The 56,082-nt window shown below is 60.4% G+C and carries 54 protein-coding genes and 1 tRNA gene (2 of these 55 running past the window's edge); 38 read left to right on the forward strand and 17 right to left on the reverse strand.

Going from position 1 to position 56,082, the window contains the following annotated elements:
• The 6 genes from ACIQV9_RS05460 to ACIQV9_RS05485 all read left to right on the forward strand — a co-directional run.
• A protein-coding gene (locus ACIQV9_RS05460) for an MBL fold metallo-hydrolase (RefSeq protein ID WP_008153089.1) crosses the window boundary here: on the forward strand, positions 1 to 181 show its 3' portion. Its footprint begins 578 nt before the window's first position; the window shows 181 of its 759 coding nt (coding positions 579-759); its start codon lies off the left edge, out of view; its stop codon occupies positions 179 to 181.
• 28 nt (positions 182 to 209) lie between these two features.
• Complete coding sequence (gene purC / locus ACIQV9_RS05465) at positions 210 to 923, forward strand: phosphoribosylaminoimidazolesuccinocarboxamide synthase (RefSeq protein ID WP_403098991.1); 714 nt, start codon at positions 210 to 212, stop codon at positions 921 to 923.
• An 83-nt stretch (positions 924 to 1,006) separates the two neighbouring features.
• Positions 1,007 to 1,096: transfer RNA gene (locus tag ACIQV9_RS05470), tRNA-Ser, on the forward strand.
• A gap of 175 nt (positions 1,097 to 1,271) precedes the next feature.
• On the forward strand, positions 1,272 to 1,595 hold the full coding sequence (locus tag ACIQV9_RS05475) for a hypothetical protein (RefSeq protein ID WP_403098994.1): 324 nt from the start codon (positions 1,272 to 1,274) through the stop codon (positions 1,593 to 1,595).
• Positions 1,596 to 1,843: 248 nt separating this feature from the next.
• The gene (locus tag ACIQV9_RS05480) at positions 1,844 to 2,209 is read left to right on the forward strand and encodes a hypothetical protein (RefSeq protein WP_403098997.1); all 366 of its coding nucleotides are present in this window, start codon (positions 1,844 to 1,846) and stop codon (positions 2,207 to 2,209) included.
• Positions 2,202 to 2,513, forward strand: coding sequence for a hypothetical protein (locus ACIQV9_RS05485; RefSeq protein ID WP_403099000.1), 312 nt, complete (start codon positions 2,202 to 2,204; stop codon positions 2,511 to 2,513). Before ACIQV9_RS05480 ends, ACIQV9_RS05485 begins: the two co-directional genes overlap by 8 nt.
• A gap of 90 nt (positions 2,514 to 2,603) precedes the next feature.
• Here the strand turns inward: ACIQV9_RS05485 and ACIQV9_RS05490 are convergent, their stop codons facing one another.
• Both ACIQV9_RS05490 and ACIQV9_RS05495 read right to left on the reverse strand, forming a co-directional pair.
• Positions 2,604 to 3,203 (reverse strand): cupin domain-containing protein, encoded by a 600-nt coding sequence (locus tag ACIQV9_RS05490; protein ID WP_403099570.1) that lies wholly within the window; start codon positions 3,201 to 3,203, stop codon positions 2,604 to 2,606.
• 67 nt (positions 3,204 to 3,270) lie between these two features.
• The gene (locus ACIQV9_RS05495; protein ID WP_403099003.1) at positions 3,271 to 5,232 is read right to left on the reverse strand and encodes an FAD-dependent oxidoreductase; all 1,962 of its coding nucleotides are present in this window, start codon (positions 5,230 to 5,232) and stop codon (positions 3,271 to 3,273) included.
• Positions 5,233 to 5,448: 216 nt separating this feature from the next.
• Between ACIQV9_RS05495 and ACIQV9_RS05500 the strand changes: the two genes are divergently transcribed.
• From ACIQV9_RS05500 to ACIQV9_RS05565, 14 genes are all read left to right on the forward strand, one after another.
• Positions 5,449 to 6,498, forward strand: coding sequence for an ABC transporter substrate-binding protein (locus tag ACIQV9_RS05500; protein ID WP_403099007.1), 1,050 nt, complete (start codon positions 5,449 to 5,451; stop codon positions 6,496 to 6,498).
• Between the two features lie 76 nt (positions 6,499 to 6,574).
• Positions 6,575 to 7,354: a class II aldolase/adducin family protein gene (locus tag ACIQV9_RS05505; protein ID WP_403099011.1), complete on the forward strand. Its 780-nt coding sequence runs from the start codon at positions 6,575 to 6,577 to the stop codon at positions 7,352 to 7,354.
• Between the two features lie 320 nt (positions 7,355 to 7,674).
• Positions 7,675 to 8,322 (forward strand): TetR family transcriptional regulator C-terminal domain-containing protein, encoded by a 648-nt coding sequence (locus ACIQV9_RS05510; RefSeq protein ID WP_403099014.1) that lies wholly within the window; start codon positions 7,675 to 7,677, stop codon positions 8,320 to 8,322.
• A 92-nt stretch (positions 8,323 to 8,414) separates the two neighbouring features.
• A complete protein-coding gene (locus ACIQV9_RS05515) occupies positions 8,415 to 9,131 on the forward strand; it encodes a response regulator (RefSeq protein ID WP_403099017.1) in 717 nt (238 codons plus the stop codon).
• A gap of 5 nt (positions 9,132 to 9,136) precedes the next feature.
• A complete protein-coding gene (locus ACIQV9_RS05520) occupies positions 9,137 to 9,910 on the forward strand; it encodes a substrate-binding periplasmic protein (RefSeq protein WP_403099019.1) in 774 nt (257 codons plus the stop codon).
• Positions 9,907 to 12,171, forward strand: a complete 2,265-nt coding sequence (locus ACIQV9_RS05525) for an ATP-binding protein (RefSeq protein WP_403099022.1) — start codon at positions 9,907 to 9,909, stop codon at positions 12,169 to 12,171. Before ACIQV9_RS05520 ends, ACIQV9_RS05525 begins: the two co-directional genes overlap by 4 nt.
• Before the next feature lie 186 nt (positions 12,172 to 12,357).
• Positions 12,358 to 13,770: an amino acid permease gene (locus tag ACIQV9_RS05530; protein WP_403099024.1), complete on the forward strand. Its 1,413-nt coding sequence runs from the start codon at positions 12,358 to 12,360 to the stop codon at positions 13,768 to 13,770.
• A 361-nt stretch (positions 13,771 to 14,131) separates the two neighbouring features.
• Positions 14,132 to 14,923 (forward strand): enoyl-CoA hydratase/isomerase family protein, encoded by a 792-nt coding sequence (locus tag ACIQV9_RS05535; RefSeq protein ID WP_403099027.1) that lies wholly within the window; start codon positions 14,132 to 14,134, stop codon positions 14,921 to 14,923.
• 53 nt (positions 14,924 to 14,976) lie between these two features.
• Complete coding sequence (locus ACIQV9_RS05540; RefSeq protein ID WP_403099029.1) at positions 14,977 to 16,137, forward strand: acyl-CoA dehydrogenase family protein; 1,161 nt, start codon at positions 14,977 to 14,979, stop codon at positions 16,135 to 16,137.
• 18 nt (positions 16,138 to 16,155) lie between these two features.
• Positions 16,156 to 18,255 (forward strand): acetate--CoA ligase family protein, encoded by a 2,100-nt coding sequence (locus tag ACIQV9_RS05545; protein WP_403099031.1) that lies wholly within the window; start codon positions 16,156 to 16,158, stop codon positions 18,253 to 18,255.
• 10 nt (positions 18,256 to 18,265) lie between these two features.
• A complete protein-coding gene (locus ACIQV9_RS05550) occupies positions 18,266 to 19,873 on the forward strand; it encodes a 5-guanidino-2-oxopentanoate decarboxylase (protein WP_403099034.1) in 1,608 nt (535 codons plus the stop codon).
• Between the two features lie 39 nt (positions 19,874 to 19,912).
• On the forward strand, positions 19,913 to 21,103 hold the full coding sequence (locus tag ACIQV9_RS05555) for a pyridoxal phosphate-dependent aminotransferase (protein ID WP_403099036.1): 1,191 nt from the start codon (positions 19,913 to 19,915) through the stop codon (positions 21,101 to 21,103).
• Complete coding sequence (locus ACIQV9_RS05560; RefSeq protein ID WP_403099038.1) at positions 21,096 to 22,511, forward strand: aldehyde dehydrogenase family protein; 1,416 nt, start codon at positions 21,096 to 21,098, stop codon at positions 22,509 to 22,511. Before ACIQV9_RS05555 ends, ACIQV9_RS05560 begins: the two co-directional genes overlap by 8 nt.
• 73 nt (positions 22,512 to 22,584) lie before the next feature.
• Positions 22,585 to 23,289 (forward strand): NAD(P)H-dependent oxidoreductase, encoded by a 705-nt coding sequence (locus tag ACIQV9_RS05565; protein ID WP_403099040.1) that lies wholly within the window; start codon positions 22,585 to 22,587, stop codon positions 23,287 to 23,289.
• Positions 23,290 to 23,504: 215 nt separating this feature from the next.
• Here ACIQV9_RS05565 and ACIQV9_RS05570 read toward each other — a convergent pair whose 3' ends face one another.
• Positions 23,505 to 23,696 carry a DUF1508 domain-containing protein gene (locus ACIQV9_RS05570; RefSeq protein ID WP_010462174.1) on the reverse strand — a complete coding sequence of 64 codons (192 nt, stop codon included), beginning with the start codon at positions 23,694 to 23,696 and terminating at the stop codon, positions 23,505 to 23,507.
• A 278-nt stretch (positions 23,697 to 23,974) separates the two neighbouring features.
• Between ACIQV9_RS05570 and ACIQV9_RS05575 the strand changes: the two genes are divergently transcribed.
• The 5 genes from ACIQV9_RS05575 (at position 23,975) to ACIQV9_RS05595 (ending at position 29,144) form a co-directional block, all read left to right on the forward strand.
• Positions 23,975 to 24,943: a glycosyltransferase family 2 protein gene (locus tag ACIQV9_RS05575; protein ID WP_403099043.1), complete on the forward strand. Its 969-nt coding sequence runs from the start codon at positions 23,975 to 23,977 to the stop codon at positions 24,941 to 24,943.
• Positions 24,944 to 24,946: 3 nt separating this feature from the next.
• A complete protein-coding gene (locus tag ACIQV9_RS05580) occupies positions 24,947 to 25,657 on the forward strand; it encodes a class I SAM-dependent methyltransferase (RefSeq protein WP_403099045.1) in 711 nt (236 codons plus the stop codon).
• Positions 25,654 to 26,040, forward strand: a complete 387-nt coding sequence (locus tag ACIQV9_RS05585; RefSeq protein ID WP_403099047.1) for a GtrA family protein — start codon at positions 25,654 to 25,656, stop codon at positions 26,038 to 26,040. The genes ACIQV9_RS05580 and ACIQV9_RS05585 overlap by 4 nt, the downstream gene beginning before the upstream one ends.
• Positions 26,037 to 28,151, forward strand: a complete 2,115-nt coding sequence (locus ACIQV9_RS05590) for a DUF6311 domain-containing protein (RefSeq protein WP_403099049.1) — start codon at positions 26,037 to 26,039, stop codon at positions 28,149 to 28,151. The genes ACIQV9_RS05585 and ACIQV9_RS05590 overlap by 4 nt, the downstream gene beginning before the upstream one ends.
• 72 nt (positions 28,152 to 28,223) lie before the next feature.
• On the forward strand, positions 28,224 to 29,144 hold the full coding sequence (locus tag ACIQV9_RS05595) for a LysR substrate-binding domain-containing protein (RefSeq protein ID WP_403099051.1): 921 nt from the start codon (positions 28,224 to 28,226) through the stop codon (positions 29,142 to 29,144).
• A gap of 24 nt (positions 29,145 to 29,168) precedes the next feature.
• Here the strand turns inward: ACIQV9_RS05595 and ACIQV9_RS05600 are convergent, their stop codons facing one another.
• Positions 29,169 to 29,897 carry a hypothetical protein gene (locus ACIQV9_RS05600; protein WP_403099053.1) on the reverse strand — a complete coding sequence of 243 codons (729 nt, stop codon included), beginning with the start codon at positions 29,895 to 29,897 and terminating at the stop codon, positions 29,169 to 29,171.
• A gap of 219 nt (positions 29,898 to 30,116) precedes the next feature.
• Here ACIQV9_RS05600 and ACIQV9_RS05605 point away from each other — a divergent pair, with 219 nt between their 5' ends.
• Entirely contained in the window at positions 30,117 to 30,482 is a 366-nt protein-coding gene (locus ACIQV9_RS05605; protein ID WP_403099055.1) for a 5-carboxymethyl-2-hydroxymuconate Delta-isomerase, read from the forward strand.
• 3 nt (positions 30,483 to 30,485) lie between these two features.
• On the opposite strand, the gene ACIQV9_RS05610 is transcribed toward ACIQV9_RS05605, so the two are convergent.
• Positions 30,486 to 31,421, reverse strand: a complete 936-nt coding sequence (locus tag ACIQV9_RS05610) for a LysR substrate-binding domain-containing protein (RefSeq protein WP_403099057.1) — start codon at positions 31,419 to 31,421, stop codon at positions 30,486 to 30,488.
• 205 nt (positions 31,422 to 31,626) lie between these two features.
• A complete protein-coding gene (locus tag ACIQV9_RS05615; RefSeq protein ID WP_403099059.1) occupies positions 31,627 to 32,820 on the reverse strand; it encodes a cyanate transporter in 1,194 nt (397 codons plus the stop codon).
• Between the two features lie 612 nt (positions 32,821 to 33,432).
• On the opposite strand from ACIQV9_RS05615, the gene ACIQV9_RS05620 reads away from it, so the two are divergent.
• The 6 genes from ACIQV9_RS05620 (at position 33,433) to ACIQV9_RS05645 (ending at position 39,980) form a co-directional block, all read left to right on the forward strand.
• Entirely contained in the window at positions 33,433 to 34,815 is a 1,383-nt protein-coding gene (locus ACIQV9_RS05620; RefSeq protein ID WP_403099062.1) for a glutamine synthetase family protein, read from the forward strand.
• A gap of 179 nt (positions 34,816 to 34,994) precedes the next feature.
• The gene (locus ACIQV9_RS05625) at positions 34,995 to 36,644 is read left to right on the forward strand and encodes a phosphoethanolamine transferase (protein WP_403099064.1); all 1,650 of its coding nucleotides are present in this window, start codon (positions 34,995 to 34,997) and stop codon (positions 36,642 to 36,644) included.
• Between the two features lie 73 nt (positions 36,645 to 36,717).
• Positions 36,718 to 37,380, forward strand: coding sequence for a class I SAM-dependent methyltransferase (locus ACIQV9_RS05630; protein ID WP_403099066.1), 663 nt, complete (start codon positions 36,718 to 36,720; stop codon positions 37,378 to 37,380).
• Positions 37,381 to 37,503: 123 nt separating this feature from the next.
• Positions 37,504 to 38,637, forward strand: a complete 1,134-nt coding sequence (rnd, locus tag ACIQV9_RS05635) for a ribonuclease D (protein WP_403099068.1) — start codon at positions 37,504 to 37,506, stop codon at positions 38,635 to 38,637.
• The gene (locus tag ACIQV9_RS05640; protein ID WP_007898694.1) at positions 38,634 to 38,927 is read left to right on the forward strand and encodes a YcgL domain-containing protein; all 294 of its coding nucleotides are present in this window, start codon (positions 38,634 to 38,636) and stop codon (positions 38,925 to 38,927) included. The genes rnd and ACIQV9_RS05640 overlap by 4 nt, the downstream gene beginning before the upstream one ends.
• Positions 38,928 to 39,047: 120 nt before the next feature.
• Positions 39,048 to 39,980: a D-2-hydroxyacid dehydrogenase gene (locus ACIQV9_RS05645; protein WP_403099070.1), complete on the forward strand. Its 933-nt coding sequence runs from the start codon at positions 39,048 to 39,050 to the stop codon at positions 39,978 to 39,980.
• Positions 39,981 to 40,115: 135 nt separating this feature from the next.
• On the opposite strand, the gene ACIQV9_RS05650 is transcribed toward ACIQV9_RS05645, so the two are convergent.
• The gene (locus tag ACIQV9_RS05650) at positions 40,116 to 40,709 is read right to left on the reverse strand and encodes a nitroreductase family protein (protein ID WP_403099072.1); all 594 of its coding nucleotides are present in this window, start codon (positions 40,707 to 40,709) and stop codon (positions 40,116 to 40,118) included.
• Positions 40,710 to 40,987: 278 nt separating this feature from the next.
• Here ACIQV9_RS05650 and ACIQV9_RS05655 point away from each other — a divergent pair, with 278 nt between their 5' ends.
• The gene (locus ACIQV9_RS05655) at positions 40,988 to 41,437 is read left to right on the forward strand and encodes a YcgN family cysteine cluster protein (protein WP_403099074.1); all 450 of its coding nucleotides are present in this window, start codon (positions 40,988 to 40,990) and stop codon (positions 41,435 to 41,437) included.
• Positions 41,438 to 41,473: 36 nt separating this feature from the next.
• Entirely contained in the window at positions 41,474 to 42,703 is a 1,230-nt protein-coding gene (locus ACIQV9_RS05660; protein WP_403099076.1) for a hypothetical protein, read from the forward strand.
• A gap of 127 nt (positions 42,704 to 42,830) precedes the next feature.
• Here ACIQV9_RS05660 and ACIQV9_RS05665 read toward each other — a convergent pair whose 3' ends face one another.
• The 4 genes from ACIQV9_RS05665 to ACIQV9_RS05680 form a co-directional block, all read right to left on the reverse strand.
• Positions 42,831 to 43,208, reverse strand: a complete 378-nt coding sequence (locus ACIQV9_RS05665; protein WP_403099078.1) for a DUF2892 domain-containing protein — start codon at positions 43,206 to 43,208, stop codon at positions 42,831 to 42,833.
• A gap of 92 nt (positions 43,209 to 43,300) precedes the next feature.
• The gene (locus tag ACIQV9_RS05670) at positions 43,301 to 43,771 is read right to left on the reverse strand and encodes an RNA methyltransferase (RefSeq protein ID WP_008153126.1); all 471 of its coding nucleotides are present in this window, start codon (positions 43,769 to 43,771) and stop codon (positions 43,301 to 43,303) included.
• Positions 43,772 to 43,977: 206 nt separating this feature from the next.
• Complete coding sequence (locus tag ACIQV9_RS05675) at positions 43,978 to 44,349, reverse strand: YajD family HNH nuclease (RefSeq protein ID WP_150815460.1); 372 nt, start codon at positions 44,347 to 44,349, stop codon at positions 43,978 to 43,980.
• A 48-nt stretch (positions 44,350 to 44,397) separates the two neighbouring features.
• A complete protein-coding gene (locus ACIQV9_RS05680) occupies positions 44,398 to 45,084 on the reverse strand; it encodes a spermidine synthase (protein ID WP_403099081.1) in 687 nt (228 codons plus the stop codon).
• 80 nt (positions 45,085 to 45,164) lie between these two features.
• Here ACIQV9_RS05680 and ACIQV9_RS05685 point away from each other — a divergent pair, with 80 nt between their 5' ends.
• Positions 45,165 to 45,455, forward strand: coding sequence for a hypothetical protein (locus ACIQV9_RS05685; protein WP_403099084.1), 291 nt, complete (start codon positions 45,165 to 45,167; stop codon positions 45,453 to 45,455).
• Here ACIQV9_RS05685 and ACIQV9_RS05690 read toward each other — a convergent pair.
• Together ACIQV9_RS05690 and ACIQV9_RS05695 are read right to left on the reverse strand one after the other, a co-directional pair.
• Positions 45,452 to 45,925 (reverse strand): cyclic nucleotide-binding domain-containing protein, encoded by a 474-nt coding sequence (locus ACIQV9_RS05690; protein ID WP_403099087.1) that lies wholly within the window; start codon positions 45,923 to 45,925, stop codon positions 45,452 to 45,454. The genes ACIQV9_RS05685 and ACIQV9_RS05690 overlap by 4 nt on opposite strands.
• Positions 45,926 to 46,127: 202 nt before the next feature.
• The gene (locus tag ACIQV9_RS05695; protein ID WP_403099089.1) at positions 46,128 to 48,182 is read right to left on the reverse strand and encodes a S9 family peptidase; all 2,055 of its coding nucleotides are present in this window, start codon (positions 48,180 to 48,182) and stop codon (positions 46,128 to 46,130) included.
• Positions 48,183 to 48,485: 303 nt separating this feature from the next.
• On the opposite strand from ACIQV9_RS05695, the gene ACIQV9_RS05700 reads away from it, so the two are divergent.
• Genes ACIQV9_RS05700 through ACIQV9_RS05710 form a run of 3 tightly spaced genes read left to right on the forward strand, consistent with a single transcriptional unit; the run spans position 48,486 to position 50,341 of the window.
• A complete protein-coding gene (locus ACIQV9_RS05700) occupies positions 48,486 to 48,983 on the forward strand; it encodes an MFS transporter (RefSeq protein ID WP_403099091.1) in 498 nt (165 codons plus the stop codon).
• A 26-nt stretch (positions 48,984 to 49,009) separates the two neighbouring features.
• Complete coding sequence (locus tag ACIQV9_RS05705; RefSeq protein ID WP_083374803.1) at positions 49,010 to 49,786, forward strand: class II glutamine amidotransferase; 777 nt, start codon at positions 49,010 to 49,012, stop codon at positions 49,784 to 49,786.
• 12 nt (positions 49,787 to 49,798) lie between these two features.
• Entirely contained in the window at positions 49,799 to 50,341 is a 543-nt protein-coding gene (locus tag ACIQV9_RS05710; RefSeq protein ID WP_403099093.1) for a DUF2937 family protein, read from the forward strand.
• Positions 50,342 to 50,420: 79 nt separating this feature from the next.
• Here the strand turns inward: ACIQV9_RS05710 and ACIQV9_RS05715 are convergent, their stop codons facing one another.
• The 4 genes from ACIQV9_RS05715 to ACIQV9_RS05730 all read right to left on the reverse strand — a co-directional run.
• On the reverse strand, positions 50,421 to 52,532 hold the full coding sequence (locus ACIQV9_RS05715) for a TonB-dependent receptor (protein ID WP_403099096.1): 2,112 nt from the start codon (positions 52,530 to 52,532) through the stop codon (positions 50,421 to 50,423).
• Positions 52,533 to 52,546: 14 nt separating this feature from the next.
• Positions 52,547 to 53,758, reverse strand: coding sequence for an MFS transporter (locus ACIQV9_RS05720; RefSeq protein ID WP_403099098.1), 1,212 nt, complete (start codon positions 53,756 to 53,758; stop codon positions 52,547 to 52,549).
• Positions 53,748 to 55,670, reverse strand: a complete 1,923-nt coding sequence (locus tag ACIQV9_RS05725; protein WP_403099101.1) for an IucA/IucC family protein — start codon at positions 55,668 to 55,670, stop codon at positions 53,748 to 53,750. The genes ACIQV9_RS05720 and ACIQV9_RS05725 overlap by 11 nt, the downstream gene beginning before the upstream one ends.
• 112 nt (positions 55,671 to 55,782) lie before the next feature.
• Positions 55,783 to 56,082 carry the 3' end of a LysR family transcriptional regulator gene (locus tag ACIQV9_RS05730; RefSeq protein WP_403099104.1) on the reverse strand. The gene runs 630 nt beyond the window's last position, so 300 of the gene's 930 nt are visible here — the last part of the coding sequence; its start codon lies beyond the right edge, outside the window — the gene reads right to left on this strand; the stop codon is at positions 55,783 to 55,785.

Here is a 56,082-nt window from a genome sequence, read left to right on the forward strand (position 1 = left end):
ATTCCTGGTGTCTGAGTTGGGCTGGCAAGGCCTGCAACACCTGGTCCTGGCCCATCTGAGCAGCAAGAACAACCTGCCGCAGCTGGCCCGGCAATGTTTTGTCGACACCCTCGGGTGCGACCCGGACTGGCTGCAACTGGCCGATCAAGATTCAGGGCTCGACTGGCGACACATCGCCTAGCCCACCTACTTAGCAAGCGGAGCCCATCATGGAAAAACTTGAAGAACTCTACCGCGGCAAAGCCAAATCGGTTTTCAAGACCGACGACGCTGACCGCTTGATCCTGCTGTTTCGCAACGACACCTCGGCGTTCGACGGCAAGCGCATCGAGCAGCTCGACCGCAAAGGCATGGTGAACAACAAGTTCAACGCCTTCATCATGCAGAAACTCGAAGCCGCCGGCGTGCCGACCCAGTTCGACAAACTGCTGGGCGACAACGAATGCCTGGTGAAGAAGCTCGACATGATCCCGGTCGAGTGCGTCGTGCGTAACTACGCCGCCGGCAGCCTGGTCAAGCGCCTGGGCGTCGAAGAAGGCATGAAGCTCAACCCTTACACCTTCGAACTGTTCCTGAAGGACGACGCCAAGGGCGACCCGTTCATCAACGAATCCCACGTTGTGGCCTTCGGTTGGGGCACCGCCGAGCAACTGGTTCGCATGAAAGAACTGTCGCTCAAGGTCAACGAAGTCCTGAGCAAACTGTTCGACGATGCCGGCCTGCTGCTGGTCGACTTCAAACTGGAATTCGGCGTGTTCTCCGACGGCTCCATCGTCCTGGGCGACGAATTCAGTCCAGACGGCTGCCGCCTGTGGGACAAGGCCACCGGCAAGAAAATGGACAAAGACCGCTTCCGTCAGGGCCTCGGTGACGTCATCGAAGCCTACGAGGAAGTCGCCAATCGTCTGGGCGTACCGCTTTAACCGACGCAAGCATCTGATAGCACGGAAAAATTTCGCTTAGGGGGTTCGCTTCCGGCGAAAGTGTTGTTATGATGCGCGCCGTTGGAGAGATGCCAGAGTGGCCGAATGGGACGGATTCGAAATCCGTTGTACCTTCACCGGTACCTAGGGTTCGAATCCCTATCTCTCCGCCATTACATAGAAAAAGCCCCGTAGCTGAAAAGTTACGGGGCTTTTTCGTTTCTGGCGTTTTGGTTTTTGTCTCGGCCAGCGATCAGAGCCACGCCGATTGATCTGGAATACAAGGCGCATCCCGCTCATTAGCTATCATGCAATAAAGAGCTAAATCACCGGATCGCGGGGAAGAGCATGAACAGATGGCGGCGGCTTTGGTTGATTATCAAGCTGATAGCAGCTGTTGCGGCCTGCGTGGCCGTCGCTGTTCAGGCTTTTCTCTACATGCTGGAAAGCTCCGACGCCGTGCAAATTCACCCGTTGAGCATTTTGGTTGTCGGGCTGATTTTTGGCTTTATTACTTTTGGACTTCTCTCATTGATTGAAAGGGGTGTGTTGCGACTGGTGGCTCCGATCATTTCCAGGCCTCAGGCTGGATCTGAAAGCGATGCCGGGGCAACGCCGGAGCGGCCACTGACCTTTCCAACTGAAGACCCCACTCATCTAAGAAACCTGTGACCCTGACGCTGGCCAGCTTTGAATAAGAAGCGCCTGGACAGATCCCACAGCCATAATTCCAGGCTGACACAAACAAGAGAATCGTCCTACTTCGCACGCGGATACGTCCGAGATTGATCGAAGGTATATTCGTTTTTCAGCGAAGGCATCCGTAATGACTTCGCGGTCGAGCAGGTGGCTGGACGTTACGCACCATCTTCTGGTTGATCGGTTAATCGATGATTTATTCCCTCAAGGAGGAGGTAGCGATGTACAGCAGCAGTGAAGAAGGTTTTCAGAGTGATGATCAGACCGGGGTGTCACGAAGCAAGCCAATGTCCAGGGATCTTCATCTGGATACGGGGCGGTTGGCCGACATTTTCAAAGCGCGAATAAAGAATACCGAGTGCCCGTTCTGTGAGCATGATGAGTGGGAGTTGCCACTCCAGGCCGGGGCGACGGGCGTAGGGTTGCCTTGGTCATGTGGCAAAGAGTATTTACGCTCCGGCACGCCAGCGGTGATGCTGAACTGCACGTACTGCGGATTTATTCGCCTGCATTCGCTGAGTGTGTTGGCAGATATCGTCGTCGAAGACACAAGCAACGCCGGTGCGCTGGAGGTCTGCGATGAGTGAGCCTTTTGTGCTGGTAAACCTTGATGAGCATTACCCCGACCGCTTCCCGAGCAACAAAAGGAGTGGCGGGGAAGATAATGGACGAAGACCACCAGGTCCTCCAGGAGAAAACCCATTGGAACCGCGTGTATCCAAACTTGAAACGCACATCGAATACGTCCGGCGTGACCTCGGTGACCTTCGCACAGATTTTCGTGATCAGCGGAATGAAGCTCGAACGGATTTTCGTTTACTGTTCGGCGCTTTGATTACTGCCGCGCTGGGTTTGGCGGCAGTCATGGGAAAAGGGTTCGGGTGGTTGTAAACGAACGAACAAAAAACCGGCCAGACGCCGGTTTTTTTGTGCAGTGGTCGAGCTACCTGAATCTATCAAGCACCGAGACGGGCCGAATCTTCAAAACGAAGGCGGCGTAATTACCCAGATCACCACCGCATCCACCTCCCCAGGGTTCCCATACCGATGCGGCTCCTGGCTCGAAAAGCTGAAACTATCCCCCTCACTCAGCTGGAAATGCCGCTCCCCCACCCACAGCTCAAAACTACCGGACAGCAAATACCCGGCCTCTTCGCCTTCATGGCTATAACTCTGCTGACTGTAGGTCCCGGGCGGAAACCGTGAATGCAGCATCTCCAACTGCCGATTCGGCTGCGGCGTCAGCAGCTGATCCACAATCCCATCCTCATAATGCACGCTCATCCGAGTGTTCTTGCGCACCACAACGCCGTTATCTTCAGGCGCGGTATTGCCCTCGCTGGCAAAGAACCACTGAATGGTCACCCCCAAACTGCGGGCGATATTGAACAACGCAGGAATGGACGGATAAGCCAGATTCCGTTCCAGCTGGCTGATATACCCCGCCGTCAGCTCGCTCATCTGCGCCAGTTCTGCCAGGGTCATGCCCCGACGTTTACGCAACCCACGAATCCGTGTGCCGAGAAAATGCGGTTCTGCCGTGGCGCTGTCCTGTGTGGGCGCGCTGCTGGCAGGCGGCATCTTGCTGCTGTTGCTCATGGCATGCTCCAAACCGGGGTGAGTAAAAGCCCCGGAGTATAAAACAGCCTCAAAGCGCCCAGGCGACTTTCAAACCTTCGTAAATGGCTTCTTCGGCGGTACGCGGGGCGAGGCAATCGCCGATGCGACGAAATTCCACCAGGTCTTGCAGGTCGGCGCCGAGGGTATCGACGGGTTGATGGCCCTGGCAGAGCACCAGAGTGTCGATGTTTTCGAAGAGCATCGGTTCGCCGCTGGCGGTGTGTTGCAGGTAAACGGTGTTGTCGTCGCAGCCGTACAGGCGGGCGTAGGGGGTAATCGGGATGCCGAGTTTGTGCAGTTCGCCGGCCAGTTGATCGCGCACATACAGCGGCAGGTTTTCCCCGCAATGGGTGCCGTTGACGGCGAGTTGCACCTGGTGCCCGGCGCGTACCAGGCGTTCGGCGATGCCGGGGCCGATCCAGTCGGCGCGCCAGTCGAGGACCACCACGGAGCGACCGATTTTCACCTCCTCGCGCAGCACTTGCCAGGCGTCTACGACCTGCAATTCACCGCCGCGCTCGAACGCTGGCCAATACGGTTCGGCGCCGGTGGCGATGATGACCATGTCCGGACGTTCGCGTTCGACCAACTCCCGGTCGACACGGGTGTTGCGCACGACGCGCACGCCGGCCAGTTCCATTTCGCGTTGCAGGTTGGTGCTGGCGCCACCGAATTCCGCGCGTCGAGGCAGCAGTTGTGCCAGCAAGACCTGGCCGCCGAGTTGCGAGCTGGCTTCGTAGAGGGTCACGTCATGTCCGCGCTGGGCGGCGACGGCAGCGGCTTTCATCCCGGCCGGTCCGCCGCCAGCGATCATGATGCGTTTGCGTTGCGCCGCCGATTGCCGCTGGCCGAAGATCAACTCACGCCCGGTTTCCGGGTGCTGGATGCAGGAAATTGGCAGGCCTTTGTGGAAGTGGCCGATGCAGGCCTGGTTGCAGGCGATGCAGGCGCGCACGTCTTCGACGTGGCCGGTGTCGGTTTTGTTGGGCATTTGCGGGTCGCAGATCAGGGCGCGGGTCATGCCGCAGACATCGGCCTGGCCGCGGGCCAGAATCAGCTCGGCTTCTTGCGGCTGGTTGATGCGCCCGGTGACGAACAGTGGAATCGACAGCCCGGCCTTAAAGGTTCCGGCTTCCTTGGCCAGATAAGCGGCTTCGATCGCCATCGGCGGCACGATATGCACCGCACCACCCAACGACGCCGAGGTGCCGGCGACGATGTGCACGTAATCCAGAAGCGGTTGCAGGGATTGCACGGCGGCCAGGGATTCGTCCTCGGTCAGCCCTTCGGGATCGCGTTCATCGGCGGAAATGCGCAGGCCGATGATGAAGTGTTCATCAGTGTTGGCGCGCACCGCAGCGATCACTTCACGCAGGAAACGCAGGCGCTGTTCCAGCTCGCCGTTGTAGCCATCGGTGCGACGGTTGACCCGCGGATTGATGAATTGCGCCGGCAGGTAACCATGACTGGCGACCACTTCCACGCCGTCGATTCCGGCCTGACACAGGCGTCGGGCCGCGGCACCGTAACCGGCGACGATCTCGTCGATCATCGCTTGATCCAGCGCACGCGGCATCACCCGGAAACGCTCGTTGGGCACCGCCGACGGCGAGTAGGCGACGGCCAGCAAGCCATCGCTGGACTCCATGATTTCCCGACCCGGATGGAAAATCTGCGACAGCACCACGGTGCCGTGAGCATGGCAACGCTCAGCGATCGTTCGATAGCCCTCGATACAAGCGTCGTCGGTGGCCATCAGCACATGCGAGGTGTATCGAGCGCTGTCATGCACACCGGCCACTTGCAGCACGATCAGCCCGACACCGCCTTCGGCCCGTGCGGTGTGATAGGCGATCAGTTGCTCGTTGACCAGGTTGTCGGTGGGCATCGAGGTGTCGTGACCGCTGGACATGATGCGGTTTTTCAGGCGTTTGCCACGCAGTTGCAACGGTTCGAACAGGTGCGCAAAAGCAGGGGACGAGGTCGGCATGGGACGGGTACTCCAGGCAGGCTGAAGCCGAAAGGCCGGGTTTTCGGCGTTGTTATTATTTGTCTATAGAAATTTACCTTTAGTAAAAAATCAACTTGTTTTTTTACTATGGCTCGCAGTAGATTCATTTTGCGCCCGGACCTGGGCCGAACCTCACAACAATAAAAAAGGGTCACGTGGGCGTTATTCGCGTGGCACCTGCAAGAGGAACCACTGATGAAATCGAATACGCTCAAGCACGGTTTTTATCCCTTGTTGCTGTCCCTGGCCATGGGCCTTGGCAGCGCTCAGGCAGCACCGGACATGGTGGTGGTGGGTTACGGCGGCGCCGGCCAGAAAGCCCAGGATGTGGCGTTTTTCCAGCCGTTCAGCGTCGTGGATAAGAGCAAGCTGATCCAGAGTGAATACAACGGTGAGATGGCCCGGATCAAAGTGATGGTCGACACCGGCAACGCCGATTGGGACGTGGTGCAGATTGAAGGCCCGGACCTGATGCGCGGTTGTGATGAAGGCATGTATGAAAAACTCGATTGGAAAACCCTGGGTCGCGTCGAGCAATTGATTCCCGATGCGGCACAGCCGTGCGGTTCGGCAGCGCTGGTGTGGAGCGTGGCGATTGCCTACGACACGCAGAAGCTGGCGCAGGCTCCGACCTCATGGGCCGACTTCTGGGATGTGCAGAAAATCCCCGGCAAACGCGGGCTGCGCAAACGCGCGGTGTACAACCTGGAGTTCGCCTTGCTGGCCGACGGGGTGAAGGTCGAGGACGTTTATTCAGTGTTGAACACGCCAAAGGGTGTCGACCGCGCCTTCGCCAAACTTACCGAACTCAAACCTTACATCCAGTGGTGGGAGGCCGGCGCGCAACCGGCGCAATGGCTGACGGCCGGGGATGTAGTGATGACCTCGACGTATAGCGGGCGTGTGGCTGCCGCTGCACAAAACGGCAGTCATCTCGGGCTGGTCTGGACGGGCAGTCTGTATGGCATGGATTACTGGGCGATCATCAAGGGCTCGAAACATGTCGATCAGGCCAAGCGTTTTATCGCGTTCGCCAATCAGCCTGACGCCCAGGTCAAGTATGTCGAGCAAATCCCTTATGGGCCGACCAACACTGAAGCAGCGGCCAGACTGGATGGCAAACTCGCGCAATGGGTGCCCACCGCGCCGCAGAACCTGAAGGGCGCGCTGTCGATGGACGTGGCGTTCTGGGTCGATCACGGCGAAGAACTCGAAGAGCGTTTTAATGCCTGGGCCAGCAAGTAGTCCGTAATCGGCTGGACGTTTCACCGCGTCCGGCCTTACTGTTTTGCGCAGTCGATCAGCCTGGAGAATCACAACAATGAACGAGATCGCCAACCACCTGCGCAGCGCGACGGAACAGCGTCTGCGCGAAGAGCTGGCCGCCTGTTACCGATTGATCGCGCACTTTCGCATGACCGATCTGATTTTTACCCACATCTCGGTGCGCCTGCCGGGGCCTGAACATCACTTCCTGATCAATCCGTACGGGCTGATGTTCGATGAAATCACTGCGTCCAATCTGGTGAAAATCGGCCTCGATGGCCGGGCTGTGGAGCCGTCGCCGTACCCGGTGAATCCAGCGGGGTTTGTGATCCACAGCGCCATCCACGGTGCACGTGAAGATGCGCAATGCGTGCTGCACACCCACACCCGATCCGGTTGCGCGGTCGCGGCGTTGAAATGCGGGTTGTTGCCGGTGAATCAGATTTCCATGGAGTTCTATGGTCGGGTTGCCTATCACGACTATGAGGGCGTGGCGTTGGACATGAGCGAGCAGCAGCGTCTGGTGCAGGACCTTGGCGACAAGCCGGTGTTGATGTTGCGTAACCACGGTTTGTTGACCGTTGGCGAAACCGTGAGCCAGGCCTTCTTGCGCATGTATTACCTGGAAAAAGCCTGCGAAATCCAGCTCGCCGCGCAGGCTGCGGGTGAACTGGTTTTGCCGCCGAGCGAAGTGTGCGAACACACCGAGCGTCAGTTCAACGATCCTGGCCGTCCGCTGGACGAAGGCGAGTTGAGCGACCCGGATGCCATGCAGTTGGCCTGGTCGGCGTTGTTACGACTGCTTGAGCGGGTGGCGCCGGGTTATCGGGACTGACCTGGGTTTTGAATGGATGGGCTGACGCCATCGCGATCAGGCTCACTCCCACAGGGTTATGTGTTGGGCACGAATAGCCGGGTGCAACTCAGATTAATTGTGGGAGTGAGCCTGCTCGCGATGGCGGACTGTCAGATGACATCAATGTTGGATGTGATGACCCCATCGCGGGCAAGCCACGCTCCCACAGGTTTTGTGTCGGTGAGTGGAAGCGTGGCATGCAACTGACTGGAGACTTGCCACGCTCTTGCTGTACAGTCGTTCAGCTCGCGGAGTGTCCTGCCGCGCCCTAAACGATTGATCCACGGAGAGTGTCGCCCATGAGTCAGGAAGCCCGTTTTTCCCGCATGGAGCCGGAGTTGCGCAAGGCCAACCTGATCGAAGCCACGCTGGTCTGCCTCAAGCGCCACGGCTTCCAAGGCGCGTCGATCCGCAAGATTTCCGCCGAGGCCGGTGTCTCGGTCGGTCTGATCAGCCATCACTATTCCGGCAAGGATGAACTGGTCGCCGAGGCCTACCTGGCAGTGACCGGACGGGTCATGGGGTTGCTGCGCGCCGCCATGGAACAGGCGGCGCCCAATGCTCGCGAGCGTCTGTCAGCGTTCTTCCGCGGCTCGTTTTCCGCTGAATTGCTGGACCCGCAACTGCTCGATGCCTGGCTGGCGTTCTGGGGCGCGGTCAAGACTGCGGAGGCGATCAACCTCGCGCACGAACAATCCTATGGCGAGTATCGCGGCATTTTGCGCAAGGTGCTGACCGAACTGGCGCATGAGGAGGGCTGGGAAAACTTCGACGCCGATCTGGCGGCTATCAGCCTCAGTGCTCTACTCGACGGTTTGTGGCTGGAATCGGGCCTCAACCCCGGCACCTTCACCCCGGAGCAAGGCATCCAGATTTGCGAAGCTTGGGTCGATGGATTGCAGGCCGGTGGTCGCCAACGGTTTTGCGTCCAGACGACGGGCTGTTGATCGGTCGTTCAGCTGTCGATACTCTCTGGCGCCAAGGCAACAAAACACTCTAATAAGAAACACGCCTTCGGGCATACGCGGGACACCTAGCGATGACTCCTCGGGTACTGATCGTCGATGACGATCCGCTGATTCGCGAACTGCTGCACGCCTACCTGTCCCAGGAAGGTTATGAAGTGCATTGCGCGGCCACGGCGGAGCTGGCCGAAACCTTTCTGGCGAGCCAGACGGTTGATCTGGTGATGCTCGATATCCGCCTGCCGGGCAAGGACGGCCTGACCCTGACGCGGGAGCTGCGGGTCCGTTCGGAAGTCGGGATCATTCTGATCACCGGGCGCAACGATGAGATCGACCGCATCGTTGGCCTCGAATGCGGCGCCGATGACTACGTAATCAAACCGCTCAACCCACGCGAGCTGGTATCCCGGGCGAAAAACCTGATACGCCGGGTCCGTCACGCGCAGGTGCCCCAGTCGGTGGCGGCCATCGCAAAACCGGTCAAGCAATTCGCCGACTGGGCGCTGGACACCGATCGCCGGCGGCTGATCGACCCCACCGGCAGCGAAACCCTGCTGACCCACGGCGAATACCAGTTGCTCAGCGTGTTCCTGCGCAACAGCGGCCACACCTTGAGCCGCGATCAGCTGATGGACCAGATCCGCAACCGCGAGTGGGTGCCCAATGATCGCTCCATTGACGTGCTGGTCGGACGCTTGCGGCGCAAGTTGCACGACGACCCGGCCGAGCCGCAACTGATCATCACCATCCACGGCGCCGGTTACCTGTTCACCGCCAGCGTGGCGGCCTGAGCTTTATGTGGCGGGTGTTTGCGCTGCTGTTGGCGCTGGTCGCCAACAGCGCGATGGCGGCGGACAAGATTCGCTATTGCGACTATCCGGTGTACCCGCCGATCTCCTGGAGCGACGGCAAACAGGTGCGCGGCCTGGCTCCGAGCGTGGTGAACAACCTCTTCGAAAAACTCGGCTACGAAGTGGAAATCGTCGTGCTCGGCAACTGGAAACGCTGCCTGCTCGACGCCGCCGAAGGCCGGGTCGATGTGGTGTTGGCCTACAACACCGCGCAACGCGAGCAGAGCATGATTTTTTCCACGGTGCCGGTGCTGCGTGAAGAGGTCGCGTTGTTCATCAATCGCCAGCGTCTGGTGAAATTCGAGCGTCTGGAGGACCTGGCCCATTACCGTGGCGGACTGTTGTTTGGTGAAAGTTATGGCGTGGAATTCGACCGCCTGGTCGCACAACACCAGAACATCGAGTGGGTCTCTGACAGCCGCCAGAACTTCGGCAAACTGATCCGCGGGCGCATCGACTTCATCACCTCGGAGCGACGCACCGGAGAGCTGTACGTCGAAAATCTGCCGGGGGCGCAAGACATCGTCGCCTTGCCCACGTCCTTGAGCGTCGACTACCTGCGGATTGCAGTGTCACGCCGTTCCCCGCTGGCCAGCCGCATGCCGGACATCGATGCGCAACTCAAGCGCATGGTCGATGCAGGGGAGGTCGACCGTTTGCTCAACGAAAGCGAAGTCACCTACCGCGACATGATCAACCTGCCGGCGAATTCGAAATGATCCGCGCTCGGCCCGGTGGACTGTTGCGGCGTCTGCTGCTGTTCATTCTGTTGTTCAGCCTGTGCTTCACCGTGCTGGCGAGCACCGTGCAGTTGTACTTCGAATACCGCCGCGAAATGCGTGACATCGACTCACGTATGGAACTGATTCGCGCTGGGTATCTGGCCAGTCTGGAGCGCAGTCTCTGGGACTTGAACCAGGAACAATTGAATGTGCAGTTGCGTGGCCTGGTGGATTTCTCCGATGTGGCGCGGGTGCATCTGACCAGCCCTGATTTCGATCTGCTGCATGGCAGCGCGGACCCGGTCGGGCCGCTGCGCATCGAGCGTTTTCAACTGGACTATCAGCCGCCGTCCGGGCCGTTGCGGCATCTGGGGCAGTTGGAAGTCAGCACCGATCTGGGCGCTGTGCATCAGCGTTTGTATGCCACCGGTTTGACCAGTTTGCTGTGGATGAGCGTGTTTCTGTGCGGGCTGGCGGTCGCGCTATCGTGGTTGTTTTACCGCTTGGTGACCCGGCACCTGCAAGTCATGGCCGAGTTTGCGCGGCGCATCGCCGCCGGTGACTGGTACGAGCCGATGCATCTGGACAAGCGACGCAGCGTCCACCCGGATGAGATCGACACCGTAGCCTATGCGCTGGACGACATGCGCCGGGCGATTCTCAGTGACATTGACCGCCGGGAAACCGATCGGCTGGCGCTGCAAGACAATCGCGATGAACTGTTCCGAATGGTCAAGCGCCGCACCGCCAGCCTGATGCGGGCCAAGGACGAAGCCGAGGCTGCCAACCTCGCCAAGTCTCGCTTTCTGGCGACCATGAGCCACGAACTGCGCACCCCACTCAACGGCATCCTCGGCATGGCGGAACTGCTGCGCGGCGCGCGTCTGGATGAGCGCGATGGCAAGCGTCTGGATGCGTTGTACAAGGCGGGCGAAGGGTTGTTGTCGATTCTCAATGAAGTGCTGTATTTCGCTCGGCTGGAGGAAGGTGTCAGCCACCCGGAAGCGGTGGATTTTTCGCTCCGACAGTTGTTGGATGAGGTGCTGACGCTACTGGAACCGCGGGCGTTGAGCAACGACACGACGCTGCACTGCCGGATGGATTCGCAAGTCGCTGATCGGCACCACGGCGCCGAACAATTCTTGCGTCAGGTATTGAGCAACTTGTTGGCCAACGCGATCAAGTTCACCGAAGGCGGTCAGGTCAAAGTGGACGTTGCGCTACTGGCTCAAGTCCCCGAACAGACCGGGCAACGGCTGCGCGTGAGTGTGACGGACAACGGCATCGGCATTGCTCCAGCGATGCAGGAGAAGATTTTCGAGCGCTTCACCCAGGCCAGTGAAGAGGTCTCGCAACGCTTCGGCGGCACCGGGCTCGGATTAGCCATTTGCAAACACCTGGTGCAGCAGTTGGGTGGGCGGATCGGCGTTGAAAGTGAAGTGGGGCGGGGCAGTTGTTTCTGGTTTGAACTGACGTTGCAGCCGGCGTCTACCGGGATTACCGAACTGCCAACGCGCCACGAGCCCGGCCAGTCGCTGAAGATTCTGGTGGTCGAGGACGTGGCGCTGAACCGTGACGTGGTCAGCGGCTTGCTGCAACGTGACGGGCATCAGGTCTGGCTAGCCGAAGACGGTGAACAGGCCTTGCTGCAATGCGCTGCGCAGACATTCGATTTGATCCTGCTCGATGTGCACCTGCCGGGCATCAGCGGTGTCGAGTTGTGCACGCAGATCCGCTGCACCGAAGGCCCGAACCGCCATTGCCGAATCTTCGCCCTGACCGCCAGCGTGCAGCCGGCGCTGGTGCGCGGTTATCTGGATGCCGGGATGGACGGCATTCTCGCCAAACCGCTGAAGCTCAAGAGCCTGCGTCAGGCGCTGGCCGGGTATTCACCCGCCCCCGCGCCGCAGCCTGATGACGAGGCGATGGATTGGCCGCTGCTGGACACTCATCGCACCTTGCTCGGTGAACAGAAACTGCAGGGATTGCTGGCGGTGTTGCGCGATTCGATCAGCCAGCATCGCGAGGCGCTCACGGAAGCGATCGAGGCCGACGATTGCACCGAAGTCGCTCATCTGGCGCATCGCCTGGCCGGCAGCAGCGACTCATTGGGCTTTCGGGCATTGGCCACTGTGCTGCGTGCACTGGAAGAGGCCGCCCTGGTCAACGACGAATCAAGGTTGCGGGCATTGGCGCCGCAGGTTCATGCGCACTTGCAGCGTTCGCAACAGACGCTGGCCGAGCTGCTGCACAGCTGACGTACAAGTTCGTTACGACTTTTTACAACTTCGATCTTTACGGTCAACGGGAGCTTACATGGCCTTCCAATAATCGAGGCAACCGCCACAGCGCGGTCTTCGAAGCTTATTGGAGATAATAATAATGAACGGCCGTAAAGCTGATCCCTCCTCGCGCCACGCGCACCTCGCTGATGGGGTGCGGACATGAGCGAATCTACCGAACGTAAAGGCATCCATCTGACCCGCGCTTTAAAGAGCCGGCACATTTTCATGTTGTCCCTGGGCGGCGTGATCGGCACCGGGCTGTTCATGGGTTCCGGGGTGACGATCAACCAGGGCGGGCCGGTGGGGGCGATTCTGGCTTATCTGGTTGCTGGTTTCCTGATGTACCTGGTGATGGTGTGCCTGGGCGAACTGTCCGTGCACATGCCGGTTTCCGGCTCTTTTCAAACCCATGCAACTAAATACATCGGGCCGGCCACCGGGTTCATGATCGGCTGGGTGTACTGGATGAGTTGGGCGACGACTGTGGGCCTGGAGTTCACGGCGGCAGGCATGCTGATGGAGCGCTGGTTTCCAACCATTCCGATCTGGTATTGGTCGGCGCTGTTCGTGGTGGTGCTGTTCGGCCTGAATGCGTTGGCTACACGCGCTTTTGGTGAAGCGGAATACTGGTTCTCCGGAATCAAGGTCGCGGCGATTCTCGGTTTTATCGTGGTCGGCGTGCTGGTGATTTTCGGCGCCATCCCGCTGTCCAGCGGCGCACCGGCACCGATGATGACCAACCTGATCGGCGACTCGCTGTTCCCCAACGGCTTGTCGGCGGTGTTCGCGGTGATGATGACTGTGGTCTACGCCTTCCAGGGCTGCGAGATCATGGGCGTGGCCGCCGGCGAAACCGACCAGCCGGAAAAAAGCATCCCGCGCGCCGTGCGCAACGTGGTGTTTCGCGTGTTGATTTTCTACGTGCTGGCGATCGTGGTGCTGTCGGCGATCGTGCCGTGGCAGCAGGCCGGATTGATGGAAAGTCCGTTCGTGCAGGTGTTCGACATGGTCGGCATTCCTTACGCTGCCGACCTGATGAACTTCGTGATCCTCACCGCGATTCTGTCGGTGGGCAACTCTGGCCTGTATGCCTCGACGCGCATCCTGTGGGCGATGTCGAAGACCGGCATGGCGCCGAAAAGTCTGTCGCCGTTGAGCAAACGCGGCGTGCCGTTGCGGGCGTTGAGCATCACCTTGTGCTTTGCGCTGGTGTCGTTGATGACCAGCTTCGTCGCGGCGGACACGCTGTTCATGGTGCTGATGGCGGTGAGCGGCATGTCGGGCACGGTGACCTGGATTGTGATTGCGCTGGCGCAGTACAAATTCCGCAAGGCGTACTTGCGTGATGGCGGCAAGCTCAGCGATTTGAAATACCGCGCGCCGTGGTTCCCGCTGCTACCGCTGACGTGCATTGCGTTGTGCTGTTCGCTGTTCGTGTTCCTGGCACTGGATGAGACGCAGCGTCCTTCGCTGTATTGGGGCTTTGGATTTATTGCGCTGTGCTATGGCGCGTACTTTCTGATCCATCGCAAGCGTGAAGCAGTGTTGGCGCCGAGCCTACCGACCGTTTAAATCTTTGATTCAAAGCGCATCCCTTGTGGGAGCGAGCCGGCTCCGGGCGGCGTTCCGACGATAGCGGTCGATCAGTCAGCAGAGATGTTGAATGTGAAGCTCTCATCGTCGGAACGCCGCCCGGAGCCGGCTCGCTCCCACAGTTGTTTTGCGGCGGGCTGTAGGCAGTTGTTCAAAGTTGTAACAGCGCAGTGGTCGTTTGGCTGGATGTCAGAACTTAAACCAACAAAATCAACTACTTAATAAGTAAGCGCAGCTGTTACAGCCCATTCCTTCGCCAATTGCCGTCTTGCTGAACACTCGTTTAGTATGGCCTCAAGTCGCATCACCTCATGCCAAACACAATAATTCGAGGATTCGCATGACTACTCCCATTTCTCTGCTTTGCCAGGTAAAAGCCGGCGTGGCCTGGATCACGCTCGATCGCCCCGATCAGCGCAATGCGCTGGACATTCCAACCCTGAAAAACCTGCACGCCGTGCTCGATGAGTTCAACGCCGATCCCGCCGTTCGGGTCGTGGTGCTGACCGGCAGCGGCCGCAGTTTCTGTTCCGGCGCGGATCTCGCCGAGTGGGCCGAAGCCGAAGCCCGTGGCTCCCTCGAAAGTTACGGCTGGACCGAAACCGCCCACGCCCTGATGAGCCGCTTGTATAGCCTCGAAAAACCAACCATCGCCGCCATCAATGGCACCGCCGTCGGCGCCGGGATGGACCTTACGCTGTGCTGCGACCTGCGCATCGCCGCGCAATCGGCACGCTTCAAGGCCGGCTACACCAGCATGGCCTACTCGCCGGATGCCGGTGCCAGCTGGCATCTGCCGCGCCTGATCGGCACCGAGCAAGCCAAGCGCCTGCTGTTCCTCGACGAGTTGTGGGGCGCCGATCGTGCCTTGGCCGCCGGTCTCGTCGGCGAAGTCTGCGCCGATGATCAACTGCACAACGTGACCACTGAATTGGCCACGCGCCTGGCCAACGGCCCGACGTTCGCTTTCGCCCAGACCAAAAAACTCATGCGCGAAGGGGCCCAGCGCAGCCTGCCGGAGCAACTGCAAGCCGAGCTCGCCGCCGGCCTGCTCTGCGGTCGCAGCAAAGACGGCGCCGAGGCCCTGCGCGCCGCCATCGAAAAACGCCCGGCACACTTCAGCGGCCAATAGGCCCGCCGGCTTGCCCCGTACACCTACTCAGCACATGAACAACAGGTAGCCCCATGAATTTCCAACTGACCCAAGAACAAGACATGTTGGTGGACGCGGTACGCAGCTTTGTCGCCAAGGAACTGCTGCCTCATGAGGAAGCGGTCGACCGCGCCGACGAAGTCTCCCCCGAATTGGCGGCACAGATTCGCGGCAAGGCGATTGCGGCGGGTTTCTATGCCTTCAACATGCCGGAAGAAGTCGGCGGTGGTGGCCTCGATTACCTGTCCCAGGCGCTGATCGAGCGTGAACTGTCCAAGGTGTCATGGGCGCTGCATGTGTTCGTCGCGCGGCCGTCGAAAATCCTCATGGCCTGCACCGGTGACCAGATCAACGACTACCTGCTGCCGTGCATCCAGGGCGAGAAGATCGATTGCTTCGCCCTGACCGAACCGGGCGCCGGTTCCGACGCCAACGCGATCAAGACCCGTGCCGTGCGCGACGGCGATGACTTCATTCTCAATGGCAGCAAGCACTTTATCAGCCACGCCGGCCACGCCGATTTCGCTATCGTTTTCGCCGTCACCGACACCTACGAACACAACGGCAAACAGCGCAACGCCGTGACCTCGTTTCTGGTCGATCGCGACACGCCGGGCATGACCATTCGCCGTGGTCCCAAGTGCGTGAGCAACCGCGGTTACCACACCTTTGAAATGTTCTTCGACGACTGCCGCGTCCCCGCCAGTAAAGTGCTGGGCGAAGTCGGCAAGGGCTGGGACGTGGCCAACGCCTGGCTCACCGCCGGGCGGGTGATGGTCGCCGCCAACTGCGTCGGCCAGGCGCAACGCGCGCTCGATGTGTCGCTGCAATGGGCTGCGGACCGCAAGCAATTCGGCCAGCCGATCGGCACCTACCAGGGCATCTCGTTCAAGCTCGCCGACATGGTCACGCAGATTCGCGCCGCCGAACTGCTGACCTTGCACACCGCCTGGAAAATGGACCAGGGCAGCATGACCGACGGCGAGGCCGGCATGGCCAAGTTGTTCGCCAGTGAAGTGCTCGGCAAGGTCGCCGATGAGGCGGTGCAGATCTTTGGCGGCATGGGCCTGATGGACGAATGCCCGGTGGAACGCATCTGGCGTAACGCGCGGATCGAGCGTGTCTGGGAGGGCACCTCGGAGATCCAGCGCCACATCATTTCCCGCGAATTGCTGCGGCCACTGTTGCGCTGATCGGCCGGGAGAATTGCTATGTCGCAAACGATTCGTGACAACCTCAAACGCATGCTCGCGCCGCGCCACGTGGCGTTTGTCGGCGGCCGCAGCATGGCCCGCGCGCTCAAGCGCTGCGCCGACGGCGGTTACCTTGGCGAGATGTGGCTGGTCAATCCGCAGCACGACAGCCTTGAAGGCGTACCGTGTGTGCGCAGCATCGCTGAACTGCCGTGCGGCCCGGACGCGGTGTTCATCGCGACCAACCGCGAGCTGACCCTGACCTGCGTTGCCGAACTGGCCGCCAAGGGCGCGGGCGGGGCAATCTGCTACGCCTCCGGGTTCGCCGAAACCGGCGCCGAGGGCCAGGCCTTGCAGCAACAATTGCTCAAAGCCGCCGGCAACATGGCCTTGCTCGGCCCCAACTGCTACGGCCTGCTCGACTACCTGCACAGCTCCGCACTGTGGCCGGTGGCCCATGGCGGCAAACGGGTGGAGAAGGGCGTCGCCGTCCTGACCCAAAGCGGCAACTTCGCCTACAACGTGTCCATGAGCGACCGCTCGCTGCCCATCGCCTACATGGCCTCGGTCGGCAATCAGGCGCAACTGGGCGTCGCCGAATTAATGGACGTGTTGCTCGATGAGCCGCGCGTCACCGCCATCGGCTTGCATCTCGAAGGCCTGAAAAACGTCCCGGGTTTCGCCCGCGCCGCACACAAGGCACTGGAGAAGGGCATTCCGATCATCGCCCTGAAAACCGGCGTGTCGCAGATCGGTGCCGAGCTGGCGCTGAGTCACACCAGCTCGCTGTCCGGCTCCGATGCGCTCTACGACAGTCTGTTTGCGCGCCTCGGCGTGATCCGTGTCAGTGGCCCGGTGAGTTTTGTCGAAACCCTGAAAGCGGCGGCGTGCGGCAAGTTGCCGGCGGGCAACAGCCTGATCGCACTGGCCTGTTCGGGGGGCGACGCCGGGCTGATTGCCGACTACGCCGAACGCAACGACCTAAGCTTGCCGAAACTCGATGAAGGCCAGATCGGAGAATTGGCGCAAGTGCTGCCAACCTACGCCAACCTGGTCAATCCGCTGGATTTCACCACGGCGATCTGGGGCGACGGCGAAGCCTTGAACCGCATGCTCGACAGCGCCCTGCGCACCGAAGCCGATGCGGCGATGCTGGTGCTCGATTACCCGTCGGAATTCACCGGCGAGCGCAAGGAATGCGACCTGCTGCTGGAGCTGTATTGCGCGGCATTGGTCCGCCACGGCAAGACCGGTTTTGTCACTTCGGCATTCCCGGAATTGCTGCCGGCCCACGCTCGCGAACGTCTGCATGCCCAAGGCGTGGCGGCGTTGCAAGGCGTCGAAGACGGGCTGGCCGCGTGGGGTCGAATTGCTGGCTATCAGCGCAACCGTCAGGTGTTGCTGGCGCTCGGTGAATCGGCGCTGGTGCCGCACTGCCCGCAGGCGCTGGAAGGCGAAGGTCGTTTGCTCAATGAATGGGATTCGAAAAAAGCGTTGCGCGCCTTTGGCCTGCAGACGCCCAACGGTGTATTGAGCACCCCGGACGAGGCGTTGAGCGACGCCAACGCGCTGGGTTATCCACTGGTATTGAAAGCGGTCAGTGCCCAACTGCCGCACAAAACCGAAGCCGGCGCCGTGGTGTTGAACCTCAAGGACGCCGCCGCCCTGGGCGCCGCCCTGGAAAAAATGCGCACCAGCATTGCCGATTACGCGCCGCAGGTGCCGTTCGATCAGGTGCTGCTGGAACCGATGGCCAAACCGCCGTTGGCCGAATTGATCGTCGGCATCAAACGCGAAAACGACTTCGGCCTGGCCTTGGTCATCGGCGCTGGCGGGGTTCTGGTGGAGTTGCTCAAGGACAGTCGCAGCCTGCTGTTGCCGACCACCGACGGCGCCATTCGCCAGGCTTTGTCGAGCCTGCGCAGCGCCGCGTTGCTCCAAGGTTTTCGCGGTCGCGAAGCGGCGGATCTGGACGCGCTGGTGGCGGCGATTCGTGCGGTGGCCGATTACGCCTGCGAGAACGCCGGGCTGTTGCTGGAACTCGATGTGAACCCATTGTTGGTCGGTGCCGATGGCACGACTGCGGTCGATGCGTTGATTCGCCTCGGCCACGAGTGAGGAAGTGAACATGCAAAGCACAACATTGACCGGCGGCCAGGCCCTGGTACGCCTGTTGGCCAACTACGGTGTCGACACCGTGTTCGGTATCCCCGGCGTACACACGCTGGAGTTGTATCGCGGCCTGCCCGGCAGCGGCATTCGCCATGTGCTGACGCGGCACGAGCAGGGCGCCAGTTTCATGGCCGACGGCTACGCACGGGTCAGCGGCAAACCGGGCGTGTGCTTCATCATCACCGGGCCGGGCGTGACCAACGCCGCGACCGGCATCGGCCAGGCCTATGCCGACTCGATTCCGATGCTGGTGATTTCCAGCGTCAACCACACCGCCAGCCTCGGTAAAGGCTGGGGTTGTCTGCACGAAACCCAGGACCAGCGCGCAATCACCGCGCCGATCACCGCGTTCTCGGCGGTGGCGCTCAGCGCCGAGGACCTGCCCGAGTTGATCGCCCGTGCTTACGCGGTGTTCGACAGTGAACGTCCGCGCCCGGTGCACATCTCGGTGCCGCTCGACGTGTTGTCAGCAAAAGTCAGCCGCGACTGGAGCAATGAAGTGGTGCGTCGTCCAAGCCGTGGCGTACCGGCCGCCACGGCACTGGATCAGGCCGTGGCCAAGCTGCAAAGCGCCAAACGGCCGATGATCATCGCCGGCGGAGGCGCCTTGAATGCGCAGCAGCAAGTACAGGAATTCAGCACCCGACTCGCTGCGCCGCTGTTCACCAGCGTGGCCGGCAAAGGCCTGTTGCCGCCGGATGCGCCGCTCAATGCCGGCTCGACCCTGTGCGTGGAGCCGGGCTGGCAACTCATCGCCGAGGCTGACGTGGTGCTGGCCGTCGGCACCGAAATGGCCGACACCGATTTCTGGCGCGAGCGTCTGCCACTGAGTGCCGAACTGCTGCGCGTCGACATCGACCCGCGCAAGTTCAACGATTTCTACCCGTGTGCGGTGGCGCTGCAAGGCGATGCGCAACACACCCTCGCTGCATTGCTCGAACGCCTGCCAACCGGCAAACGTGACGCCAGCGCCGCGACCGCATCCGTGGCCAAACTGCGTGAAGCGGTGCAAAGCAGCCACGGCCCGTTGCAGTCGATCCACCAGGCGATTCTCGAACGTATCGCCGCCGAGCTGCCGGACGATGCCTTCATCAGCACCGACATGACCCAACTGGCCTACACCGGCAACTACGCCTTCAACAGCCTGGCGCCACGCAGCTGGTTGCATCCGACCGGCTACGGCACGCTGGGTTATGGCTTGCCGGCGGGCATCGGCGCCAAGTTCGGCGCACCGCAGCGGCCTGGGCTGGTGCTGGTCGGCGACGGTGGTTTTCTCTACACCGCACAAGAACTGGCCACCGCCGTCGAAGAGCTGGACAGCCCGCTGGTGGTGTTGCTCTGGAACAACGACGCGCTGGGGCAGATCCGCGACGACATGCTCGGGCTGGATATCGAGCCGATTGGCGTGCTGCCGCGCAACCCGGACTTTGCCGCCCTTGGCCGCGCGTTCGGTTGCACGGTGACCGAGCCGCAAAGCCTGGCCGAGCTGCAAACCGACTTGCGCCACGGCTTCAAGCGCAACGGCGTGACCTTGATCGAACTCAAGCATGCGTGCGCGCTCTGACTCCATTTTTTTTAAAAGGCTTTTTTAGGGGATGGGGCCATGCGCTTTTCCGATCTGACTCAACGCATCGCCGGTGACGGCGCTGCCGCCTGGGACATTCACTACCGCGCACTGGCGCTGCAGGAACAGGGCGAAGACATCCTGCTGCTGTCAGTCGGCGACCCGGATTTCGACACGCCGGTGCCGATTGTGCAGGCGGCCATCGACAGCCTGTTGTCCGGCAATACCCACTACGCCGACGTGCGTGGCAAACGCGCGCTGCGTGAAAGCATCGCCCGGCATTACGCCAAACGCAGTGGCCAGCAGGTCTCGGCGGAGCAGGTCACTGTGCTCGCCGGGGCGCAATGCGCGTTGTTCTGCGTTGCTCAGTGCGTACTGAATCCGGGCGATGAAGTGATTGTCGCCGAACCGATGTACGTCACCTATGAAGCGGTGTTCGGTGCCTGCGGCGCGGTGGTGATTCCGGTGCCGGTGCGTTCCGAAAACGGTTTTCGGGTGTTGCCCGAAGACGTGGCCGCACGCATCACTCCGCGTACTCGGGCGCTGGCGCTGAACAGTCCACACAACCCGTCGGGCGCCAGTTTGTCGCGCAGCACCTGGCAGGCATTGGCACAACTGTGCATCGCCCACGACCTGTGGCTGATTTCCGATGAGGTCTACAGCGAGTTGCTGTTCGACGGCGAACACATCAGCCCGGCGAGTTTGCCGGGCATGGCCGAGCGCACCGCGACGCTCAACAGTTTGTCGAAATCCCACGCCATGACCGGCTGGCGTATCGGCTGGTCGATCGCGCCGCCCGCCCTGGCCGAGCACCTGGAAAACCTCGCGCTGTGCATGCTCTACGGTCTGCCGGATTTCGTGCAGGACGCGGCGGTCGTCGCGCTGGAAAGCGACTTGCCAGAACTGGAAGCCATGCGCGAAGCCTATCGCCAACGTCGGGATCTGGTCTGCGAATGCCTGGCCGATTGCCCCGGCGTGCGCGCCTTGAAACCTGATGGCGGGATGTTCGTGATGGTCGATATCCGCGACACCGGGCTCAGCGCCCAGGCGTTCGCCGACCGCTTGCTCGATCGCCACGGCGTCTCGGTGTTGGCCGGCGAAGCGTTCGGCCCGAGCGCCGCCGGACACATTCGTCTGGGGTTGGTGTTGGGCGCGGAACCCTTGCGTGACGCCTGCCAGCGAATTACTCGTTGCGCCACTGAACTGATGGAAGCCCAAGCCTATGCATAATCACAAGACGCTGTTTATCGATGGCCGCTGGCAAACTCCGTCGGGGCAGGGCATCGCCGAGGTTATCAACCCGGCCACTGAAGAAGTCGCCGGTTCTGTGCCGCTGGGCGATGAGCGCGATGTCGACAACGCGGTGGCTGCGGCGCGCCGGGCGTTCGGTCCATGGTCGCAGACGCCGTCGAGTGTTCGCGCCGGTTACCTGCGTGCGCTCGCCGAGCAGTTAAGTGCTCGGGCCGATGAAATGGCCGCGGTCATCACCACTGAGTTGGGGATGCCGGTGCAATGGTGCCGCTCGGTGCAGGTCGACGGGCCCATCATCGGCCTGGAGCAATACGTCGAACTCGCCGGCTTGATGGATGAAGTGCGCGAGGTCGGCAATTCGCTGGTCATCCGCGAGGCGGTCGGTGTGTGCGCCTTCATCAACCCGTGGAACTACCCGCTGCATCAGCTGATCGGCAAGCTCGCCCCGGCGCTGGCCGCCGGCTGCACCGTGGTGGTCAAACCGAGCCAGGAAACGCCATTGCACGCGTTTTTGCTGGCGCAAATCATCGAAGCCATCGGCTTGCCTGCGGGGGTGTTCAACCTGGTCAGCGGTCCGGGTTCGAAGGTCGGTGAAGCACTGGCCAAGCACCCGGACGTGGACATGGTTTCGTTCACCGGCTCCACTGGCGCCGGGGTTCGCGTGGCACAAGCGGCGGCGCCTTCGGTGAAGCGCGTGTGCCTGGAGCTGGGCGGCAAGTCGGCGCTGTTGATTGCCGAGGACGCGGATCTGGCCGCCGCCGTGCGCTACGGTGTGCAGGACGTGATGATCAATTCCGGCCAGACCTGCACCGCGTTGACCCGCATGTTGCTGCCCGCCAGTCGTTACGCCGAGGCGGTGGAACTGGCGATTGCCGAAACCCATAGCCTGCGCATGGGCGATCCGCTGGACCCGCAGAGTTTCCTCGGGCCAATGTGCTCGGCGGCGCAACGGCGCACCGTGCGGGACTACCTTCAGGTCGGCCAGCAGGAAGGTGCGCGGCTGGTGTATGGCGGCGATGCAACGCAAGCGTTTGAGCGCGGTTACTACGTCAGCCCGACACTGTTCGCCGATGTCGACAACCGCATGCGCATTGCCCAGGAAGAAATCTTCGGCCCGGTGCTGTGCCTGATTCCTTACACCGATGAAGCGCAAGCGATTCAGATCGCCAACGATTCGCCGTTTGGCTTGTCCAGCGGTGTCTGGGCCGGCAGCACTGAGCGCGCCTTGCACCTTGGGCGGCAGTTGCGTGCCGGGCAGTGCTTTCTCAACGGAGCGGCGTTCAATTATCAGGCGCCGTTCGGCGGCTACAAACAGTCAGGCAATGGCCGGGAATGGGGGGAAGAGGGGCTCAACGAGTTTGTCGAAGTGAAGGCGATCCAGGTGTGACCTTTGACGACACAGACGATCTGCGCACCGTTATCGCCCACTCATAAAACCTGTAAACGTTTAGGGAATTGCCATGAAAGTTTTGATTGTCCACGCTCACCCGGAGCCGAAATCCTTTACCGCCGCCTTGCGTGACCAGGCGGTGGCGACCCTTGAGGCCCAGGGGCATGAGGTCCGGGTCAGCGACCTGTACGCCATGAACTGGAACCCGGTGGCCAGTGCCGATGACTTTTCCTCGCGGGAGAATCCCGAGTACCTGGTGTATGCACTGGAGCAACGCCTGGGGGTGAAGAGCCAGTCGCTGGCGCCGGACATCCAGCAGGAACTCGACAAACTGTTGTGGGCCGACTTGCTGATTCTGAACTTCCCGATTTTCTGGTTCTCTGCCCCGGCCATGCTCAAGGGCTGGATTGATCGGGTGCTGGTGTCGGGTATCTGCTACGGCGGCAAACGCTTTTACGACCAGGGCGGATTGAGCGGCAAAAAGGCGCTGGTTTCCGTCACCTTGGGCGGCCGTGAGCATATGTTCGGTGATGGCGCGATTCACGGTCCGCTGGAGGACATGCTGCGGCCGATCCTGCGCGGCACGCTGGCCTACGTCGGGTTTGACGTGCTGGAACCGTTCGTGGCGTGGCATGTGCCGTACATCAGTGACGAAGCGCGCAAGGATTTCCTGCAGAGTTACCAGCAGCGTCTGGAACACCTGAGTGATGATCAGCCGATGCAGTTTCCGCGGTTGTCGCAGTTTGATGAGGCGTTGTATCCGTTGCCTGGCTAAAAGTGGGCTTTTGGCCAGGGCTTGAGGGTGAACTTACTGGCCCCATCGCGGGCAAGCCCGCTCCCACAGGGTTTTGTGTCGATCGCGATAATGTGACCGACACAAAACCTGTGGGAGCGGGCTTGCCCGCGATGGGACCCGAAAGCCCAACCCAAAAAACGAAAACTGCCGACGCTGTTCACAGCATCTGAACAGTTTCGGCACTGGCCTCAGGTTTAAATCTCCTTCACCGGCGTTTCACCCTCAACCCCTTTGATCAACCCGATGGCATGCAGGCAATCCGCCTTGTTCACGTACGACTCGCCACTGGCGATCGTCTCGTGGTTCCCCGCCCTCAAGCGCCAGCGCCATTGTCCTTTCCCGGTGCTCGGCGTGCCTTTGGATTGCCTGTAAATCTCGAAATACATTCTGCTCGCTCCATGCGATGGGTAATTGCGACAACCTGTGTGACGCATCGGGGGCAAGCCTAGCGGAGCTGGGTTTTTTGGCCATCAGGCATTTGTTTCCAGGCATTTGAAAATATTTCAGCCAGCGCAACCGGGCCGGCGCGAATGGCCAGAACCCCCGCAGTTTCGCCCTTGCATCACCTCCCTCGGTCCTGCTTAATACGACACGGCTCATGGCGTCGAGCAGATGTCGGCGACCTCCGATTGTAGAAAAACCACTATAAAAAAAGAGCAATCAATTGACTCATCAGCACGGAACGCAACTGACCGGGCATTTGCAGCTTTCGCTCGTGATCCCGGTGTTCAATGAAGCGGCGACCATTGATTTGTTCATCGCGCGGATCACCGACGTCTTCAAGGAAGAGACGCTGATCGGTCTGGAAATGGTGTTCGTCAACGACGGCAGCACCGACACCACGCTCGACCTGCTACTGGAACGTCAACAGACCGATTCGCGCCTGCGCATCGTCGACCTGAGCCGCAATTTCGGCAAGGAAGCGGCCCTGACCGCCGGCTTGCAGACCGCCACCGGCCAGGTGGTGGTGCCGATCGATGTCGATTTGCAGGACCCGCCAGAAGTCATCCTCGACATGATCGCCCTTTGGCGTGAAGGCTATGAAGTGGTGCTGGGCCATCGTGTGAGTCGCAAGACCGACTCCTGGGCCAAGCAGACTTCGGCCAACTGGTTTTACCGCCTGCACAACAAAATCGCTGAACAACACCTGCCGGAAAACGTCGGTGATTTCCGGCTGATGGACCGCTGCGTGGTGGATGCCCTGCAAACCCTGCCCGAGTCCCGGCGCTTCATGAAAGGCCTGTTTGCCTGGGTCGGGTTTCGCACCACGTACGTGAACTACGAGCGCCTCGAACGGGTCGCCGGTTCGACCAAGTTCAACGGTTGGCGCTTGTGGAACTTTGCGCTGGAAGGCATCACCAGTTTCAGCACGGAACCGCTGCGCATCTGGACCTATCTGGGGCTGTTCGTCTCGCTGATTTCTTTCTCGTTCGCCATTTTCATCATCTTGCGCACCCTGATCTCCGGTGTCGATCTGCCGGGTTATGCCTCGTTGATGGTCGCCGTCACGTTTCTGGGCGGTCTGCAATTGATCGGCATCGGCGTGCTGGGTGAATACCTCGGCCGGACGTACATCGAGTCAAAACGCCGCCCGGTGTATCTGGTGCGGCGTGTCTATGACCCCAAGGACTGAACCATGGATCTCAAGGAAACCGACATCCTCGGTTCGAGCATTGATCAGCACTGGTATTACGCCTCCAAAGCGGCGGCCACGACGCGAATGCTGGGCAATACACCGTTCAAAAAGATTCTCGATGTGGGCGCAGGCTCCGGGTTCTTTTCCCACCATTTGCTGGCGCATTCAGCGGCCGGTGAAGCGTGGTGTGTCGACATCAGTTACGACGCCGATTCAGACGCCACCACCGCCGGTAAACCGGTGCATTACCGTCGCGACATCGACGCGGTGGACGCCGATCTGGTGCTGTTGATGGACGTGCTGGAACATGTCGATGACGACGTCGGGTTGCTCAAGGCTTACGTTGATAAAGTCCCCTCCGGGAGCCGTTTCCTGATGACGGTGCCGGCGTTCCAGTTTCTCTGGAGCGGGCACGATGAGTTCCTGGAACACAAGCGCCGCTATAGCTTGCCGCAGCTGGAGACGGTGGCGCGGGAGGCCGGCTTGACCGTGAAGCAGGGCGCTTACTACTTCGGTCTGGTGTTCCCGATTGCGGCCACCCTGCGTTTGTTGCCCAAGGGTGCACAACCATCGCCACCGCGCTCGCAACTCAAGCAGCACCATCCTCTGGTGAATACGCTGTTGAAGACCCTGTGCAGTGTCGAACTGCCGTTCATGGGCGCGAATCGTCTGGCCGGGTTGACGGTGTTTGTCCTGGCGCAGAAGCCGTGACGTCAGCCGAAAAATCCGCCTTGATCCAGCGTGGCCTGCGTTTTGCCGTGACCGGGTTGTTCGTCACGGCCCTGCATGCGCTGGTGGCCGTGTTGTTCATCCATTACGTGCTGCCTCTGCCGCCCTTGGCCAATGGCGCGGCGTTTGCCGTGGCGACTGTGGTGTCTTACCTGATCAATACCACCTGGAGCTTTTCCGCCCGATTGCATGGCCGAACGCTGCTGCGCTTCATGATGGTTTCCGCTGCCGGTTTTCTGCTGGCGATGCTGGTGGCCTGGGCCGCGCAAATGGCCGGGCTGCATTATTTGCTGGGGATCGGCGCGGTGGCGTTGACTATTCCGGCCTTCACCTTTGTATTGCATAACTTCTGGACGTATCGATGAAGGATTTAGCTAAACGCCTGCCGGTCAGCCTGGTGCCGTTGTTGATCGGTGTTGTGGCCTTTTTCCTCATCATCGGGCCACGGGCGCTGAACCCGCTGAACATTGCGTGGCTGGGTAACGGCGACCCGGCGACGCATTATCTGGGATGGGTGTTTTTCCGGCAGTCGCCGTGGACTTTTCCCATAGGGCTCAATCCTTCCTACGGGTTGGAGTTGAGCAATGGCATCATTTTTTCTGATTCCAATCCACTGCTGGCTTTCCTGTTCAAACCCTTCGCTGCGCTGTTACCGACGCCTTTTCAGTATTTCGGTATCTGGTTCCTGACCTGCTTCGTCCTGCAGGCGTGGTTCGCCTGGAAAGTGGTGGGGCTGATGTCCTCGCACGTGGGTGTGCGTGCCGTGAGTACAGCGCTGTTTCTCTTTGTGCCGCCGATGCTCATGCGCATACCTTTCCATTTGTCCCTGGGCGGGCATTTTCTGGTGCTGGCTTCGTTTTACCTGGGCCTGCATCCACAGCTGCGCCATCGACGCTTGGCCTGGGGGGCGTTGCTGGCGGCGGCCGCGTTGGTCCACGCGTACTTTCTGGCGATGGTTGCACTGATCTGGATCGCCGACCTTGCGGCCGGGTATTTCAAAAAGAAACTGACGCTGCGGTCTGCGTTGATCGAGTTTCTTGCACTGTTTTCGCTGGTCAGCTTTTGCTGTTGGCAGGCAGGGTATTTTTCGGTGGGCACCGAAGGCGCGATCTCCGGCGGTTTCGGCATCTACGGCATGAACCTGCTGTCACTGTTCGATTCGGGGAACTGGTCCTATGTGCTGAAGGACCTGCCAGGTGTCCAAGGGTTCGGTGACGGGGAAGGGTTTGTCTTTCTGGGACTTGGGCTGATCACGCTGGGCATCTGTGCCGTGGTCGGTTTGCTTCAAGGCACTACCGGCTTCGGACAACACGTGCGACGACGACCCTTGTTGCTGCTGGCGTTGATAGGGCTCACGGTTTTCGCCATTTCAAACCATGTGGCGCTGGGCTTGCTGGAGTTCACCTATCCGCTGCCACCGGTGGTGATTTCCATCGCCAACATCTTCCGCGCCTCGGGGCGAATGTTCTGGCCGGTGTACTACGCGATTATCATCGCCATCATTTTCCTGGTCATTCGCGCCAATACGCCACGCACAGCCTTGAGCCTGCTGTCGCTGGCGTTGCTGATACAGATTGTGGACACCCACGCCGGCTGGGTGGGAGTGCGCAAGCAATTGATGATGGCACCGGCGTCGAAGTGGGCCTCGCCCATGGTCGATCCGTTCTGGAAAAGTGCGGCAGCCCATTACAAGAACATCCGCTGGATCGTTCCGCAGAATCTGTCCCCGAAGTGGATGGCGGTGGCTGATTTTGCCGGTGCCCATGGCCTGGCGACGAATGCCGTTTACCTCGGGCGGATGGATACGGTCAACTGGATTGAATCCGAACAGCAGACGGCCCGGGAAATGGCGTCGGGCAAGTACGACGCCGACTCTTTGTACCTGCTCGATGAGCGTGCGTTGATCCAGTCCGTGAGAAACATCAATACCCAAACGGATCTCTTCGCCCGGATTGACGGGTTCACGGTGCTGGCACCGGGCTGGAAACAGTGCAGCACTTGCTTGCAGGCGACCTCGCAAATCGATCCGCTGGAGCTGGTGCCGTCCCTCGAACCCGGACAAAAAACCCTGTTCACTTATGGCAATAAGGGCGGCGCGCTGCTGGCCAAGGGCTGGTCCGAGACCGAACCCTGGGGCGTCTGGTCCAAAGGCCCGGACGCTGAAGTCATGTTCCGGACCCCGGTGCCTGTACATTCCGTACGTATGGAGACCACGGCGTTCCTACCCCCAGGCCATGCACGTCAACGTGTCGTCATCAGCATCAACGGTCTGCCGGCAACGAATGCCCAACTTGAGCAGGCCGATGGCAACGTCATCGATGTTCCCCTCACCGCCGAGATGCAACAACGGGTGTCTACTCAGGGTGTCTTGAGGTTGCAACTGCAGTTTGCCGACGCCGTCAGCCCAAAACAGTTCGGGCTCGGCCAGGACGTTCGCCAACTCGCGCTCGGGTTGAAGACCTTGACGGTCAATTGAGGAGCCACTCCCGTAGACGCCCCCGTCACGCCTTCCTACACTGCCTGAAGTGTTGGGGAACGAGGGCAAGGAATGAATCGCAACGAACTGCGCAAGGCTGACATCAACCTGATGGTGGTGTTTGAAACGTTGATGCTCGAGCGCAACGTCACGCGGGTCGCGGAGAAGCTGTTTCTCGGCCAGCCGACCATCAGTGCCGCGCTCAACCGCCTGCGGACGATGTTCAACGATCCGCTGTTCATTCGCGTCGGCCATCGCATGGAGCCGACGGCGCGGGCCGAGGAAATCATCCTGCACCTGTCACCGGCGCTGGATTCGTTGTCGGTGGCCCTGAGCCTGACCCACGATTTTGACCCGGCCAGCAGCACCATGACCTTTCGCATCGGGCTGTCGGACGATGTCGAGTTCGGCCTGCTGCCGCCGTTGCTGCGGGCCTTGCGCCAGGAAGCGCCGAAGGTGGTGTTCGTGGTTCAGCATGTCGATTACTGGCGCATCCCCGACTTGCTGGCCTCCGGTGATATCACGGTCGGCATCAGCCAGACCCGCGGCCTGCCGGCCAATGCCAAACGCAAATTGCTGCGGCACATCCAGCCGAGCATTTTGCGCGCCGATGCCTCGGACACTCCGCTGACCCTCGACGAATACTGCGCCCGCCCACACGTGTTGGTGTCGCACACCGCCAACGTCAGCGGCTACGCCGATGAATGGCTGGCGGAAATCGGCCGTACCCGTCAGGTCGTGCTGTCGGTGCCGCAGTACAGTTCGTTGCCGGCCTTGCTCGCCGGCACCGACCTGATCGCCAGCCTGCCGGATTACGCCGCTGAGGCGATGGCGGCCTCAGGGCAACTGTTCCAGGAAGCCTTTCCGTTCAAGACCCCGACGCTGGACTTGTCCATGGTCTGGCTCAGCCATGTCGATACCGACCCGGCCGAACGCTGGTTGCGCGCGCGGCTGGAGGCGTTCATGAGTGAGCGCCTTGAGTCGCCGATCTGAAATCTGTCAGGCAGGGTCGCTGACTCATTCGGACCGAGGGGCAAGTCTTGAAGCCACCGGAATATGGATTTCCCGTGCCTGACACTTTTCCCCGATTTGCAGTTTTTGATCCTCGGTGTACGGCTGCCCCTGCCGATCAATCAGAAAGAACACTTCGTATAGATACTGCTTGCCGCCCTGGCTGGCGCATCGAAATGAAGCGTTGGGTGGAAACAGCTTTTTTAGTGTGTCCATATCCAGGGATTTACCCTGAAACTGGTTGAAGTCCGAGTTGTAATTGACCGCGCTACGCAACTTCACAAAGTCCTCGAAATACCGGGTTTGGCTGGTGCCATAGCAAGTGCCATGTTTTTTCCATTCGTGTTTCATCAGGGAATCGGGGGACTCGGTGACAATTTTAGAAAAGTGTTGGTCGGCCTGTACCTGTTCTTGAACTGCATTGGACAGCTCACAAGCCGACTCCGTCTGACCACAACCCGCTGACTGGATGCAGGAGGACGGGTGACGATTGGCCGATTGGGCAGTGCTGTTGAAATATGCCCAGATACCGTGGGTGTAGAAGATGTTGTTCGGTTTGTTGCAACCCGCAATGGTGGGTTTCAACAGGCAAAACGTTGGCTGCCAGGTGACGGCGTAGACGAGGTAGTCGAAGTGTGCGCTAGGTGCTCCCTCCCAGCTTTCTTCACCTGGGTCCAGGGCGTGAGCGCAGAGCGAAAAAACAGACAGGGCCATTGAGGCGTAAAGACGGTTCATGGTGTTCAATCCTTGAATCAGTTTATTTTCGGGTTACCTCCTCACTGCTTGAGAGGACGCTTGCAGTTTCAGCGTCATGTTCAATTAACGGCGCACTTCTAATTTCAGACCTGATCTGGAAACACTAGTACAGTACGGGTCATTGGGAAATCCAAGTAGATGTACGGCCAACGCCAATATCCTTTTTTGAGTACTGCCATTTTAATCAGGAGCCAAACCATGCCCCACCTGCACATGGAATACACCGCCAACCTGCCCGGCCTGAACGCCGACGTGGCATTGATCCGGCTCAACAATGCCTTGGTGGCGTCCGGTCAGTTTGCGGCTGAGTTCGACATCAAGAGCCGCGCGGCGAAGGTCGAAACCTTCAAGGTTGGCACGGCGATAGCAGAACGGGCGTTTGTGCATGTGAAGCTGGCGCTGCTGAGCGGTCGTCCGCCGCAGATCAAAAAGCAGTTGTCCGATAGCCTGCTGGCCGTGGTGCAGGAACTGTGTGAATGGCCGACAGGGGTTGAAGTCCAGTTGTGCGTGGAGATCCTCGACATCGACCGTGAGTCCTACACCAAGACCGCCATCGGCCACTGAGTTTCAGGCCATTTCCTGCTCGGCGCAGGCTTTGATCACTTGCTCGCGCAACCACGTGTTGGCGCTGTCCTGATCGACGCTTTGACTCCACTGCATGTCCAGGGTGAAACCCGGCAAGCCGTTGGGCGCTTCGCAGTGATTGAAGATCGCCTCGTTGGCCAGCAATTGCTGGATGCGGCGGGGCAACGTCAGGATGAAGTCGGTGCCGGTGATCATTTTCAGCGCCGCGCTGTAACTGTTGGAGCGCGCGATAATCTGCCGTTTGTGCGCCTGTTGCGCCAGCCAGCCATCGACCATGTTGGTGGTGGATGTCCACGGCGTCGGAAACACATGCCGGCGTTCGACAAACGCCTTCAGGCTTAAGCGGGGTTCCAGTGGCGTGGCGCGTTTGTCGAAGACGCAGACCAGATCATCTTCAAGCAACAACCGGGATTTGAAGTCGCTGTGGCTGCGATGAAGATGGGGGCCGAAACAAATCACCAGGTCGAGGCTGCCATCGCGCAGGTCTTCGGCGGGGATGTCGGTTTCGAACTTGTGCATGTTGACCATCACCGGCAGGTCGGCGAAATCGAAGCTTCTCAACAGGCGCGGCAGGATCAACTGCTCGAAGTATTCCGGCGCGCAGATATTGAACGTGACCGGTTGCAAGGTCGGGTCGAATGCCTGGGCGCCAGCGTGGCAGAGGTTGATGCTTTCGAGGATCTTCAGCACATGGGTGTACATGGTGCTGGCTTTGTAGGTGGGGCGCATACCGGTGCGGGTATTGATGAACAACTCGTCTTCAAAACTGGTGCGCAGTTTCTTCAGGCAGTAACTCACGGTGGACTGGCTGACGCAGAGCGCCTCCGACACACCGGTGACGCTGCTTTGCTCATACACGGCGACAAATACCATGAGGTCCTGCATATCGAGCTTTCTTAGCAAGTTACTGTTCAGCATCCGTTCTGTCTCGCTGTGCTCCTTGCGCTGACTGTGCGCAAACGTGTGCGAGTGATCCTAACGGAACGATGGTGCCAGGAGAATGCCCTGTAGGATGTTTCATGGTCGGTTGTGGGACAGAAAATGTTCCGAACACGACGTGTGAAATGAATAGCGGCAAACATGGCCAGAGGCCTTTACCGCTGAACGCTGATGAACAGAGTGCTCAGGCGGCTGTAGGAAAATGTTGCGCGTAATGCCGCGGATTGAAGCGCACGGCCATCAGGATCATCAGTGCCATGACACCGGTCAGGCACCACCAGGCCCCTTCGAAACTGCCGAGTTGATCGCGCACCATACCGGCCATCAGCGGCGAAAGGCCGGCAATGAGGTAGCCGATGCCTTGAACGAAGGCCGTCAGCCCGCCAGCGCGTTGCGGGTTGTCGAGGTGATCCAGCGACACAATCAGGCTCATCGGGAACAGGCCGCCAATGCCCAGTCCCAACAGGCACGGCCAGAGCAGGCTGAGGTGTTGCGGGCTGAGGATCAGCCCGCAGAAACCGGCCATGATCAGCGCCAGCAACACCACCAGCACCAGACGTCGGTCACGGCTGCGGTTGGCGATGGCGGGGGTCACCAGCCCGGACACCACTTCCATGGCCGTCAAGAAGCCCAGCAGCAAACCGGCATTTTGTTCGCTCCAGCCCTTTTCCACGTAGTACGGCGCCAGCCAGGCCAGCACACAGGTGTAGGACGCAGTGCCCAAGCCGAAGAAGATGGCGAGTAACCAGGCGCGGGAATGAGTGAAGAAGGATGTCTTGCGTGGTGCGGGTGCCGCTGGCGTCGATGTCCCCGAATGCCCGAGGCTCCAGAACAGCAACGCCACCAGGGCCAGCGCAGCCCAGATCGCCAGCCCCGCGCGCCAACTGCCGGTACGGGTCATCACCAGCGGCGCAAATGATGCCGCTATCGCCGCACCGCCCATGATCGACGTCACGTAGAGCCCCATGCACACGGCAACGTTGTCGCTGAAGCGGGATTTGATCAGCGCCGGCATCAATGCCTGGATCAGCGCAATACCGATGCCGGCGAGCATGGCGCTGAGGATCAGTTCGGCGGCCGAGTCCACGAACAGCCGCGACACCGTGGCGAGGCCAATGATCAACATTGAAATCACCACCGTGCGCTGTTCGCCAAGGCGTTGGCTGACGCTCAGGCCGAAGAACATCGCCAGACCCATGGCCATGACCGGCAACATGGTCAGCAGTGAGGCCAGGCTGAAACTCAACGGGATGTCCCCGCGAATCGCCGACAGCAAGGGCCCGACAGCCGCCATCGACGGACGCAGGTTCAGGGCGACGAGGAGGATGCTGACCATCAGCCAGAGGGCAGGGCGGGAGGTTGCGCGAACGTTTTCCATCAATCGGCCCTTGAATAATCAGGAACCGATTAGGCGCGGGGAGGGCTGGAGGCCGCAAATCAGATAATCCGCAGCGGTATTTAAAAATTAAATACCGCAGTTGCAACACAAATCCCTGAGGGGAGCGCACTGTGGCGAGGGGATTTAGCGAAACGTCGCACCGCCCCGTTCGGCTGCGGAGCGGCCCCGAATCGAAAATTGCGGTGCATCAGATACACCGCAATCAATGGTTTTACGACTGCTTCGCAGCCGAACGGGGCGGTGCGACGTTTCGCTAAATCCCCTCGCCACAGCCCGCTCCCACAGGGATGGTGGTGTGTCAGGGATGATTGTTTAGTCAGCCCACACCCAAAGTTCTTCAAATCCCGATTTAACGACCTGACCGCCCGTGTGACGCTGCTGCTCATCTGTTTTCTGCGGTTGTTTCTATGGACGGTTGCCCCGTCGCACTTCCCTCCGAACTAGCCTTCTGGGCGCTCTGGCACTGCCGGCATGCGCGCCCACCGGATTCCTGCCTTTCCCGTTGATTCTTCTGACAGGTCCCGCGCTGTGCGCCGGGATCAAACCGGCAGCGCCCGCGCGTTTGCCTGACGCGGAAATAAGAGAATGCCCATGAGTTGTGCCACGACCTCCTTCGCCACGAAGCAAGAAGCCCTGACTTTTCTCGAACAGAACCCGGATATCGAGATGTTCGAGTTGTTCATCCTCGACAACAACGGCGTGCCACGGGGCAAGTTGCTGCATCGGGATGAACTGCTGGCGGTGTACGAAAGCGGACGGCCGTTGCCGAGCACCATTCTCGGCCTGACCATCAACGGCGATGACGTGGAAAACTCAGGCCTGGTCTGGGATGTCGGCGACATCGATTGCCGGGCGTACCCGATCAGCGGCAGTTTGACGCGCATGCCTTGGCGGTTGATTCCGACGGCGGCGGTGCAGGTCAGCATGCACCCGAAGGAAGGCATGCCGGCGACGATTGCTGATCCACGGAATTTGCTGGCGAAGGTGATCGAATGCTTACAGGCCGACGGTTATTACCCGGTGATGGCGGCGGAGCTGGAGTTCTATTTGCTGGATCAGCAGCGCGACAGCAACGGTCGGCCGCAACCTGCGCGGGACGTCGATGGCGGGCGACCGCGCTCGACGCAGGTCTACGGTTTGCGTGAGCTGGAGCAGATCGAGCCGTTTCTGGCGGATCTCTACAGTGCCTGCAAGTTGCAGGGCATTCCGGCGCGCACGGCGATCTCCGAATACGCGCCGGGGCAAGTGGAAATCACCCTCGAACACCGCACCGACGCCCTGCAGGCGATGGACGAAGCGGTGCGCTACAAGCGGCTGGTCAAAGGTATCGCGCATAAACACGGGATGGCCGCCTGTTTTATGGCCAAACCGTTCGATGACCTGGCGGGCACCGGCATGCACATGCACGTCAGCCTCGCGGACAAGGACGGCAACAACCTGTTCGCCAGCGAGTCCGCGGACGGCACGCCGCTGCTCAAACACGCGGTCGGCGGCATGCTCAGCACCTTGCTCGATTCGTTGCTGCTGTTCTGCCCGAACGCCAACTCCTACCGTCGATTCCAGACCAACAGCTACGCACCGCTGGCGGCGACCTGGGGTGTGGACAACCGCACCGTGAGTTTGCGCGTGCCCGGCGGGCCGGCGTTCTCACGGCACATCGAGCACCGCATCTGCGGCGCCGACGCCAACCCGTATCTGGCGGCAGCGGCGATTCTGGCCGGCATCCATCGCGGCATTCGCGAACAGCTCGACCCGGGAGCACCCGTGGAAGGCAATGGTTACGCCCAGGCCACGGAATTGTTGCCAACCGATTGGCTGACCACCTTGCGGGCGCTGGAAGGTTCGACCTGGGCGCGTGAAGCGTTCGGTGGTGAATTCCTCGGCGTGTACCTGGCGGTGAAGCGCGCCGAGTATCGGCAGTTCATGGGTGAAGTCGGCGAGCAGGACTGGCGTTGGTATTTACATCAGGCTTGAACAAAAGCTGAACCATTCTCAAATAAGTTAAAAGTGTCGATCTCATAACAGGGGCCAACTAATCGTTGGCTTCTTTTTCACAAAAAATTGATGGTTGGCTGCCTAAAGTTAGTGCTGTCGTGGTAAATGAAATTTTCACATTTACCGAGGGCACTTCTTTTCAGGAATAGCCGATCATCATGTTGAAGTTAAAACCCGTGCGCCCGGAGTGGGTGACACTGATTGCCAGCGCCTTTCTGCTCATTGGCTTTAATTTAGTGCTCTGGCAGCACCTGTTTGATATCACCGCGTCCGACGGCAAGGGCATCGTCATGCGCGTCGCGTTCGGCGTGATGATTCTCGCGGCGTTCAATATTGTGCTGACCTTCCTGGCATTCCGACGCGTGATGAAACCGGTCTTGACCGTGATCTTCATGATCAGCGCCGGGGTCGCTTACTTCATGAGCCAATACGGTGTGCTGATCGACACCGGCATGTTGCGCAACTTTGCGCAAACCAACGCGACGGAAGTGCGTGACTTACTCTCGTTGAAGTTACTGGTCTATATACTTCTGCTCGGTGTTTTGCCTTCATGGTTGTTGTGGACAGTTCCGGTTGATTACCGCCGCTGGCACCGTGAGTTGTTAAGTAAGGCGCTGGTGAGTGTTGCTTCAGTTGCGGTGATCGGTGGTGTCGCTCTGGTGAACTATCAGGGGCTGTCCTCGTTGTTTCGCAATCACCATGAACTGCGTCTGATGGTGGTGCCGAGTAACTACATCGGTGCTTCGTTCGGTTTTATGCGCGAGCAAGTCGTTTCCGCCCGGCAGCCCTTCGTCAAAGTCGGTGAGGATGCCCAGCGCAATCCCGCCTGGCAGACTCACGGGCGTAAATCCCTGACGGTGCTGGTCGTCGGCGAAAGTGCCCGGGCCGAGAACTTCGGCATCCTGGGATACGACCGCGACACCACGCCCAAACTGGATAAAGAAGCCGGCCTGATCGCCTTCACCGATGTGCATTCCTGCGGCACGGAAACAGCCGTTTCGGTGCCCTGCATGTTCTCAAACATGGGCCGCAAGAATTACAACGCCAGCACGGCGAAGAATGAAGAGGGCCTGTTGGACGTGCTCAAACGCGCCGGTCTGGACGTGATCTGGCGTGACAATCAATCGGGCTGTAAAGGCACGTGCGACCGGGTCACCCTCGATGACGTCAGCAACCTCAAGGACCCGGTGCTGTGCGCCAACAGTGAATGCCGCGACGAAATTCTCCTGCAAGGTTTGCAGCACTTCATCGACACCCTGGATAAAGACACCGTGCTGGTCCTGCACCAGATGGGCAGCCATGGCCCCGAATACTTCAAACGTTACCCGAAGGAGTACGAACACTTCACGCCCGTCTGTGAAAGTAATGCGCTGAACAATTGCAGTCGCGAAAGTATCGTCAACGGTTATGACAACACGCTGGTGTACACCGACCACGTGCTGTCGACTTTGATTGATACGTTGCGCAGCAATCAGGACAAAGTGGATACCGCCATGCTGTATCTGTCGGATCACGGCGAATCCCTGGGCGAATACAACCTGTTCCTCCACGGCACCCCTTACATGCTGGCGCCGGATCAGCAGAAGCATGTGGCGATGCTGGCGTGGTTCTCCGACAGCTACCAAAAGTCGTTCTCGGTGGACACCCATTGCCTGCAACTGAGCCGCGACAAGCCCCTGAGCCAGGACAACTTGTTCCATTCGATGCTCGGTCTGCTGGAGGTCAACAGCAAGGTCTACAACCAGGATCTGGACATGTTTGCCGGTTGCCGCGGCGCCGTGATCGACGGTGTGTTGGCCAAAGAGTAAGCGTTTCGACCTTTTTTTCACGTACCGGTCGTTAACCTGCGGCCGGTACTTATTCCTACAAGAGTCATTGCACATGTCCGCGCAGCCCCCTTCCGCCATCGAGCTTGAGTTCGCCCGGCGCTACGATCAGGAACACGCCCGCGTCTGCCTTCAGTCGCGGCCGCGTGGCCTGGCGGGGCGCTTGACGTTCTGGCGCGACGAGCAGCTGGTGCGCAACGCGCTCAAGGTCGCCGGCGAACCGGGCTTGATGCTTGATGTGGCGTGCGGCGCCGGGCGTTTCTGGCCGGTGTTGGCCGAGCACGCGAACCGGGTGATCCTCGCGTCCGATCCGTCCCAGGACATGCTCAATCACGCTCAGACTCACCATGCGCAGAGTCTGCTGAAGCGGATCAAGACGTTCCAGAGTTCGGCGTTCACCCTCGGTTTGTCGGCGAACGCGGTCGACAGCATTTTTTGCATGCAACTGTTTCAGCACATCGACAGCCCGGAGCATCGGTTGGCCCTGCTGGCAGAGTTCCACCGCGTGAGTCGCGATACGGTAATTGTGGCGGTACGGGTCGATGCGCATTTCAAGCTCCGCCGCTCGGGCGCAACGGGCGCCCACCCCCGGCAGCTGGCCGGCAAGGCCGAAGTCGAAGCCGAATTCAGGCGCGCGGGTTTCAGCTTGCTCAGTCACCAGGACTTCCTGCCCGGTTGTGCACGGATGCGGGTCTACGTGCTGCGTAAGGCTAGTTAACCTCCGCCTGTCAGACATTTCTTGCCGTCTGGCAGGTCTTTTCGCTAAAGCTCTTGTTCAGTGGATGCGCGGAAATCGCCGGGGGCGATATATACTGCGCGCCATTCTTCAAGGGAGAGCCGTGTGGCCATCGATATTCACTGGATTCGCGACAACGATAGCCTCGGTCAGTTTTGCGCCGAGTGGCAGCAGCTGCCATTCGTTGCCCTCGACACCGAATTCATGCGGGTCGACACCTTTTACCCGATCGCAGGCCTGCTGCAGATCGGCGATGGCGTACGCGCTTACCTGATTGACCCACTGACCATCGACAACTGGCAGCCTCTGGCCGCGTTGCTGGAAAACCCGGCCGTGGTCAAAGTCGTCCATGCGTGCAGCGAAGACCTCGAAGTGTTGCTGCGTCTGACCGGCAGCCTGCCGGCGCCGCTGTTCGATACGCAACTGGCCGCCGCTTACCTGAACCTCGGTTTCTCGATGGGTTATTCGCGTTTGGTGCAGGAAGTGCTCGGCATCGACCTGCCCAAGGGCGAGACCCGTTCCGACTGGCTGCAACGTCCGTTGTCCGACACCCAGATCAGCTACGCCGCCGAAGATGCTTTGCACCTGGCGGAAGTTTTCGTACAGCTGCGTCCGAAGCTGTCTGACGACAAGTACGCCTGGGTTCTGGAAGACGGCGCCGAGCTGGTGGCCAACCTGCGTCGCGAAGTTGATCCGTATGAGGTCTATCGCGAAGCCAAGCTGGCCTGGAAGCTCTCCCGTGCCCAACTCGTCGTATTACGTGAACTGTGCGCCTGGCGCGAGCGCGAAGCCCGCGCCCGTGATCTGCCGCGTAACCGCATAGTGCGTGAGCATTCCCTGTGGCCGCTGGCGCGGACTCAGCCGGACAACCTCGGCGCACTGGCGAAAATCGAAGACATGCACCCGCGTACCGTGCGTCAGGACGGCGAATTTCTGCTTGATCTGATCAAGCGCTCTGGCAGTGTGTCGCCAGATCAATGGCCGCCCGCCGTGCCGGAGCCGTTGCCGGTCGACGCCGCCAACCTGGTCAAACAGCTGCGTGCGATCGGCCAGGCCGAAGCCGAGCGCCTGAACATCGCGCCGGAACTGATGCTGCGCAAGAAAACCCTGGAAGCGCTGCTCAAGAGCGGCTATCCCAACGGTCCTTACCAATTGCCTGATTCGCTGCGTGGCTGGCGCCGCGAATTGATGGGCCAGGCGCTGCTCGACAGCCTGGCCACCGCCGGAGAACAGCCTTGAAACGTATTTGCTCCATCTACCGAAGCCTGAAGAAAAACGAGATGTACCTCTACGTGCTCAAAAGCGATGCACTGGAGCGTGTCCCGGAAAGTCTGATGGCCGCCTTCGGCAAACCTCATCACGCTTTCGACCTGGTGCTGACCCCCGAGCGCAAACTGTCGCGCGAGGACATCACCGTGGTCCTGGAAAACCTTGAGAAGCAGGGCTACCACCTGCAAATGCCACCGGCCGAAGACGAGTACATCGAACACTTGCCGGAAGAATTGCTGCGACGCAACGACCCGATGTGATCGGCAGACAGGCTCTGTTCAGAGTCTGTGTGAAACACTGGAATGATTTTGGCGATGGCCAGGGCGACGGAGCGATACTCCGTCGGCGGCCGTCTGCACTGTTTTCGAAAGGTTTGAACCATGCGCGTTCTGATTGCTGAACACGACCACCCTGTGTACGCCCAACTGTTGCGTCAGGCTGCGCCTGATCTGAAAGTGCTGACCAGCGGCGATTCCGCCGAACTGGCCAGCCAGGCGGCCGACTGCCCGATCTGGCTGGGCCAGCCGGACCTGTTGGCGAATCTGTTGCGCCAGGGCCACCAGCCACAATGGCTGCAATCGACCTGGGCCGGCATCACGCCGCTGCTGGCCGACGGTTTACGCCGCGATTATCGCCTGACGCGTGCGGTGGGGATTTTTGGTCAGGTCATGGCCGAATACGTCCTGACCTACATGCTCGGCCACGAGCGCGAAGTGCTGGCGCGGCTGGTCAGCCAGGTCGAGCGCAAGTGGGACAGTCGTCAGGGGCAGAGCCTGGCAGGACGTAAGGTGTTGATCGTCGGCACCGGTGACATCGGTCAGACCGTGGCGCAGTTCCTTGTGCCGTTTGGCGTCGAGTTGTATGGCATCGCCAGCGAAGCCCGGAAGCAGGCACCATTTGTTGAAGTCGGTGCGCTGGCGGACTTGCCACGGCTGGTCGGTGAAGTGGATTTCGTCATCAATCTGCTGCCCAACACCCCCAATACCCACGACTTGTACGACGCGGCGCTGTTCAAGCAGTTCAAGCCGACCGGGTTGTTCATCAACGTCGGCCGTGGCGTGGCCGTGGTCGACGCAGACCTGGTGGAAGCCTTGAAAGAAGGGCATCTGGCGGGCGCGGTCATCGACGTTTGCCGTCAGGAGCCGCTGCCGCAGCGTCATCCGTTCTGGACCGCCTGGGGCTTGCTGCTGACCGGCCACAGCTCGGCACCGACCTCGCCATCGATGATGGTGAACCTGTTTGTCGAAAACCTGCGGGCGTATCAGGCGGGCGAGGCGTTGCGCGGGGAAGTCGACTTCAACCGCGGCTATTGAACCCTCCGCTGATCGTTCCCGCGCTCCGCGTGGGAATGCCGCCGGGGACGCTCCGCGTTCCGCTTTGGATGTGACGCAGGGCGTCACGGGATGCATTCCCACGCGGAGCGTGGGAACGATCATCAGCGGTGTGGCTTAGAGGGTGAAGTCGCCTTCGGCGGCCAGTTCGCTCAGCGGGCGGCGCGGGCTTGGTTCTTCGCGCGCTTGCAGGTAATCGGCCAGCGTCGCTTTGTCGCCCAGTTTGCCCACGGCTACTGCTGCATGCAGCGCGTAACCTTCAGGAATATTCAGCTCCTTGCGGGTCAGGTCCTGATCGAAACCGGCCATACCGTGGGTGTGCCAGCCGCTGATGCTCGCTTGCAGCGCCAGGTGGCCCCAGGCCGAACCGGTGTCGAAGGTGTGCCACAAGGCCGGGGATTCTTCGGTGGCGCCGGGTACCGCGAAGGTGGTTTTCGAGATCACGATCACCAGCGCCGAGGCGTGTTGCGCCCAGCCGCGGTTGAATTCGTTCAGCAGGCCCAGAAAGCGCTCCCAGTTCGGCGTATCTCGACGCGCGTAGAGAAACCGCCAAGGCTGCGAGTTGTAGGCCGATGGCGCCCAGCGTGCGGCTTCGAAGAAGCTCAGCAAGGTTTCTTCGGGAATGGTTTCGCCGGTGAAGGCGCGGGGCGACCAGCGATCGGTGAACTGAGGGTGGATCGCATAATCGGCAACGCGTGGATTTGCACTCATCAGAGATTCCTTGCTTCGTTTGAAAGTGAGGGTCGTCTAAAACCTGCGGGCGCAGTTGGGCTGAGCGCTAAGGTTGTTCCAGAGCCTGGCAGTTCACCTGAATGCAACGCGGTTGAGCGTTAATGGCATTTAGGCATGGCTCCTTGCGACTGGCAAAGCTACGTGGCGGCGCAATAACTGACAAGCCCCGTTCTACCGGCAGTCGCCAATGCTTGGCCCGCAAGGGCCTTGGCACTAGACTGGCGGCCTTTTCACCACCTGATGTTGATGCTCGAACCATGGCCGCCAAAGTCGAACCGTTCTGGATACGCAAAACCCTCGATCAACTCGATCCGCAGGAGTGGGAATCGCTGTGCGACGGTTGCGGTCTGTGCTGCCTGCAAAAGCTCGAAGATGAAGAGGACAACTCGGTCTATTACACGCGCATCGCCTGCAAACTGCTGGACCTGAACACCTGTCAGTGCAGTGATTACCCGAACCGTCGTGACTTTGTGCCGGACTGCATCCAGCTCACGCCGGGCAAGGCCGAAGAGTTTCGCTGGTTGCCGCCGACCTGCGGCTATCGACTGGTCAGCGAAGGCAAGGACTTGCCCCTGTGGCATCACCTGGTGTGCGGTGATCGCGATGCGGTGCACCACGAACGCATTTCCCAGTCCGGGCGCATGCTCGCCGAAGGCAGCGTGGCCGAAGACGATTGGGAAGATCATCTGATTTTCCGGGCGGGTTAAACGCCAAGCGTTTTAACGTTTCACGAAGGAGTGTGTATGGCTGTGGGATTGCGGCTGGCGTTGGCCTTTGGGCTTTTGGCTCTGAGTTCGCCCGTGTGGGCGGCGAAGAAGGTCGATCTGGATTATCACGTGCGCCTGTTGCCGCAAAGCGATCAGGCTGAAGTGCGGCTGACGCTCGCTCAGGGTTCGGCGGTACGCAGTCTGGATTTCGACTTGGGCGACGGCAGCCACTACAGCGATTTCAAGGCCGACGGCCAATGGCAGCTTACGCCGGGCAAGCAGGCCCGTGGTGTGTGGCGTCCGACCGCCGACAAGGCCAGCCTGACCTACCGCGTGCGCATCAGCCATGGGCGCAAGAGCGGTAGCTTCGATACGCGCATGACGCCGACCTGGGCGCTGATGCGCGGCGACGACCTGGTGCCACCGGCCAGACTCGATCAGCAGGACGGCATCGAGCTGGTTTCACGCCTTGAATTCGAATTGCCCAGCGGCTGGAAAAGCGTCGAAACCGCCTGGCCGCGGATCGGCAAGAACAAATTCCGCATCGATAACGTCTCTCGACTGTTCGACCGGCCCACGGGCTGGATGCTCGCCGGCCACCTCGGCAGCCGACGTACGCGGCTTGGGGAAACCGAAGTCACCGTCGCCTCGCCCCGAGGCCAGGGCATGCGCCGCATGGACGTGCTGACGCTGCTGACCTTTGTCTGGCCGCAGGTTCAAGCGGTGTTCCCGCGTCATCCCGCCAAACTGCTGATCGTCGGCGCCAACGACCCGATGTGGCGCGGCAGCCTGGCCGCGCGTGAATCGATCTATCTGAACACACGTCTGCCACTGGTCAGCGAAAGCGGCACCAGCGCATTGGTGCGTGAATTGGTGCAGGTGTCCGGGCGGATCAACGACAAGCAGCGCAGTGACTGGATCAGTGAAGGGTTTGCCGAGTATTACGCCATCGAACTGGTACGCCGCGCGGGTGGCATGAGTGATGAGCGGTATGAGAGTTTGCACGGCAAGTTGGTCAAGAACAGCCAGAAAGTCACCACGTTGCGTGGCGAACAGGTGAACCCGGCGCAGGTCTCGAAAGCGGTATTGTTGCTGCAGGAGCTGGATCGCGAGATTCGTTTGAAAACGCGCAACAAGCGGTCACTGGATGATGTGTTGCGCGGGGCGATGCATCTGGGGAGTGTGGATACCAAGGAATTTGTGCAGCTCGCCGAAAGCATTATTGGCGAGTCTTCCAAAGTCCTCGACACCGAGTTGCTTCAGTAGCGCCGCCATCGCGGGCAAGCCACGCTCCCACAGGTAGTGTGTCGATCGCAACGTGGGTGGACGACACACTACCTGTGGGAGCGAGCTTGCCCGCGAAAAGGACATCAGCCTCAGCGAAAATCCCGGATCAAACCCCGGTCTTAGGCGACTTCAACGAGTCATTCCCGGTCACCGTAGCGGTATTGGTCGCCGCCTCGGCATTCGCCTTCAACTTGCTCAATTCTTCCCCGGCCCGCTCGATCTTCGCCCGAACGTTATTCATGTCCTGACGGCTTTTCTCCAGCAGGCTTTTCGCCGAACTGTGCCCGGTAATCCCGCGAGCCAGCGCGACACCGCCGATGGCCACCTGGATCAACCCGAAAATACCGCCGCGACGCAGGCCCTTGCCCATCATCAGCACGCCACCGGCGAGAGAGCCGACGCGCTCCCAGCCGTGTACGTTCTGTTCGGAATGAGTCTGGAACGGGGTGGATTCGATGCGTTCTACGCGTTTGAGTTCGCTCATGATCTGTCTCCAGGCAGGAAAGGCTGCTTCAACAATAGATAGTTAAGCTGACTGCCGAGGCGGTCGGCTCGTTCCATCGAATGTGCGGTGATTCAGCGGAATTTTGCCCCGGAACGGGTATTGAGCCCCTTGGACATGCGGTCGTAGAGCACGACGTTGACGGTGGCGGCCAGGTTCATGCAACCGGTGGTCGGGATGTAGACCACGTCTTCGCACCAGTCGCGAATCTCTTTATCCAGCGAACCGTCTTCCGGGCCGAAGATGTACAGCGCGCGGTCCGGGTGGGTGTATTCGGGGAGCGAACGGGCGCCTTCGACCAGTTCCACCGCGACGGGCACGCAGCCCAATGGCAGGATTTTCTTCAGGTCGTCGATGCCGATCAGCGGGATGTCGTAGTGGACACGCTTGGTGTCGGTGACGAAGTCGGCGGCGCGTTCATAGCGTTTGCCGGTGTAGAACACGGACGCCACGCCATAGCAGCCGGCGGCGCGCATCACCGAGCCGACGTTTTCCGGTGATTTGGGGTTATACAAACCAATGCAGCTGTACCGTTTGTCTGCCACGAGCGGGGTGCCTTCGGGAAAAAACGGCGATTATACGGGGATTGGGGGAGGGGTGTTCAGTTTGGAGATTGGTGGTGCCTGGGAGATTGTCTTCGCGGGCAAGCCTCGCTCCTACAGGTACAGAGCCGATCACAATCTGGTGAACGACATATATCCGTAGGAGCGAGGCTTGCCCGCGAAGAGGCCAGTCCAGCCAATGAAAATCTTCAGTCGTCTTTCTTCATTAGACCGGCCAACGCCGCAAACGGGTTATGCGTCGCCTTGGCAATCTTCGGAGAGCTCAGCGAGCCTTCATCAAAATACTGCTGGTCGGTATACCGCGAGTGTTCGTTGTCGTGGCAATACAGGCACAACAATTCCCAGTTCGAGCCATCCTGCGGGTTGTTGTCGTGGTTGTGGTCGCGGTGGTGCACGGTCAGCTCGCTCAGGCGCTTGCCGGAGAACTCGCGGGCACAGCGGCCGCACACGTGCGGGTACATCTTCAGGGCCTTGTCGCGGTAACCCATTTCCTTGTCGCGCTGGTTGTCGGCGAGGATGCGATCCAGCTTCGAGGTATTGGTCGGCGTTGACGAACTCATGGGTTCACCTTTGTAAAAGACTAATGACGGTTATGACGTGAGTTTAGCTCAGCCCTTGAGCTTCTCGGCAATCCAGATGGTGTGGCGGGTGCCTTTGTTGCCGTGGGCGAAGACCTGGACTTCCTCGGCCTTGAAACCGGCCTTCTTCAGTTTGTCGGAAAACTGCTTGTCGGCGCTGGCCGACCAGACCGCCAGTACGCCCTTGGGCCGCAGGGCTTTGGCGCAGGCGCTCAAGCCACCGGCGGAATAGAGCCAGCTGTTGGCCCGTTGGGTCAGGCCTTCGGGTCCGTTGTCGACGTCGAGCATGATCGCGTCGAAACCGTGCGGCTCGGCTTGCAGGACTTTGGCCACGTCTTCCATGCGAATCACGGTGCGCGGGTCGAGCAGCGGATTGCCGGCTTTCTCGCCCAACGGACCGCGATTCCATTCCACCACGCCAGGCACCAGCTCGGCGACAACCACTTCAGCGGTCTTGCCCAAATGCTTGAGGGCCGAGGCGAGGGTGAAGCCCATGCCCAGACCGCCGATCAGCACCCGCGAGTTCGGCCGGCCGGCGACCTTGCGGCACGGGATCTCGGCCAGGGCATCTTCGGAGCCGTGCATGCGGGTGTTCATCAACTGCCCGCCGTCACCGCCCTGGATCTTGATGACAAAATCCTCGCCGTACTCGAACAGGCACAGGGCGCCGCCGTTTTCAGGGATAGGGGCGGTGTCGAGCAGAACGAAACGTTTCATGGAAATCTCAAATTGGGGGAAGGCAAACAGAGGCAGTTGGGAGTAGCCTGCCAATGACAACAAGGCCAACGGAGCCATTGATGAAGCGCACCATTCTAACGGTCATTGCCTTGGCCGCGCTCTCGATAACTACAGTGCAAGCCCAGCAGTCGCAACCCGCTCCGATCAGCGCGGCGCCTATGCCCGGTTCGCCGGGCACCGCGACACCTACGCCGTATCCGCAAATCACCCCCTCCACCGCGCCCCGGACCGGGCCTGGCAGCGGCGGCCCACCGTTGGTGCCGATCGACATGCCCAGTCCTCCGACCAAGGATCAACCGGTGCCGGGGATTGAACCGAACAGCACGAAGACCAAGTCGCCCGGCGGTTAAACCTGTTGCGAGAGCAGTTGTCCGTCGGCCATGCGCAGGCGTTTGGAGAGGGCGACGGCGAGGGCGCGGATGATCTTGGCGGCGATTTTCGGCGCATCGTTGATCATCTTTTCCAGGGAGTCCTTGCCTAGGTTCAGCAGCTGACAGTGGCTGGCGGCCACACAACTGGCCGAGCGGCGTTCGCCATCGAGTACCGCCATTTCGCCGAACGAGCGACCGCTGCGCAGGGTGGCCATGGTCACCAATTGCCCATCGCCGTTGGTCTTCTGCACCGACACCTGGCCGGTGTGGATGATGCACATGAAGCTGCCGGCATCACCCTCGTGAAAAATCTCTTCGCCTTCTGGGATGGTGCTGATGCTGAAGTAGCCGGAAGCGGCGGCGAAGTCTGCCGGCAGCAGTTGATCGAACAGGCCGCAGTCCATCAGCCAGTCGCGGATTTCGTTGTTCAGTAAGGTCGGTTCTGACATGTCGGCACGGTCTTTTTTTTGTGTCTGTTTTCCGGAATACGCAAAGCCTTTGTAGGAGCGAGGCTTGCCCGCGAAGAGGCCGCAACATCCAATACTGATATTGGCAGTGACATCGCCTTCGCGGGCAAGCCTCGCTCCTACGGGGGCGGTATTGCATTGGCCCGGTGCCTGGTCTTAAGACCAGCGCACCGGGCCAAGTTCCTCAGGCAATCCCCAAAACCTTGAAAACAAATGCGTATTCGAGTGCTACGTCACGCAATCCCTGGTAACGACCGCTCATCCCGCCATGCCCGGCGCCCAGTTCGGTCTTGAGCAGCAAGGGATTTGTGTCGGTTTTGGTGGCGCGCAATTTCGCCACCCACTTCGCCGCTTCCCAGTACTGCACGCGACTGTCGTTGTAGCCGGCGATCACCAGGGTCGCCGGATAGGCTTGCGCGGTGACGTTTTCGTACGGGGCGTAGGACTTGATCCGATCAAAAACGTCCGGCTCTTCAGGATTGCCCCACTCGTCGTATTCCGTGACGGTCAGCGGCAGGTCCGGGTCGAGCATGGTGTTGAGCACGTCGACGAACGGCACCTCGGCAATCGCTGCGCCAAACAGCTCCGGACGCTGATTGAGCACTGCGCCGATCAGCAAACCGCCGGCACTGCCGCCGCTGATCGCCAATTGCGCTGAGGTGGTGAAGCCGTTGTCGATCAAGTGCTCGGCACAGGCGATAAAGTCGCTGAACGTGTTGTGCTTGTGTTCCTGCTTGCCGGCGCGATACCAGGCCTCGCCCAGTTCACCGCCGCCACGCACGTGGGCGATGGCAAAGGCCACGCCGCGATCCAGCAAACTCAGGCGGGCGTGGGAGAACCACGGGTCGAGGCTTTCGCCATAGGCGCCGTAGCCGTACAGATACAGCGGCGTCGGCTGCCCGAGTGCTTCGCGTTTGACGACATAGCTGATCGGCACTTGCGTGCCATCGGGTGCCGTGGCCCACAGACGCTGGCTGGCGTAGGCATCGGCGTCGAACAGGCCGAGCACCGGGGTTTCCTTGAGGACCTTCTGCTCGCCGCTGTCCAGCTCAAGCTGGCGGATTTGCGCCGGACGGTTCAAGGCTTCGTAACGCAGGCGGATCCGCTCACTGACGAATTCCAGGCTGTTCTGCACATGCAGGCTGTAAGCCGCATCGGGCAGTTGCACGCGGTAGCTCGGCAGGTCCTGCGGATGGACTTCAATCACCGGCAAGCCGCCGACCCGCAGGCTCAGGGTCATGGCGCCGACGTTCAGGCTCATGCCCTCGATCATCGTGCTGTCGCTGTGGGGGATCAGGTTCTGCCAGTCGGCCTCGGTCGGCGCAACACCGGTGTCGACGGCGGTATACAGGGCAAAGTTGATGCCGTCGCGGTTGGTGCGGATGAACCAGGCCCACTCGCCGTTCAGCGTGCCGTGGTCGACGTCGTATTCATGGTCTTCAACCCGTGGCGCCAGGCAGGTGAAGGCCTGCTGCGGCTGCGAGGCGTCGAGGGCCCAGACTTCGCTGGTGGTCTTGCTGCCCAGCGACAGCAGCAATTGCTGTTCGGAGCTGGAGCGATAGCAATGCAGGAAGAATCGGCCGTCCGGTTCATTGAACACTTCTTCGGCCGCCGTGCCGTCCAGTCGATAGCGCAGCAGTTTGTGCGGTCGGTGGGTGTCGTCCAGTTCGCCGAAGAACAGCGTCAGGCTGTCGTTGGCCCAGGTCATGCTGCCATCGCAGTCCTGAAATTCCAGTTCGCTGACGCGACCGTTGGACAATTCCTTCACGAACAGCGTGTAAATCTCGTCGCCCGTGGAGTCGATGCTGTAGGCCAGGCGCTGGTGGTCCGGGCTGATGCTGAACGCGCCCAGGGAGAAGAAGCCGCCATTGGCCAGTTCGTTCGGGTCCAGCAGCAGCTGTTCCTGGCTTTCGTCGAGCTGCAGGCTGTCATCGGCCGGACGCGGGCAGCGGTAATGGCGGGCATATTCGTCACCGGCGGTGGTGCGCGTGTAATACAGGTACGGGCCCCAGGGGGAGGGCAGCGACAGGTCGGTTTCGAGAATCCGGCCCTTGATCTCTTCGAACAGGGTTTCGCGCAGCCCGGCCTGATCGGCGGTTTGCGCCTCTTGATAGTGGTTTTCAGCCTTGAGGTAGTCGAACACCGCGTCGGTGTCGCGCTCCTGCAGCCAGGCATACGGGTCAGGGCCGTCGGCCTTGTGGGCAATCGGGGCGCTGGTGACGTTGGCGGATAAGGGCATGAAGGACTCTCGGACGTTGTACGAAATAGGGGCTTGGCACCTTGTGGGAGCGCCCTGTGGCGAGGGGGCTTGCCCCCGTTCGGCTGCGAAGCAGTCGTAAACCAGACACCGCGTTTTTGACTAATGATAGCGGTGACTGGTTTCAGGGCCGCTTCGCGACCCAACGGGGCGATGCGGCGTTCCGACAAGCCCCCTCGCCACAAAGGCTCGCTCCCACAGGTTCTGTGTCTTGACCGACTGGCATTGGAGCAAGCCTGACGGTCGAAAAGTCGTTACTATAAGCGCCTCTTTGCCTGCCTTGCCATGGACACCATGACCGAGAACGACTATCTGATCGCTTGGGGCCTTTACGCCTTTGCCGCTTTAGGCTGCCTGTTGGTGTGGATGCGCATCACCCGCTGGATGTGGCGTTGGCTGCGCGAACCGCTGCGGCTGCTGGTTGCCGTGCTGCTGTTCAGCCCTACCATCATCGACCCGGTGAAGGAAAAAGTGGCTCCGGCCATCGCCATCACCGCGCTCGATCTGCTGTTCAAGGTGGGCAACAACGCCTGGCGGGCGGTTTCCGACCTGTTCATGTACGGCATGATCGCCTTCGGCATTTACCTGGTGTTCGTGGCGATCCGGTTCCCTATTGAACGGGCTTCCAACGCTCGCAAGGAACAGGCGGCCGCCGCCAAGGCCGCGGCCCGGGCCGACGATCCTGACGACGATCATCCATTCGGCGGTGCCGGCGATGATCGTTACGGTCGTCCGCCAGTGCCGAGCAACCCTCAGCGCATGCGGGTCGAACCGCGTTTGTAATCCGGCATTGAAGCGAGAGTCCGAGCATGTGTGAGTTATTGGGCATGAGCGCCAATGTGCCGACCGATATTGTGTTCAGCTTCACCGGGCTGATGCAGCGCGGCGGTCGAACCGGTCCGCACCGTGACGGTTGGGGCATCGCCTTCTACGAGGGGCGTGGCCTGCGGCTGTTTCAGGACCCGGCGGCCAGCAGCGAGTCGGAAGTGGCGAACCTGGTGCAGCGCTATCCGATCAAAAGCGAAGTGGTGATCGGGCACATACGTCAGGCCAACGTGGGCAAAGTCTGCCTGTCCAACACGCACCCTTTCGTGCGCGAACTGTGGGGCCGCAACTGGTGTTTCGCCCATAACGGCCAGTTGGCGGATTTTCAACCGATCAAAAGCTTTTACCGCCCGGTCGGTGACACCGACAGCGAAGCGGCGTTCTGCGATTTGCTCAACCGTGTGCGCGCAGCATTTCCGGAACCGGTCGAAATCGAAGCGCTGCTGCCGGATCTGGTCGCCGCTTGCGCCGAATACCGCAGCAAAGGCGTGTTCAACTGCCTGCTGAGCGACGGCGACTGGCTGTTTTGCTATTGCTCGACCAAATTGGCCCAGATCACTCGTCGTGCGCCATTCGGCCCGGCGCGGTTGAAGGATGTCGACGTGATCGTCGATTTCCAGGCCGAAACCACGCCCAACGATGTGGTCACGGTGATCGCCACCGAACCCCTGACCGAAAACGAAACCTGGACCCGCTACGAACCGGGCCAATGGAGCCTCTGGCGACGCGGCGAATGCGTCAGCCAGGGCAAGACCGAATAAGGATCTCACCCGATGTTGCTCAGTTATCTACGGCTGGTGTTGTTTGCGGCGGGCCTGTTGATCGGTGTCCAGGTGCCGGGGTTCATCAATGATTACGCCAAGCGGGTCGAGGCGCATCTGATCGAGGCGCAGACTAGCCTGAGCGGTTTCCAGGGCACGGCCAATCAGTTCTTCAAGGGCGATATGCAAGCGTTGGTCGCCCATTACCGCGCCAGCGAAGACCCGATTTTTCGCAGCGACGCCGACAGCCTGAGCACCTTGCTCAGCCGTCAGCTGGCGCTCGATAAACAGTTCCAGGCCATGCAGGGGCCGTGGTACATCCGCGTTCTTCAGGTGGCGCTGGCGGCTGATCCGGACATTCGCAAGGAAACCTGGAATGGCTACAGCTACCAGATCTTGCTGACACCGCAAGCGATGATCTGGGGCATGAGCGGCGCGTTGCTGCTGTCCTTCGGCATCGAATGCCTGTTCCGTCTGATCGACTGGGTGGTGCTGGGCGGCAAACGCCTGCGCCAGAGCCGGCCGATCGAAGATCGGGATGTGCGCGGGTTGTAACACTGGAGCCGACTTGCCGGTGATTGCTGCGACACGGTATGCCTGACAGATCGCATCGCTGGCAAGCCTGCTCCTGTTTTTACCAGTCGACCGAGTAGCTCATGCTCAACGTCCGACCTTCGGCATTGGCGTACGGCGCTCTGGCGTTGGCTTGGGTGAACAGGTTTACGTACGTGCGATCAGTCAGGTTATATACCCCGCCTTCAAGACGACCGACCGGCAGTTGCACGGAGCCGAGCAGGTCCACCAGCGTATAGCCCTCGATGTCGCGTCCGTTATTGTCCTTGGCGGCGGCGTCGTAACTGGACAAATGCATGCCTTGCAGGCGAAGGGTGTAGTCGTCTTCGGTGTAGCCGACGAATAGGGTGGTCTTGGCGGGTGAGATGCGCGTAGCCGGCAGATCGATCCATTTACCGTTCTGCTCGGTCTCGCCTTTGGCCCAGGCGTAAGTGCCACCCACCGACCAGTGATCGGTCGCGCGGTAGGTCAGGCTGTTTTCGATGCCGCGAACTCGCTCTTTCTGATTGATCAGGCGCAATACGCGATCATTGGCATCGTAGAACTGGGTCACGTCCGAGGTGTTTTCGTACACGGTGACGTCGGCCTGCCACTGGTCCCAGTTACCGCGCCAGCCCAACTCGTAACTGTCGACCTTGATGGCCTGGGCGTTGAGGCTCTGAATGTCGAACGTGCTGCTGACGTCACGCATGAAGCGCTGGATATCCGGCAGCGAAAACCCCTGGCTGTAATTGGCGAAGACGTCCTGGTTTTCACTCAGATGGTAGACCGCCCCCAGGTTATACAGCGTGGCATCGTATTTGAGGGTGTCGCCGGGCAGCGTTGCGCGTATGCCGGTCTGGACGATCTGGCCATAAGCGATGCTGTCGGAGACGTCGCTTTCGATCCATTCACGGCGCACACCGCCACGCACGGTCCAGTCACCGATGTCCCAGGACATCTGCCCGAACAGCGATTTGGTGGTGGTTTCGATGTCCGGGCCCAGCTCGTAGGTGGTGCCGGTCTTGGTGTAGTTCAGGCCATTGAGCGTGTATTGATCACCTCGTTGGCGAGAGCGCTCATTATCATAATCGGCGCCCCAGACCAGGTTACCGGTGGCGTTGCCGATGGCCGGCAGCGGCGTGTCGATGGCGGCGCGCAGGCCGTAGACATCCTGGACACTGTTGTTGTCTGAGATCCCGGCCTTGCCCCGCGACAGGTCCGGAAAGAACAGCGCGTCGGCGCGGCGCCAGTAACTTTCCAGTTGCAGGCCCTGGCCGTAGAAGTCCTTGTCGGTGTAATTGAGGTTGACCGACTGGTTATGGGTATAGGGTTGGTCGTCGAGTTTCAGCCCTTTGACTGCCACGGCTTGCTGCCGGTTTGTCGGGTCTTTGGTATAGCCAGTGTCCTGTTGATCCTTGTAGTCCTGCAGCGACAGGCTGAGTTTTTTGTCGGCATCCAGTTCGTAACCGAAACGACCTTGCAGGTCATAGGTTTCGGTATCCATGCTACTGCCCTGGGAGGTGTCCTGAGGGATGCGATTGCCGTTGCCGTCGTACTGATCGTTGCGCTGGGTCAGGTCGGCGGAGACGTACCAGTCCAGCGCATCCTTGCGCCCGGTCGCGCTCTGAAAGGCTTCGTAAGCGAAGCCTTTTCTATTGAGGTTGTTGCCGCTGGTCAGGCCCAGTTTGCTGCTGTAGGCAATGTCCTGGCCCTGATTGCGCTTGGTGATGATGTTGATGATGCCGCCTGAAGCACCGGCACCGTAGATGCTGCTGGCGCCGGAGATCACTTCGATACGTTCGATGCTGGCCGGAGCGATGCTGTTGAGCTGGCGGAAGTTGTCGCGCGTGGCGTTCTGCGATACGCCGTCGATCAACACCAGCATGTTGCGTCCGCGCAGGGTTTGGCCGAAGTTGCTCATCCCGCCGCTGGACGGAGCGAGACCGGGGACCAGTTGCCCGAGGATATCGGCGACCCGGCGACCCGCGCCGCTCTGTTCACGGACCTGCTGTTCGTCGATCACCTGGACCGAGCCAGGAATCGAGGCGATGCTCGCGTCGCTGCGAGTAGCGGAGACAACGGTGTCTTGCAGGTTCAAGGTGCCGGGCTGTTGCTCGGTGTCCTCGGCCCAGGTCTGGGCGCTGAAGGTACCGAGCAGCGGGATCAGCAGGGAGAGTTTGGTTCGGATCATGACGTGGTCTTTTTTTAGTTGTGATAAGTGTGTGGCGATAAGGTCGAGCGGTCAGGCGCGGAGTTGAACGACCGCACCCAGCGGATGCCGATGGCGGCTATGGCGTAGGTCAGCGCCACCAGCCAGAAACTGTGAGCCAGGCCGACCAGACCCATGCCGATCCCGCCAAGGACGACACCGAGCAGAGCACCAGCCTTGGCCGCGCTGTTGCCGAGGCCGAGCGCGAAGCCCTGCTGGGTTATGGGAATGGTGTTGGCGATCAGTGCATAGGCGACGGGCAGCAGGGCGCCTTGCCAGATGCCCCAGACGAGTCGACTGACGAGAAACCCCAGCCATTCGTTGGCCAATGCCGTGGCCGCCAGCGTCAGGGCACACAGCCAGGCCACGCCTTCGATGACGCGCAAGGTGTAGACCGGCTGCCAGCGGTCGAACAGGCGTCCCCACAGCGGTGCGGAGATGGCCAGGGTCGCGGCGCTCGCCGCGTAGGTGGCGCCGATCAGCCAGCTAGGGGCATGCAGAATGTTCGCGACGTACAGCGCGTAGAATGACTGCGGCATCATCTTCGCGGCCTGAATCAACACGATCACCAACAGGATTCCACCGAGCCAGCCTTTGGGCAGAGCCACTGGTTCAACAGCTTTTTTCTTCGAGGCCCGAGCCTTGTCGGCCGGCAGGAAAAAACTCCCCAGTGCGCACAGCAGGCAAATCGCCGTCGCGCCATAACAGAGCAGGGCAAACCCCGAGACGTCCATCAGCCAGCCGCCCAGTACCGGGCCGATCAACGAGCCGACGGCAGTCGCCGATTGCAGGCGGGCCAGGGTGTGACCACGTCTGGAACTGTCGCAGCAGGCCAAGGCATAGGCTTGCGCGGCAGCGAGAAAACCGGCCAATGCGCCTTGCATCACGCGAATACCCACCAGCAGCCACGGGTCGAGGGTGATGGCCGCCAACCCTTGGCACAGCGCGAGTGCCAGCAATGCCCGAACAATCATCGGCTTGTGTCCGGTGCGATCCCCCAACCGCCCCCACATGGGAGTCAGGAGCATGGCGGCCAGCATCGGACCGGCATAGACCATCGCCGATAACAGCGCGGTGTAGCCAGCGCCCTCCGGCCCGAGCAGATGCTGGATCTGCAAAGGCCAGAACGGGCCACTCATTTCCATTGCGCCCATGGAGACAAACTGGATGACGATCAGCAGTCGCAAGGCGCGACCGTCAGCGAGCATGGGCGATTGGTTGCAGCGGGTTACTCAGGCGTCCGACGATGTCGGCATGACTGTCGAGCAAGCGCATGCGCATGAACGATTTGGCGGGCCAATCCTGTTCCAGCAAGGCCTGGCGCTCGCTTTCCCAACGTGCCGGTTCAACGCGCTCGCGCAAGGTCTCGAAGCACTGCGCAACGTGCGTTGCCAAGCGCTCCCACAGGATATTTTCCGGCACATTCCAGTGGCGGGCGCAGAGCAACGTCAGCTCACCGAGATGGCACATGAATGTGGTGTGCAGGAGTTTGTCGCGGACAAAACCGGACTCGTCATACAGGGTCATTTTCGGATCGTGCAACTGGATATCCAGGCCCTTGGCGTGCAGGGTTTTGCGATCGATACGAACGTCGCCGAAGTCACGCAACAGCAGCCGATTCAACTGACCGTCAGCACCCATCACCATGAAACTGTTTTGCTGATGCGCTTCGAACGCCACGCCATACATCAGGTAAATGCCCAACAGACTCGGTACGGCAATCGACAGGTAATCGTCGAAGAACGCCAACATGGCCTCGCTGTCGTCACGGCCTTGAGCCAGTCTCACCCAATCACGCAGTAACGGTTGTTCGAATTCGTTGACGGCGAACAGACTGCCGACCGGCACCGCCAACTCGCCTTCTTGCAGAAGGGTAAGCGGGTTGTCGCGATACAGCACGGCGGCATGCCGGGAGCGCTCGTCATCGGCCGGTAGTGGTGCGTAGTGCACGCCGATGCGCTCTGGAACGATGTTCAGCAGACGCCGAATCTGCGGCTCCTGATCGAGAATATTCAGTATCAGTTGGCTGATGCGCGGCCCCATCCGGGCCGAACGCGGCGACACGGTGCGCTGCACGCTGGTCAGTCGCAGAGCCACCGGCAGTTTGACCATCGGCGCAACGCGACTGGCCTCCGGCAGGACTGTGCGGAAGGACATGGTCGGGTGACCGGTAAAAGCGACGATCTCAGTGACAATCAGCAGGTTGTCGGCGATCTCGTTGGCGAACGAATGTGGCAGCTCTTCATGGGCTTGCCATGGGTGCGACGGGAGCGGGAGGTAGTCCTTTTCGTCCAGACCCAGTTGCTGCAAATGGCGCTGCAATTGTTCGGCGGCCTGTGGGAAGTGACCTTGCCACCAATCCCAGTAATCGGCGGTACCCGCCAGCGCTTCGACGTGTGCGTACTGGCGGTGCAGGGCGCACAGGACAATCGGAAAACTCGCTTCGAATTCTGGCGAGAAAGCGATGACCTGAGCGGCGCTCAAACCCAGTTTGGTCTTGTAATTCGGGTGCCACGGATGGCCGAGAGTGCCCCATTGTTCGAGCAATGACGTAGGGTTCTGGTGGCTGGTGCCGGCTTTGAGCCAAGCGAGCAGGTTGTCGTCGTACTGGGTGTCGATCTGCTCTCGCAGGCGCTCGGTCCATCCATGGTGAAACGCCAGGCACAGGGTGTCGTTGCTGAAGCTGTCATCCAGTTCCAGGGCCAGACGTTCCAGTACCAGCGCAGAGGCTGGCGGGTTGAGCTGAGTGCTGAGGTGAGCGAGCAATTCGCTGGGCAGCTGGATTTTGTGGGGCAGTCTGTCGGGGGTGTGCAGGACGATGCTGCGGCGCACGTCCCAGCTGTTCATTCTTCCGCCGAACAAGTGTTCGAAGCAAAGATGCGCGCCATCGCCAAGTGGCAACCAGCAATGGTTATTGTCGTCGTATTCGCAAGCGTCGGGGTTGATCAGACCTTCACGAAACAGCGCCTGGATCAGGCGTTGGAAGCAGCGCTGGGCGGCGGGCTCCAGCGCATTGCTCAAATGATCGAGGGTGATGCGGTGGGACTGGAAAGCCTCAGTGCCGAGGGCTTCGCTCCAGTGAGCGAGCAATTGCTGCTGTTTTTGCGTGTAGGCGCGCATCAAGTCCGATTCCTTCTGGACAGTTGGTTAGCTGAAAGCGCGCAGAGAATACCGTTCTGAAAAAATAATGCAAATGATAGTGGTTCATATTTAAAGCATTGGGAAATGTCCTTCAGATTCTGGCTATGGGTTTGCTCAAAACGATGTAGTGCTCGCCCACTTTCTGCGCATAGCGCTCCACGACTTGCTGACACAACGTCACGATTTCTTCGACCCACTCCACGCCAACCCGCCACGACACCACCACCTGCAAATTCGGTGGCCGTTGATCGATGGCCAGCAAGGTCAATTCCCCCCGCGCCAGTTCCTCGGCTACCAGCACCGGCGGCAGCGCGCCGATACCGAAACCGTCGCGCAGCAACCGGGTGATCGCCGATACCGAGTTCACGCAGTTCAGCCGGGGCGTCATGAT

It is taken from the genome of Pseudomonas sp. NPDC099000 (assembly GCF_044759925.1).
Classification (GTDB): domain Bacteria; phylum Pseudomonadota; class Gammaproteobacteria; order Pseudomonadales; family Pseudomonadaceae; genus Aquipseudomonas.

Bases quoted from the DNA above. Each gene is read 5' to 3' on its own strand.
- purC (WP_403098991.1), top strand. From the start codon at position 210: ATGGAAAAACTTGAAGAACTCTACCGCGGCAAAGCCAAATCGGTTTTC.
- ACIQV9_RS05475 (WP_403098994.1), top strand. From the start codon at position 1,272: ATGAACAGATGGCGGCGGCTTTGGTTGATTATCAAGCTGATAGCAGCT.
- ACIQV9_RS05480 (WP_403098997.1), top strand. From the start codon at position 1,844: ATGTACAGCAGCAGTGAAGAAGGTTTTCAGAGTGATGATCAGACCGGG.
- ACIQV9_RS05485 (WP_403099000.1), top strand. From the start codon at position 2,202: ATGAGTGAGCCTTTTGTGCTGGTAAACCTTGATGAGCATTACCCCGAC.
- ACIQV9_RS05490 (WP_403099570.1), bottom strand. From the start codon at position 3,203: ATGCCGCCTGCCAGCAGCGCGCCCACACAGGACAGCGCCACGGCAGAA.
- ACIQV9_RS05495 (WP_403099003.1), bottom strand. From the start codon at position 5,232: ATGCCGACCTCGTCCCCTGCTTTTGCGCACCTGTTCGAACCGTTGCAA.
- ACIQV9_RS05500 (WP_403099007.1), top strand. From the start codon at position 5,449: ATGAAATCGAATACGCTCAAGCACGGTTTTTATCCCTTGTTGCTGTCC.
- ACIQV9_RS05505 (WP_403099011.1), top strand. From the start codon at position 6,575: ATGAACGAGATCGCCAACCACCTGCGCAGCGCGACGGAACAGCGTCTG.
- ACIQV9_RS05510 (WP_403099014.1), top strand. From the start codon at position 7,675: ATGAGTCAGGAAGCCCGTTTTTCCCGCATGGAGCCGGAGTTGCGCAAG.
- ACIQV9_RS05515 (WP_403099017.1), top strand. From the start codon at position 8,415: ATGACTCCTCGGGTACTGATCGTCGATGACGATCCGCTGATTCGCGAA.
- ACIQV9_RS05520 (WP_403099019.1), top strand. From the start codon at position 9,137: ATGTGGCGGGTGTTTGCGCTGCTGTTGGCGCTGGTCGCCAACAGCGCG.
- ACIQV9_RS05525 (WP_403099022.1), top strand. From the start codon at position 9,907: ATGATCCGCGCTCGGCCCGGTGGACTGTTGCGGCGTCTGCTGCTGTTC.
- ACIQV9_RS05530 (WP_403099024.1), top strand. From the start codon at position 12,358: ATGAGCGAATCTACCGAACGTAAAGGCATCCATCTGACCCGCGCTTTA.
- ACIQV9_RS05535 (WP_403099027.1), top strand. From the start codon at position 14,132: ATGACTACTCCCATTTCTCTGCTTTGCCAGGTAAAAGCCGGCGTGGCC.
- ACIQV9_RS05540 (WP_403099029.1), top strand. From the start codon at position 14,977: ATGAATTTCCAACTGACCCAAGAACAAGACATGTTGGTGGACGCGGTA.
- ACIQV9_RS05545 (WP_403099031.1), top strand. From the start codon at position 16,156: ATGTCGCAAACGATTCGTGACAACCTCAAACGCATGCTCGCGCCGCGC.
- ACIQV9_RS05550 (WP_403099034.1), top strand. From the start codon at position 18,266: ATGCAAAGCACAACATTGACCGGCGGCCAGGCCCTGGTACGCCTGTTG.
- ACIQV9_RS05555 (WP_403099036.1), top strand. From the start codon at position 19,913: ATGCGCTTTTCCGATCTGACTCAACGCATCGCCGGTGACGGCGCTGCC.
- ACIQV9_RS05560 (WP_403099038.1), top strand. From the start codon at position 21,096: ATGCATAATCACAAGACGCTGTTTATCGATGGCCGCTGGCAAACTCCG.
- ACIQV9_RS05565 (WP_403099040.1), top strand. From the start codon at position 22,585: ATGAAAGTTTTGATTGTCCACGCTCACCCGGAGCCGAAATCCTTTACC.
- ACIQV9_RS05570 (WP_010462174.1), bottom strand. From the start codon at position 23,696: ATGTATTTCGAGATTTACAGGCAATCCAAAGGCACGCCGAGCACCGGG.
- ACIQV9_RS05580 (WP_403099045.1), top strand. From the start codon at position 24,947: ATGGATCTCAAGGAAACCGACATCCTCGGTTCGAGCATTGATCAGCAC.
- ACIQV9_RS05590 (WP_403099049.1), top strand. From the start codon at position 26,037: ATGAAGGATTTAGCTAAACGCCTGCCGGTCAGCCTGGTGCCGTTGTTG.
- ACIQV9_RS05595 (WP_403099051.1), top strand. From the start codon at position 28,224: ATGAATCGCAACGAACTGCGCAAGGCTGACATCAACCTGATGGTGGTG.
- ACIQV9_RS05600 (WP_403099053.1), bottom strand. From the start codon at position 29,897: ATGAACCGTCTTTACGCCTCAATGGCCCTGTCTGTTTTTTCGCTCTGC.
- ACIQV9_RS05605 (WP_403099055.1), top strand. From the start codon at position 30,117: ATGCCCCACCTGCACATGGAATACACCGCCAACCTGCCCGGCCTGAAC.
- ACIQV9_RS05610 (WP_403099057.1), bottom strand. From the start codon at position 31,421: ATGCTGAACAGTAACTTGCTAAGAAAGCTCGATATGCAGGACCTCATG.
- ACIQV9_RS05615 (WP_403099059.1), bottom strand. From the start codon at position 32,820: ATGGAAAACGTTCGCGCAACCTCCCGCCCTGCCCTCTGGCTGATGGTC.
- ACIQV9_RS05620 (WP_403099062.1), top strand. From the start codon at position 33,433: ATGAGTTGTGCCACGACCTCCTTCGCCACGAAGCAAGAAGCCCTGACT.
- ACIQV9_RS05625 (WP_403099064.1), top strand. From the start codon at position 34,995: ATGTTGAAGTTAAAACCCGTGCGCCCGGAGTGGGTGACACTGATTGCC.
- ACIQV9_RS05630 (WP_403099066.1), top strand. From the start codon at position 36,718: ATGTCCGCGCAGCCCCCTTCCGCCATCGAGCTTGAGTTCGCCCGGCGC.
- ACIQV9_RS05645 (WP_403099070.1), top strand. From the start codon at position 39,048: ATGCGCGTTCTGATTGCTGAACACGACCACCCTGTGTACGCCCAACTG.
- ACIQV9_RS05650 (WP_403099072.1), bottom strand. From the start codon at position 40,709: ATGAGTGCAAATCCACGCGTTGCCGATTATGCGATCCACCCTCAGTTC.
- ACIQV9_RS05655 (WP_403099074.1), top strand. From the start codon at position 40,988: ATGGCCGCCAAAGTCGAACCGTTCTGGATACGCAAAACCCTCGATCAA.
- ACIQV9_RS05660 (WP_403099076.1), top strand. From the start codon at position 41,474: ATGGCTGTGGGATTGCGGCTGGCGTTGGCCTTTGGGCTTTTGGCTCTG.
- ACIQV9_RS05665 (WP_403099078.1), bottom strand. From the start codon at position 43,208: ATGAGCGAACTCAAACGCGTAGAACGCATCGAATCCACCCCGTTCCAG.
- ACIQV9_RS05675 (WP_150815460.1), bottom strand. From the start codon at position 44,349: ATGAGTTCGTCAACGCCGACCAATACCTCGAAGCTGGATCGCATCCTC.
- ACIQV9_RS05680 (WP_403099081.1), bottom strand. From the start codon at position 45,084: ATGAAACGTTTCGTTCTGCTCGACACCGCCCCTATCCCTGAAAACGGC.
- ACIQV9_RS05685 (WP_403099084.1), top strand. From the start codon at position 45,165: ATGAAGCGCACCATTCTAACGGTCATTGCCTTGGCCGCGCTCTCGATA.
- ACIQV9_RS05690 (WP_403099087.1), bottom strand. From the start codon at position 45,925: ATGTCAGAACCGACCTTACTGAACAACGAAATCCGCGACTGGCTGATG.
- ACIQV9_RS05695 (WP_403099089.1), bottom strand. From the start codon at position 48,182: ATGCCCTTATCCGCCAACGTCACCAGCGCCCCGATTGCCCACAAGGCC.
- ACIQV9_RS05700 (WP_403099091.1), top strand. From the start codon at position 48,486: ATGGACACCATGACCGAGAACGACTATCTGATCGCTTGGGGCCTTTAC.
- ACIQV9_RS05705 (WP_083374803.1), top strand. From the start codon at position 49,010: ATGTGTGAGTTATTGGGCATGAGCGCCAATGTGCCGACCGATATTGTG.
- ACIQV9_RS05710 (WP_403099093.1), top strand. From the start codon at position 49,799: ATGTTGCTCAGTTATCTACGGCTGGTGTTGTTTGCGGCGGGCCTGTTG.
- ACIQV9_RS05715 (WP_403099096.1), bottom strand. From the start codon at position 52,532: ATGATCCGAACCAAACTCTCCCTGCTGATCCCGCTGCTCGGTACCTTC.
- ACIQV9_RS05720 (WP_403099098.1), bottom strand. From the start codon at position 53,758: ATGCTCGCTGACGGTCGCGCCTTGCGACTGCTGATCGTCATCCAGTTT.
- ACIQV9_RS05725 (WP_403099101.1), bottom strand. From the start codon at position 55,670: ATGCGCGCCTACACGCAAAAACAGCAGCAATTGCTCGCTCACTGGAGC.